Here is a 57,128-nt window from a genome sequence, read left to right as displayed (position 1 = left end):
GCCGAAGACGCTGGCCTGGGTGATGGCCGGCGCCGGCGTTCTGGTCGCCGGCTATCAATGGGTGGAATACGTTCCGCTGATGATGCGGTCGGGGATGCTGAACCGGACCGATATCGTGATCGGCATCATCGCCCTGATCGCCACCTTTGCTGCCGCCTACGCGGTAATGGGGCCGGCGCTTCCGATCGTGGCCGGATTGTTCCTGATCTATGCCCTGTTCGGGCAGTATTTTCCCGGACCCATGGTCACGCGCGGCTATGATCTGGGCCAGGTTGTCGAACAGATGGCCTATGGCACCGAAGGTATCTACGGCACGCCGCTCTATGTCAGCACGACCTATATCTTCCTGTTCATCCTGTTCGGATCCTTTCTGGAAAAGGCCGGGATGATCAAGCTGTTCACCGACGTGTCGCTGGGCATGGTCGGGCACAGGATGGGTGGTGCGGCGAAGGTTTCGGTGATCTCGTCGGGGCTGATGGGTACGATTTCGGGGTCCGGCGTGGCCAATGTCGTCACCACCGGGCAGTTCACGATTCCGCTGATGAAACGCTTCGGCTATCGCGCGGCCTTCGCCGGCGGGGTCGAATCCACCGCCTCTATGGGCGGGCAGATCATGCCGCCGGTGATGGGGGCGGTCGCCTTCATCATGGCCGAGACATTGGGCGTCGCCTATGTCGAGATTGTCCGCGCCGCGATCATTCCCGCCATCCTCTATTTCGCCAGCGCCTTCTGGATCGTCCATCTCGAGGCCGGACGCCGTAACCTGCGCGGCATGGCAAAGGAGGATCTGCCCTCGGCCGTCGCGGCCCTGCGCGAGAACTGGTATCTGCTGCTGCCGCTGGCAATGCTGGTCTATCTGCTGTTCTCGGGCTATACGCCGCTTTTCGCGGGCACGGTGGGTCTGGGCCTGACGATCATGCTGATCCTTGGCACATCCGCCGCGCTTGGCCTGCCTTCGATGGTGCTGAAGGTGATCTTCTGGATCGGCCTCGGCCTGGTCGCGGGCAGTTTCCTGCGTTTCGGAAACACGGCCCTGTGGGGCGGCATCGGCGCGCTGCTGGCCTGGAACCTGTTGTCCAGAGGCGGACGCGAGACCATCCGTCAGGTCATCGACAGCCTTGCCGAAGGCGCCAAGACCGCCCTGCCGGTGGGCGTCGCCACCGCGCTGGTCGGCGTCATCATCGGCACCATGACCCTGACGGGGGCGGCCAACACATTCGGAATCTACATCGTCTCGGTCGGGCAGAACAGCCTGATCCTGTCGCTGATCCTGACCATGCTGACCTGTATCGTTCTTGGCATGGGGATTCCGACGATCCCGAACTATATCATCACCTCGACCATCGCCGCGCCCGCGTTATTGCAATTGGGCGTGCCGCTGATCGTCAGCCACATGTTCGTCTTCTATTTCGGCATCCTCGCCGACCTGACGCCGCCGGTCGCGCTGGCCTGTTTCGCGGCCGCGCCCATCGCCAGGGAAAACGGCCTGAAGATCAGCATGGAGGCGCTGAAGGTCGCAGCGGCAGGCTTCGTCATTCCCTTCATGGCCGTCTATACGCCCGCCCTGATGCTGCAAGACGGGGGGCCGCTGGTCGCATCTGTCGGATTTGCCCCTGCCGTGGCCTATATCGTCGGCAAATCCGTGCTGGCCATCGGGCTGTGGGGCGTGGCGGTGATCGGCTGGCTGGGACACAGGCTGCCCGTCTGGCAGCGGCTGCTGGCCGCGGCTGCCGCCTTTACCATGATCGCCGCCCTGCCCCTGACCGACGAGATCGGCTTTGCGCTGGCCGCCTTGTTTGCAGGGGTCTGGTGGCTGCGGACGCGTGCGGCATGAGCGGCTGTCTGCTGGCGGGAATGGTGACGCTGGCGCTTTCCGGGGCCGATTTCCGTCTGGAATGGACCCATTCGGTCGAGCGGCAGATCTGGCGCGAGGAGTGGCGGATCGAGGGCGACAAGCTGGTGCTTGCCGGCGCCGCGATCAAGGGTTCGGGCGCGGGGATGGAGCCTGGGCCTGATGCGCGCCTGGTCGATGGATGGTGGGTCTGGACGCCGGATCTTCCACCCCGGGACAAGCTGATCCTGGCGGCAAGTGGGGCAACCGGGGGCGGTTGGCGGATCTGCGACGACGCGACCTGCCGCGAAATCGGCATGGCCCGTTCCGACCCCATCATCTTGCGGCCCTGCCCCTGATCCATACCAGACAGAGATTCGCGGGCTTGATCTAAATTGAGTTGATCAAAAGACGCCGAGATGGAAAGGTGGACGCATGATGACTCAATCCGGCTACAGTTTCATCGTGATCGAACGCGATACCTTCGTGGCCCGCGACATGTGCGCCGGCCTTCTCGCCGCCTGTCCCGGCTGTGACGTGATTCATCTGCGCTTTCCGTCCGAGCTTGTTTCGCAGGTATCACCGAGTGCCGATGAGGTTCCCGTGATCGTCACGAAGATGAACGTGCAGGAGGTCGAGGATAGCGGCCTTGCCGATTGGGCAATCGCGAACGGCGCAGAAATCGTCATCCGAGCCGGCGACGACCCCGTGACCGAGGTGATACGGAAAGGCTGGCGCAGCCTGACCTCGCCATTCACGCGCGAGGATCTGAGCCATCTGGTCAATTCCCTGACTGGCCTTCGCCGCGCAGGCTGAGCGGCGAAGTCTTTATCTACATCAGATCGTCGTCGTCGAAGACGGTCTTGGGTCCTTGCCGCCGTTCCTGCAACTTGGCTGCCAGCGTGACCCCGATCGCGAAAGCCCCGATCAACTTGGCCATGCTGCCGGCATTGCTGTCTGCAGCCCGTTTCGCGCCGTCCCTGACCTGCCCCGCATCCGCCTTGGCACGAGCCATGTTCTGGGGCGTGATCCCGACCGACCGTGCCAAGCCGTAGAATCGCTGCCCGGTATCATCGGCAATCCTGCCGACCCGATCGCCCGCATCGTCCAGCAGGGATTGCGCGCGGCTGCCCGCCAAATCGACCAGACGCGAAGCTTCGGTGCGGGCGCGCTCGACAGCGGCGTCGGTGGCCAGCGTCACGCGCGCCTCGACCTCGCGCTTCAGGTCGTCCGTGGTCGGCATCGCGTGACGCTGACGGTTGGAAACCATCAGCAGAATCAATGCGATCGCCACGAATCCGCCGCCGATGGCGAGGGATGCCAACATCGGACCCCAGCCGAGATTGATCGCGAGATACGACCATAATGCCGCGATCAGAAAGCCGGCGCCGATCGCCAGGATCAGCCCGGCCACAACCTTCATCACCGTCCGTCTTGCGGAATCCTTGGCGGCCAGTTGCAGCCGGTTGACATAATCGAACATGCGGCCGACCTCAGCGACGTGCCAGGATCAATCCGACAAGGAAACCGACGCCCGCTGCGATCCCCAATGCCTGAGCCGGATGGCGCCGCACCATCTCGGATACCTCGTCATAGCGTTCCTCGGCATAATGGGCGACCTCGTTCGCCTTGCGCTGACCGGTCTCATAAAGGCGGTTCGCCTCTTCGCGGGCGCGTTCGGCATATTCCTCTCCGGCCTCACGGGCGCGGTTGGCATATTCGCGCCCCGTCTCGGCCAGATCGGCACCCCGTTCCTTGAGCCGGTCGATCCCGGCATTGTCACCAAGGTCGCGTGCCGTCCTGCGAACATCGTCGCCCACGCGGCCGGCCCCCTCGCGGAGATCATTCTTCGCCTCGCTGGCCGCAGCCTGAGCGTCGCGCTTCATCTTGTTGGCTGCATCGTCGGAATGGGTCATGATTTTCGTCCTTTCGTTGGCCTTGGTTGACCTTCGAAGCCACAACACAACTTGGCCAGCATTGTTCCGCAGTTTTCCGGTAAATTGTGCCGCTGCCCGGCCTTCCCTGTCGTGCCGCGGGAATGGGCGCATGGCAGCAACAGGCCGGGCCATCAGCCTGTGGCGGAAGCGGAAATTGCACGGAAGGAAGGATGGTACCGCCTCCCCGGCTTGAACGGGGGACCTCTGGATCCACAATCCAGCGCTCTGACCAACTGAGCTAAGGCGGCACGGGACTGGTCTGTAAACCCGGCCGCTGCGGGTTGCAAGCCCGACTTGCCGCGAATTGCGCGGCGCGCTACAGAATGTCAGCCAAGCGCGAGGAACCGTTTCCGTGAGCATCAACAGCCAAAGCACCATCGCCGCCAATCTTCAGGTCGGTCCAACCGATCAGGGCATGGTCCGGATCTATCTTGAAGCCGAGGGCCTGGATCTGCCGCTGGATTTCGATCCCGACGAGGCAACCGAGATTGCCGAGGAACTGCTTGCGGCCGCCGAAGCCGCGCGCAGCATGAGCCGCAAGGGCGGCAAGCCCCGCCGCTGACCCCTGTCGCCATCGGCAGCGGCATGGCCTCCGGCTCATGCGGTTCCGAAGCCGCTATCCCTGCCGGGAAACGCCGGACGCGCGGCGGGATCGTCATCCATCGCAGGCATTGAAACCGCGCACCCAGACCTTTCCTGTCCGATCGGGACAATCATCAACGGCCGCCCGTGAGGCGGCCGTCCCGATGCGTCTTGCGCAAGCGACGCCTAGTTGCCCCCAGACAATCCCGGCGGCGGGCTGCCGAAACCACCACCCAGACCGCCGCCAGGGCTGTCCTGGCCGGCCCCGGTCTGTCCGGTATTCGCGTCCGGGACCGGGTCGGGCGTCGGCGTTCCGGTGCCGCCCGGGGACGCGCCGAAATTCGGCGGGCCGCCGAGGCCCCCGCCCAGGCCGCCGCCCGGTTGACCGGATCCGCTGCCCGCGCCGGGCGATCCGCCGCCGAACGGTGATCCGCCCAGCCCGCCGAGACTGCCGAAACCACCGCCGGAATCGACCCCGCCGAAACCGCCCGAGGGGATCTCGATCTTGATGTTCGAGGTGTCCACCGGGGCGCCCTTGTAATGCATGACAAGCTGCGGAAAGGTGATCACCACCGCGATCATCACGATCTGGATGAAGACGAAAGGCACCGCGCCCCAATAGATCTGGCTGGTCTTGACCGGTTCCATCCGCAGTCCCGTCACCCGGTCCAGATAGGGCGCCTTGGGGGCGACCGATCGCAGGTAGAACAGCGCGAAACCGAAGGGCGGGTGCATGAAGCTGGTCTGCATGTTGACGCCCAGGATCACGCCGAACCAGATCAGGTCGATGCCAAGACTTTCGGCCGCGGGGGCCAGCAGCGGCACGATGATGAAGGCCAGTTCGAAGAAATCCAGAAAGAACGCCAGGATGAAGACCAGGAACGAGACGGCGATCAGAAAGCCGTATTCGCCGCCCGGCAACGAGGTCAGCAGTTCCTCGACCCACAGATGGCCGTTGACACCGTAGAAGGTCAGCGAAAAGACCCGGGCGCCGATCAGGATGAACATGACGAAGGCCGACAGCCGCGTGGTCGAGGCCAGCGCGGCGCTGATCACGCCCAGGCTCAGCCGGCGCTTGGCCCCGGCCAGGATCAGCGCGCCCACCGCCCCCATGGCCCCGCCCTCGGTCGGGGTGGCGACGCCCAAGAAGATGGTGCCGAGAACCAGGAAGATCAGCGCCAGCGGCGGGATCAGCACGATGATGACCTGCTGGGCCAGCCGCGACATCAGCCCGATCTTCAGGGTCTTGTCGATCACCGCGACGACATAGACGACGATCACTGCCAGCGCCGCCGCCAGGATGTCGGCGTCGTTGCCCTGCGTCGGATACAGCCACTTCCAGGACAGCCAGAAGACCGCGACCGTTCCCGCCAGCGCAACCAGCAGCGACATGACGCCCGAGCCCAGCGTCCGCGCCTCTTTCGGCAGCGCGGGAACCGAATGCGGGCGGATGATCGACATCACGAAGACATAGCCCAGGTAGATGCCGGTCAGCACCAGGCCGGGGATCAGCGCGCCCTTGTACATGTCGCCCACCGAACGGCCCAGCTGGTCGGCCAGGATGATCAGGACCAGCGAGGGCGGGATGATCTGCGCCAACGTCCCCGAGGCCGCGATCGCCCCGGTCGCCACCCGGCGATCATAGCCATAGCGCAACATGATCGGCAGCGAGATCAGCCCCATCGCGATGACCGAGGCCGCGACGACGCCGGTCGTGGCCGCCAGCAGCGCGCCGACGATGATCACCGCATAGGCCAGACCGCCGCGCACGGGGCCGAACAGCTGGCCGATCGTGTCCAGCAGATCCTCGGCCATGCCGGATTTTTCCAGCACGATCCCCATGAAGGTGAAGAAGGGCACGGCCAGCAATGTCTCGTTGGCGACGACGCCTCCGAAGAATCGGTCGGGGATCGCCCGAAGCAGTGGCCATGACAGGTTGATGCTGCCGTTCGACAGCGGTGCAAGCTCGACCCCGATGACAAAGAACAACAGCCCGTTCGCGCCAAGCGCGAAGGCCACGGGATAGCCGATCAGCAAGAAGACGATCAGCGAGACGAACATGATCGGCGCCATGTTCTGCGCAATGAGTTCCATCATCCGCGGTCATCCTTGCGGCCCGAGCCGTCCTTCGGCAGGTCCGTCAGCGGATGGTCCGGATCCGCAAATCCGGCCTGGTCGATCAGGCCGGGGTCCATCTCCAGCGGCACGTGATGGCCGGCATCGGGGAAGGGATCGGGGATCACGCCGCGCATGACGGCGATCTTCTTGATGATCTCGGACAGACCCTGAAACAGCAACAGCACGAAACCCGCGAACAACAGCGACTTGGCCGGCCACAGGATCAGCCCGCCCGCGTTCATCGACACCTCGCCCGAGTTGATGCTGCGCAGGAGCCAGGGATACATGTAGTAAAGCGCGACCAGAACGACCGGCATCAGAAAGAAGATCGTGCCCAGAAGGTCGATCCAGTGCTGAACCCGCCGCGACCAGGCGCCATAGATGATGTCGATGCGGATATGTTCGTTTTCCAGCAGCGTATAGGCCGCCGCCAGCAGGAATGCGCCGCCATAGAGATACCATTGCAATTCCAGCCAGGCATTCGACGAAATGCTGAACATCTTGCGCACGACCGCGTTGGTCGCGCTGACGAAGATCGCCAGCAGGATCAGCCACGATGCACTGCGCCCGATCAGCGTGTTGACGCGGTCGATGCCGCGCGACAGGGCCAGTAGGCCGCCCATTGAACTATCCTCCCTCACATCGCCGCCGCAGGGGCGACGAGGCCGGTTTCTCCGACCGGTCTGCAGATCGGGTTCCATATGCGCGAAGGGCCCAAAGGGGTCAAGGATTTCAGAACAGGGCCGCGGGGGCAGTCATGGCAAAGCCGGTCATCATCGCGGTCTCGGTCAGGACGGAAACCGTTCCCAGCACGTCGCCGCTTTGCCCATTGATCAGGTTTTGGGCCCGCCGCATGGTCAGGCCCGCCGCCGCGGCGCCCAGGGCCAGCGCCGGGACCGCATCGCGGCCGGCCGGCAGCAGGGCGGCCAGGGCGATCAGCAATGCGGCGGCCAGCGCTCCGTGCCCCGGCCGCCCGGCTGCGCGGCCCAGCCCATCGGGACGCGCGGGCGGCAACACCCGCATCGCGACGACGATCGCGGCCCGCCCGCCCGCGGCCGAGGCAATCAGCGCCGCCGGGCCAAGCACGGCCAGCGCCGCAACCCGCAAAAGCGATGTCACGATCAGCGCCATCACGCCATAGCTGCCGATCCGCGAATCGCGCATGATCCGCAGACGGGCCTCGCGATCCCCACCGCCATGGGCATCGGCGAAATCGGCCAGTGCATCCTCGTGCAGCGCCCCGGTCAGGCAGACCGACAGCGCCAGCGACAGGCCGGCCGCCAGCAGCGGCGGCTGGACCAGAAGCAGCGGCACCGAGGCCAGCGCCCCGACCAGCGCGCCGGCCAGCGGAAAGGCCCATGCGCCGGCCCCCAGGGTCATGGGATGGCCCGGCAGCAGGCGTGCCAGCGGCAGGCGCGTCAGGAAGACCAGCGCCAGTACCAGCTGATGCAGCCTAGCCAATCCCGGCCTCGGAGAAGGTTGCCATGCCGTCATGGCAGGCCAGGGCACCGCGCAGCACCATCAGCGCCACCGCCGCGCCCGATCCCTCGCCCAGGCGCATGTCCAGCGACAGGATCGGACGCAGGCCAAGCGCGGCGATCAGGCGGCGGTGGCCCGGTTCGGCGCTTTCATGTCCACTCAGGCAATGGCTCAGCGCGTCCGGATCGTCACGGGTCAGCACCGCTGCGGCGGCCGTGCAGATGAACCCGTCCAGAATCACCGGCAGGCCCAGTTCACGCGCGCGCAGGATGGCGCCGCAAAGCGCCGCCTGTTCGCGTCCTCCGAACGCCGCCAATGCGTCGGCCGCCGTCATCGGATCGTGGCGGGCCAGCCCCGCGGTCACGGCACGCAGCTTGTTGGCGAGGATCTCGCCCTCGGCGCCGGTGCCGGGACCGACCCAATCCTCGGCCCGGCCGCCAAAGGTCCACGCGGCCAGCACCGCGGCGACGGTGGAATTGCCGATGCCCATCTCGCCCAGCAGCAGGACGTCGGCCTGCGAATCCACCGCATCGGCCCCCGCCTGCATCGCCGCGCGAACCTCGTCCGGCGTCATGGCCACGTTCTGGGTGAAATCAGCGGTCGGGCGGTCCAGTTCCAGGGCGACGACGGACAGATCGGCCCCGGCCACGCGACACAACTGGTTGATCGCCGCCCCGCCGGCGCTGAAATTGGCCACCATCAGCGCCGTCACCTCGGCCGGAAACGGGTTCACGTTCTGCGCGACCACCCCGTGATTGCCCGCAAAGACCAGCGCCTGCGCGCGTTCGAGGCGAGGCCTGGCCCGCCCCTGCCAGCCGGCCATGAACACGGCCAGATCCTCAAGCCGGCCCAGCGAGCCCGGCGGTTTGGTCAGGCTGTTCTGCCTGTCGCGCGCCGCCTTGGCGGCGGTTTCGTCAAAGGATGTCATCCGGATTCTCCCGCGGGGGTTTCAGCCGCATCGGCTGGCCAGACACCGACAGCCAGACCTGGTCGGCGATCTGCGCCACCGCCTGATTCATCCAGCCATGCCGGTCCCGGAATTGCCGCGCCAGCGCGTTGCCGGGCACGATTCCCTGGCCCAGTTCGTTCGTGACCAGCACGACAGGACAGGTTTGCTGACGCAGCGTCATGCATAATGCGCCGATATCCGCCGAGCCCCTGCAATTGGCCAGCCACAGGGTCAGGCAATCGACCAGTCGCACCCCCTGCCCGTCGCTGCGATCCAGCGCGCCCGTCAGATCCAGCGGCTCTTCCAGGGTGATCCATCCGGTCCCGCGACGGCGTTGATGTTCCGCGATTCTGTGGGACATTTCATCGTCACCGACCTCGGCCGTGGCGATATAGATGCGGCTGCCGCCATGCCGCGCGGCCAGCCGTTCGGCCAGCGCCGACTTGCCCGAACGCGCGCCCCCCGTCACCAGCGTGATATGTCCCCGTTCGCTCATCGTCGCTATCTGTTTCACAGCATCGGGCGCAATGAAAGGCGCAGAACCGGCTTTACCCGCCTTTGGTTTCGACTAGTTTCTCGCCATTCAGGTGCAGATCAGACACCGACTCAACTTGGAGGCATATCCATGATGAAACTCTTCACCACCACCGCGCTGCTGGCGGCCCTGGCGATGCCAGCCCTCGCCGTCCAGCCCGCCGAGGGCGAGAAGCTGGCCCAGAACCAGACCTATACCTACTGGCTGCTGGACGCGATCAAGTCGCTGGACCCGGCGAAGAACACGGACGTCGAGGGTTCGGACGTGTTGCGGTCCCTGTTCGAGGGATTGATGAACGAGGACGCGAAGGGCGCGATGATCCCCGGCGTCGCCGAAAGCTTCGAGGAAAGCGACGACAAGCTGACCTATACCTTCCGTCTGCGCGACGCCAAATGGTCGAACGGCGATCCGGTCACGGCGGGCGATTTCGTCTATGCCTGGCGGCGTGTGGTCGACCCCGAGACGGCCTCGGAATATGCGTGGTTCATGGAACTGATGAACATCGTCAACGCGACCGAGATCGTGAAGGGCGAAAAGAGCCCCGAAGAACTGGGGGTCAAGGCCATCGACGACAAGACGCTGGAGGTGACGCTGACCACGCCGACACCCTATTTCATCAAGACCCTGTCCCACGCCACCACCTATCCGGTGCCGCAGAAGGTGATCGAGGCCGAGGGCGACAACTGGACCCAGCCCGGCAAGCTGGTCGGCAACGGCGCCTTCGTGCTGGAAAGCCACAATCTGGGCGTCGATATCACGCTGAAGAAGAACCCGGATTACTGGGATGCCGAGAATGTCCTGATGGAAACCGTCAAGGGCGTCACCGTCAACGACAACAACGTTGCCCTGACCCGCTATCAGGCCGGCGAACTGGACCGCGTGCAGATCCCGGCCGGGCAATACCCGCGTCTGAAGCAGGAATATCCCGATCAGGCCACCTCGATCCCCTATGCCTGTTCCTATGCCTATATCTACAATGTCTCGGAGAAGGGGCCCGAGGCGTTGAAGGATGTGCGGGTGCGCAGGGCCCTGTCGCTGGCCATCAACCGCGACATCATCGTCGACAACGTGCTGCAAGGCGGTCAGAGGCCGGCGACGACCTGGACGCATTGGGCGATCGAGGGCTTCGAGCAGCCTGAGACCGAACTGGCCACGCTGAGTCAGCAGGAAAAGACCGCCAAGGCCAAGGAATTGCTGGCCGAGGCCGGCTACGGTCCCGACAATCCGCTGAACCTGACACTGCAATACAACACCGACGAGAGCCACAAGAAGCTGGCCATCGCCGTGCAGCAGTTCTGGAAGCCGCTGGGCGTCAACGTCACCCTGAACAATGTCGAATGGAAGGTTCACACCGACCGCCTGCAGAATCAGGATTTCGACGTGGCCCGCTATGCCTGGTGCGGCGATTACAACGAAGCCTCGACCTTTCTCGACTGGTTCCGCACCGACGGCTACAACAGCGGCAAATGGTCGAACGCCGAATACGACAAGCTGATGGCCGATTCGAAGACCGCCGAGGATACCACGCCGCTTTACAAGCGGGCCGAGGAAATCCTGGCCGAAGAGGTGCCGGCGGCCTTTGTCTATCACTATGCCAAGGTGGACATGATCAGCCCAAGGATCAAAGGACTGCCCACCGAAAACGTGCTGAACACCTGGTACGCCAAGGATCTGTATCGTCTGGCCGATTGAGGCCGGCCGATCCGCCCTCTTGCCGGAAGGGGTTGCCCCCTTCCGGTATTCAGTCATAGAACCTGACCCATCTTCCGCAGGGAGGCCGAGCCGATGTTCGCCTACATCATGCGGCGACTGGCGGTGGCGATACCGACGCTGCTTTTGCTGATCGTCTTTTCCTTCGTCCTGATGCACATGGCGCCGGGTGGTCCCTTCACCCAGGAACGCGCGCTGCCGCCGCAGGTCATCGCCAATCTGAATGCCAAATACGGGCTGGATCAGCCTCTGTGGCGGCAGATCGCCAGCTATCTCTGGGGCATCGTCGCGAATTTCGATTTCGGGCCCAGCTTCGTCTATCCCGATCGCACGGTGAACCAGCTGATCGCGGCCGGTTTTCCGGTCACGCTGACCTATGGCACACTGTCCTTCATCGCCGCGGTGGTGGTCGGCGTCGGTCTGGGCGTGGTCGCCGCGATCTGGCACAACGGTTTTCTGGATTATCTGGCCGTCGGCATCTCGATCGGGGCCCAGGTTCTGCCGAATTTCGTGATGGCACCGATCCTGGTTCTGGTCTTCACGCTGTGGTACAGGATGCTGCCCGGCGGCGGATGGAGCTTCGAGGATCCCAGCTACTGGATCATGCCGGTGATCGCGCTTGGCACCAGCTACATGGCCTCGATCGCGCGGATCACCCGGTCCTCGATGCTCGAGGTGCTGGGCTCGAATCATATCCGCACCGCCCGCGCCAAGGGAATGCCCGAACATCGCGTCATCCTGCGCCACGCGCTGAAGCCCGCGCTGCTGCCCGTCATCAGCTATCTGGGACCGGTCTTCGTGTCGATGATCACCGGATCGGTGGTGATCGATGTCTATTTCTCGACCGGCGGCATCGGCAAGGCCTTCGTCGATTCGGCGCTGAACCGCGACTACGCGGTGATGATGGGGGTCACGATCCTGGTCGGGGCGCTGACCATTCTTTTCAACCTTGTCGTCGATATCCTCTATGCGTGGATCGACCCGAAGATCCGGTACTGAGCCATGGTCATCGAAGAACGCAAGATGCAATCGCTGGCCGCCCGCCTGTCGCAGGACGAGGTTCGCGGCCGCAGCCCCTGGGCCGACGCGCGCAAGCGGTTCGTTCGCAACAAGGCGGCGATGGCCGGGTTGATCATCCTGATCCTGGTCGGGCTTTTCGCGCTGCTGGGCGAATATGTCGCCGCCTGGTCGAATGACGAGCTGGACTTTACCGTCATGGGCCAGGTGGCGCAGATGGGCATGCCCTCGTTGCAGAACGGACATTATTTCGGCACCGACGATCTGGGCCGCGACCTGTTCGCGCGCACCGTTCAGGGCACGCAGATTTCGCTGATGGTCGGCATCGTCGGCGCCGCGATCGCGGTTGTCGTCGGCACGCTTTACGGCGCGACGGCGGGCTATGTGGGCGGGCGCACCGACCAGTTCATGATGCGCGCCGTCGATATCCTGATGTCGATCCCCTACATGTTCGTGCTGATCCTGCTGCTGGTGATGTTCGGCCGGTCGATGTCGATGCTGTTTCTGGGCATCGGGCTGATCTCGTGGCTGGACATGTCGCGCATCGTGCGCGGCCAGACGCTGAGCCTGAAGAACCGCGAATTCATCGAGGCCGCCCGCGCCATCGGCGTTCCCGCATGGAAGATCGTCCTGCGCCATGTCGTGCCGAACCTGCTGGGCGTGGTCGCGGTCTATGCCACGCTGCTGGTGCCGCTGATGATCCTGACCGAAAGCTTCATCAGCTTCCTGGGGCTTGGCGTGCAGGAACCGCTGACCTCGTGGGGGGCGCTGATCTCCGAAGGTGCGGGCACGATGAATTACGGCACATTGTGGCAGTTGGCCTTTCCGCTTTTCTTCTTTGTCATCACGCTGTTCGGCTTCTTCTTCGTGGGCGACGGCCTGCGCGACGCCCTTGACCCGAAGGATCGCTGAGATGGCCCTGCTGGAACTGCATGACCTGTCCGTCCGCTTCGCCACCAATGATGGCGAGGTCCAGGCGGTCAACGAGGTCAGCCTGTCCATCGATGCGGGCGAAACGCTGGGCATCGTCGGGGAATCCGGCTCGGGAAAGTCGCAATTGTCCTTTGCAGTCATGGGATTGCTGGCGCGCAACGGACGGGCGTCGGGCCGCGTCGTCTTCGACGGGCAGGACATCCTGAACGCGCGGGCGAAGGTGCTGAACCACATCCGGGCGGAAAAGATCGCGATGATCTTTCAGGATCCGATGACCTCGCTGAACCCCTATATGCGGGTGGCCGACCAGATGGCCGAGGTGCTGATGCTGCACAAGGGCATGGGCAAGCGGCAAGCGGTGGCTGAAGCCGTGCAGATGCTGGACGCCGTGCGGATCCCCGACGCCAAGGGCCGCGTCCGGCTGTATCCGCATGAATTCAGCGGCGGAATGCGGCAGCGCGTGATGATCGCGATGGCGCTGCTGTGCCGGCCGCAACTGCTGATCGCGGACGAACCGACGACGGCGCTGGACGTGACCGTGCAGGCGCAGATCATGACCCTGCTGGCCGATCTGCAACGCGAATTCGGCATGGCGATGGTCCTGATCACCCATGATCTGGGCGTCGTCGCCGGTTCATGCGAACGTGTCGCGGTCATGTATGGTGGCCGGATCCGCGAAACCGGACCGGTGGGGCCGCTGTTTCACGACCCCGCCCATCCCTATACGCAGGGGCTGCTGGCGGCGATCCCGAGGATCGACCAGCAGGGCGACACGCTGTCGGTCATTCCCGGCGCGCCGCCCAACATGACGCATCCGCCCGCCGGTTGCGCCTTCGAGCCGCGCTGCCCCTATCGGCGCGCGGACTGCGCCAGCCTGCGCCCACCGCTGGAAGATTTCGCGCCGGCCCGCGCAAGGGCCTGTTTCGCGCCGCTGGCCGATGTTCGGGCGCATCGCCACAACGCCCGGCTGGACGATCTGGAAACCGGCACGCGCGCGCCCTCTCGCGACGAACCGGTGCCGAGGGCCGCGCTGGCGGGCGCGGGCATGGCCGGAACCCCCAGCAAGGTGGATGAATGATGACCCGACCCCTGCTCGATGTGCACGACCTGCGCGTGACCTTCCGGATCCGGCGCGAGGGTGCGATGCCCTGGGCCGCGCCCCTGCCGCTTCATGCCGTCAGCGGCGTCGATTTCACGCTGGATCCCGGCGAGACCCTGGGCGTCGTGGGTGAATCGGGTTGTGGCAAATCCACCCTGGCCCGCGCGCTGATCGGTCTGGTCCCGGCCGCGGGTCGGGCCGAATGGATCGACGGGCGCGACCTGATCGGCCTGTCGCCGCGCCAGATGATGACCTATCGCAGCGATATCCAGATGGTGTTCCAGGATCCGCTGGCCAGCCTGAACCCGCGCATGACCGTGGGCCAGATCATCGCCGAGCCGCTGAAAACCCATCGCCCCGGCCTGAAATCGGCCGAGGTGAAGGAACGGGTCAAGGCGATGATGGAAAAGGTCGGGCTGCTGCCCAATCAGATCAACCGCTATCCGCATGAATTCAGCGGCGGGCAATGCCAGCGGATCGGCATCGCCCGCGCCCTGATCGTCGAGCCGAAGCTGATCATCTGCGACGAACCGGTCTCGGCGCTGGACGTCTCGATCCAGGCGCAGGTGATCAACCTGCTGATCCGGTTGCAGCGCGAACTGGGCCTGGCGCTGATCTTCATTGCCCATGACCTGTCGGTGGTGAAGCATATCAGCGACCGGGTGATGGTGCTGTATCTGGGCAAGGTGATGGAGATCGGCACGACCGACGATCTGTTCGCCGACCCGCAGCACCCCTACACGCAGGCGCTGCTGTCGGCGGTGCCGGTTCCGGACCCGGATTACGACCCCGCCGCGACCGTCGTGCCGCTGGCAGGCGATTTGCCGTCACCGATGAGCCCGCCTTCCGGCTGCGTGTTCCGGACCCGATGCCCGCGCGCGCAGCCGGTCTGTGCCCGGCAGGTTCCCGCGCTTTTGGGCGACGCCCACCAGACCGCCTGCCATTTCCCCGGTCCGCTGAGCGACGAGGAAATCGCCCGCGCTCGTGCGGTCCGGGCGGCCTGACGTGGCCGCGCCCGCCGAGGCGCCCGGTTTTGCCGCGCGTTGGGCGGCGCTGAAGAACCTGCCGCCCTTCATGGCGATGGTCTGGCGCGCCAGCCCAGGCCTGACGCTGGCGATGATCCTGCTGCGGCTGGTGCGGGCGGTGCTGCCGGTCTCGATGCTGTGGATCGGCAAGCTGATCATCGACGAGGTGGTGCGCCTGGGCGCGCTGCAAACCCGCCCCGAGGGGGTCTCGGATTGGTGGCAATCGGGCCTTGCGGATTATCTGGGCCTGCTGATCGCGGCGGAACTGGGCCTTGCGCTGGCCTCGGACCTGATCGGGCGTCTGGTCGGCTACGCCGACAGCCTGTTGCAGGAAAGGCTGGTCATCTCTCTGTCGGTGCGGCTGATGGACCACGCCGCCGATCTGGACCTGGCCAGTTTCGAGGATGCCGGTTTTCAGGACCGGCTGGACCGCGCCCGCCGCCAGACCATGGGCCGTATCCCTCTGGTGGGCCAGATGATGCAGCAATTGCAGGACGGCGTGACGGTGGCCAGTTTCGGGGCGGGCCTGATCGCCTATAATCCCTGGCTGGTGATCCTGTTGGCGGTGGCGCTGATCCCGACGCTGATCGGACAGTTGCATTTCAACGCTATGCTTTACCAGATGAACTGGCGCCGCGCACCCGAACGGCGGGAACGCGATTATCTGCGGATGATCGGCGCGACCTCGGAATCGGCCAAGGAAGTCAAGATCTTCGGTCTCAACCGGTTCCTGCGCGACCGCTATCGGGAACTGGCCGAACGCTTCTATGCCGAGAACCGCGCCATCAATCGCCGCCAGCTTGCGGTCATGGCGGCGCTGACGGGCATCGGCACGCTGTTCTATTACGGCGCCTATCTGTGGATCATCGCCCGCACCCTGACCGGCGCCCTGTCGCTGGGCGACCTGACCTTCCTGTCGGGCAGCTTCCTGCGCCTGCGCGGCCTGATCGAGGGCTTGCTGACCTCGTTTTCCGACATGGCGGGACAGGCGCTGTATCTGGACGACCTCTACCGTTTCTTCGACGAGGTGCCCGCCATCGCATCCCCCGCGGATGCCCTGCCGGTTCCCCTGCCCATCCGGCACGGCATCACCTTCGAGGATGTCGGCTTCCGCTATCCGGGCGCGGAACGCTGGGCCGTGCGGCATCTGTCCTTTCACCTGCGCGCGGGCGAAACCGTGGCGCTGGTGGGCGAGAACGGCGCCGGCAAGACCACGATCGTCAAGCTGCTGTCCCGCCTTTACGATCCGGCCGAGGGCCGCATCCTGCTGGACGGTCGCGATCTGCGCGATTACGATCTGGACGCGCTGCGCGCCGCCATTGGCGTGATCTTCCAGGATTTCGTGCGCTACGCGATGTCCGCCGCCGACAATATCGCCACCGGCCGGATCGAGGCGCGCGCCGACCGCGACCGCATCCGGGCCGCCGCCGCCCGCGCCCTGGCCGATCAGGTGATCGCGAAACTGCCCGAAGGATACGACCAGATGGTCGGCAAGCGTTTCGCGCGCGGGCTGGATCTGTCGGGTGGCGAATGGCAGAAACTGGCCATCGCGCGGGCCTATATGCGCGACGCGCAGGTGCTGGTCCTGGACGAACCCACCGCAGCCCTGGACGCCCGCGCCGAATTCGAGGTATTCCAGCGTTTCAAGGACCTGTCGCAGGGGCGGACGGCGCTGCTGATCTCGCACCGGTTCTCGTCGGTTCGGATGGCCGACCGGATCGCCGTCGTCGAGGATGGTCATGTCCTCGACGAGGGCACCCATGACGAACTGGTCGCCCGCGAAGGCCGCTATCGCGAATTGTTCGACCTTCAGGCGCAGGGCTATCGCTGAGGGCGCTAGAACAGGGTCTTCTGCTGGGGCGGCTGACGTTTTCTCGACGCTTTCTGCGGCGTGGCATCCGGGCGGACCGGAACGCGGCCATCGGTGAACTCCACCTCGAAACGGCCGCTCTGCCGCGCGTTCTCGGCCGAGGTGATCAGCCCCTCGGGTCCATGCACCACGGCAAAGCCGCGCTTCAGCGTCTGGGTATAGCCCAGCGTCTGCCGCGTCCGGTCCAGCGTTTCCAGCGCCGCCCACCGCGTCGCAGTCATGCGCGCCATCGTGGTGTCAAGCCGCGCCGACAGTTTGCCCAGCCGCTCGGTCTGATCGGCCACCGAGCGACGCGTCGTGGCGATCGTCCGGCCCAGTGAAGCGGTCAGACGTTCGGCCAGGGCCGCGATCCGGTCGCGGCGGCGTTCCAGCCTGCGCTCGCGCGCAACGTCCAGACGCACCCCCAACCGGTCGAGCCCGTGGCGCTTGGCCGCCGTGAACTGGCGCAGGGTCGCGGCGGGAATCGGGCGCGACTGCAACTGGTGCCGCCGGGCCCGGACCAGCCCGCGCAAGGCCGGGTCCAGCCGCGCGGCCCACAGGTCCAGCCGCTGTCGGGCCGGTTCGGTCAATGCGGCCGGCCGGCCCATCGCGCGGCCCAGATCACGCAGACGCTGGCGGGGACGCTCGATATGACCCTGCGCACAGCGCGTCAGCCGGGCCTGTGCCTCGGCCAGCCGCGCGGCAAGTTCCGCCAGCACCGGCACTGCGATTTCAGCCGCGGCGGTGGGTGTCGGCGCGCGCCGATCCGAGACGAAATCGATCAATGTGGTATCGGTTTCGTGGCCCACCGCGGAAATCAGCGGGATGCGGCTATCGGCGGCGGCGCGGACAACGGCCTCGTCGTTGAAGCCCCAAAGATCCTCGATGCTGCCGCCGCCCCGGGCGACGATCAGCAGGTCGGGACGCGGCACCGGTCCGGACTCGTCCAGCGCGTTGAAACCCCTGATCGCGGCGGTGACCTGCGGGGCGCAACCCTCGCCCTGCACGGCCACGGGCCAGATGATCACCCGGGTCGGAAAACGGTCGCGCAGCCGGTGCAGGATGTCTCGGATCACCGCGCCCGAGGGCGAGGTGACGACCCCGATCACCCGCGGCAGGAAAGGCAGCGCGCGCTTGCGGTCCTGATCGAACAGCCCTTCGGCCGCCAGCGCCTTGCGGCGTTTCTCCAGCATCGCCATCAGCGCGCCCGCGCCGGCCGGCTCGATCTGGTCAACGATCAGCTGGTATTTCGACTGGCCCGGAAAGGTGGTCATGCGACCCGTGGCCACGACCTCCATCCCCTCTTCGGGGCGCTGCGCCAGGCGGGCCGCCTGCCCCTTCCACGTCACCGCCGCCAGAACCGAGCGGTCATCCTTGAGGTCGAAATAAAGATGCCCCGATCCGGGACGCGACACGCGCCCGATCTCGCCGCGCACGCGGACCCGCCCGAACTGGTCCTCGATGCTGCGCTTGACCGCGCCCGACAGTTCCGAGACGGTGAATTCATGGGCGTTGCTGCCCGGCGCGTCTTCCAGCAGGTCCATTCGGCTTGTCCCCCTTCGCCGGCCACACTAGAACGCGCGCGAGACGGGCGAAAGGGCGGCAGATGAACATCCTGATCCTGGGCAGTGGCGGGCGTGAACATGCGCTGGCCTGGGCCATCCGGCAGAACCCTAAATGCGACCGGCTGATCGTCGCGCCGGGCAATGCAGGCATCGCGGCAATCGCGCGCTGCGCTGATCTGGACATCGTTTCCCGCGGCGACGTGCTGGCCTTCGCCGAGGAACACGCCATCGATTTCGTCGTCATAGGACCCGAGGCGCCCCTGGCCGCCGGCATCGCCGATGCGTTGCGCGAGGCCGGGTTTCTGGTTTTCGGCCCCTCGCAGGCGGCGGCGCGGCTGGAATCCTCGAAAGCCTTCACCAAGGAAATCTGCGATGCCAGCGGCGCACCCACCGCCGCCTGGGCCCGCTTCGGCAATGCGGCTGCCGCCCGCAACGACGTGACCCGCCGCGGCGCGCCGATCGTGGTCAAGGCCGACGGGCTGGCGGCGGGCAAGGGCGTCACCGTGGCCGAGACCGTCGATCAGGCGCATTCCGCCATCGATGCGATCTTCGATGGCGAATTCGGCGACACCTCGGTGGTGATCGAGGATTTCATGGAGGGCGAGGAAGCCAGCTTCTTCGTTCTCTGCGACGGCCGGGATTGCCTGGCCATGGGCACCGCACAGGATCACAAGCGCGTGGGCGAGGGCGATACCGGCCCGAATACCGGCGGCATGGGCGCCTACAGCCCGGCGCCCGTCCTGACCGAGTCATTGCAGGATCAGGTCATGACGCGGATCGTGCGCCCGACCATCGCGGAGATGGCCGCCCGCGGAACGCCGTTCCAGGGCATGCTCTACGCCGGGCTGATGATCGCCGGCGGCGAGGCGCGGCTGGTCGAATACAATGTCCGTTTCGGCGATCCGGAATGTCAGGCCCTGATGCTGCGGCTGGGCGCGCAGGCACTGGACCTGCTGCTCGCCTGTGCCGAGGGCCGGCTGGCCGAAACCCAGATCACCTGGGGCCACGATCACGCCATGACGGTGGTGATGGCCACGAAGGGTTATCCCGGCAGCTACGAAAAGGGAACTCCGATCAGGGGCCTGGATCGGTTGCCCGAAAGCAGTTTCGAGATGGTGTTCCATGCCGGAACCGCCGAACGCGACGGCCGGATCATCGCCACGGGCGGCCGCGTTCTGGCCTGCACCGGTCGCGGCGCGACCCTGGCAGAGGCTCATGACCGCGCCTACGCATTGGTTGATGCGATCGACTGGCCCGACGGCTTCTGCCGCCGCGACATCGGCTGGCGCGCCCTTTGATTTGCCTTGGTTGAAATATCCCGGGGGTGAATTGCCGCAAGGCAAGAGGGGGCAGCGCCCCCTGCCCGGCCCGCGGCTCAGCCGGTCGTGTACAATCCCTCATAGATCGGCAACAGCGTGTCCGTCTCGAACAGCGAGCTGACCGAGGTGCCGTTCCAGATGTTCAGGATCGCCTGGGTGAACATCGGCGCGGTCGGCACGATGCGGATATTGGGTGCTTCCTTCACCGCCTTGGCTGGCTGGATCGAATCGGTGATGACCAGTGATTTCATCACCGACTTGCTGACCCGCTCGACCGCAGGGCCGGACAGGACGCCGTGACTGATATAGGCGTGAACCTCGGTCGCGCCGTTGTCGGTCAGCAATTGCGCCGCCTTGACCAGCGTCCCGGCCGTGTCGCAGATATCGTCGACGATGATGCAGGCCTTTCCCGCCACATCGCCGATCACCGTCATTTCGGCAATCTCGCCGGCCTTCTCGCGGCGCTTGTCCACGATCGACAGGGGCGCGCCGATCCGCTGGGCCAGTTCGCGCGCCCGCGCCACCCCGCCGACATCGGGCGAGACCACCATCAGGTCGTCCATCCGGTCCTTGAAATGATGCTGCACGTCCAGCGCAAAGACCGGCGCCGCATAGAGGTTGTCCACCGGAATGTCGAAAAAGCCCTGAATCTGGGCGGCGTGCAGATCCATCGTCAGAACGCGATCCACACCCGCCTCGGTCAGCAGGTTGGCGACCAGCTTGGCACTGATGGGGGTGCGGGCCTTGGCGCGGCGGTCCTGCCGCGCATAGCCGAAATAGGGAATCACCGCCGTGATCCGCGAGGCCGAAGACCGGCGCAGCGCGTCGGTCATGATCAGCAGTTCCATCAGGTTGTCATTGGCCGGATTCGAGGTCGGCTGGATGATATACATGTCCTCGCCGCGCACATTCTCGAACACCTCGACGAAGATTTCCTGATCGTTGAACCGTTCGATCCGGGCATCGCAGAGGCTGACATTCATGCCGCGATGCATCGACATGCGCCGGGCGATGGCGGCGGCGAGCGGCATGTTGGCATTGCCGGAAATCAGCTTCGGTTCGGTCATCACGGGCATGGAGGGGGCCTTTGGCATTTGCGTCCGATTGCACTGCCATTAGCACCGGGCTAGCCTGCGGGCAAACCGCGAAGGGAGGCCGTTATGGCTAACATCGATTATTATCTGGGGACCATCAGTCCGTTCTGCTATCTGGCGGGGACGCGGCTGGAGCGGATCGCCGAAAAACACGGCGCGACCGTCACCTACAAGCCCCTGGACCTGTTGCAATTGTTCGACCGCACGGGCGAGGTCCGGCCGGCCGAGCGTCATCCCAGCCGGCTGCAATACCGCGCCCAGGAACTGCCCCGCTGGGCTGAGCATCTGAATATGCCGTTCCACTTCAAACCCGCGCATTGGCCGGTGAACATGGCGCCGTCCTCCTACGCGATCATCGCCGCGCAGCAGGCGTCGGCCTCGGGCGGTGGCGGCGATCTGGGTGGGCTGGTCCACGGCTTTACCCGCGCCGTCTGGGCCGAGGAACGCGACATCAGCGAGGATGCCGTGATCCGCGACATCCTTGTCGCGCACGGGTTCGATGCCGGGCTGGCCGATAGCGGTCTGTTCGTCGGCGCCGAGACCTATGGCCGCAATCTGGAACAGGCGGTCGAGGCCGGGGCCTTTGGCGCGCCCTTCTATGTCGTGCCCGAGACCGGGCAACGGTTCTGGGGACAGGACCGACTGGATTTCCTGGACCGGCATCTGGCCACGGCCGGATGAGCCGCATCCATCGCAGGCATTGGCCGGGTGACCCCGAACGCCCCGCCCTGGCGCTGCATTGCATGTTGGCCAGCGGCAGCTATTGGGGTCCGATCGCAGAAAGGCTGGCCGGCCATGTCGATCTGCAGGGCTTCGACATGCCCGGCCACGGGCGCAGCGGCGATTGGCGGCCCGGCCCGGGCGATCCGGACTACCATACCGCCGTCACCCGCATCGCCGCCAGCTTCATCACCCGGCCAGTGGATCTGATCGGCCACAGCATGGGCGCGGTCGCGGCCCTGCGCATCGCGGTCGCGGCCCCCGATGCGGTCCGCAGCCTGACCCTGATCGAGCCGGTGCTGTTCGCTGCCAGCCCGGATGATCCCGCGCAACGGGCCCGCGACGAGGATTTCGCCACGGCGATCCGGGAAGGCCGCGACGCGGATGCAACCCGCGCTTTCCTGCGGGCCTGGGGCGCGCAATCCTATGACGCCATGCCCGAAGCGGCACGGGTCCAGATGCGCAAGCGGATCAGGCTGATCGCGGGACTGGAGGCGGCGCAGTGGCATGACAGCGCCGGCATCCTGCGCGATGGCGCGCTGGAGGCGATCGACGCGCCGGTGCTGCTGATCTCGGGCGCGGAATCGCCACCGGTAATTCACGCCATTGCCGATGCGCTGGCCGGGCGCCTGCCCGATGTCGGCCGTGCCAATGTGCCGGGTGCCGGCCACATGCTGCCGATCACCCATCCCGACGAGGTGGCCGGCCTGATCGGCGTCAATCTGGATCGGGCCTGACATGCCGATCCGCACGTGTCCAGGGCGGCCGGACCGCGCTTCCGCTGTCTTCTGACGGTCCGCTACAGGTCGAAATCGTCCACGTGACGCAAGGGTCCGATGGCCAGCCAGTCGGCGCGGATCCGGGCCACGCGGGTATCGCCCCAGGTGCGGAACACGATGTCGAAACCGTCACGGCTGATCTTCTCGGCCGAGATGTCCGCGCGCTGGTTGCTGCCCTCGGCGATGTCCCACATCGAGATCGTCACCTGCACGACGGGCGGCGACAGGAATGACGCTTCAAAGCCGATCCGGTGGCGGACGACGCGCGGGCCCGCGCCCGACCACATTTCGCCGCCCTCCTCGAACGCCGAAAACAGCAGACGTGTGCCCTGTGCCACGCCGACAGCCGCATGGCTGATACGCTGCATCAACATCAACCCTCTTCACCACGCCCGCCCGATCAGCCTAGCCAAGCAAGCGGAGAAGGAAAAGCCCCGGTCTGCGACCGGGGCCCGTCTGTCTGGTTCGGACTGACAGCGCGGAGGCCGCCTAGTCGGGGATTGTCGACTGGTTCGGGTCCAGCCCGATATGGCTGCCCATCGCCTCCATGTCGGCCAGCAGCTTGACCGCGGCAGCCACCACTTCCTCGCCGACGCTGTCGCGCTTTTCCTCGACCGCCTTCTTCTTGCGATGCGCCTCGGACATCATCTCGTTGAAGACATCCTGCGTCATCTCCTCGCGCGGGTGGCCGCGTTCGGCCAGCAGACTGACGGATTCGCCATTGATCTCGGCAAAGCCGCCGGTCACGGCGAAATCGGTCTGCGCGCCATCCTCGGCCACGACCGAGACGATGCCCGGACGCAGCGTGACGATGGTGGGTGCGTGGCCGGGCATCGCGGTCAGATCGCCTTCGGTCCCCGGCAGGCGGACCTCGCGCACCGGAACGGAGACGAGCCTCCGCTCGGGCGAAACGAGATCGAACTGCATGTTATCGGCCATCCTGTCCCCTTACGCGGCTTCCGAGGCCAGACGCTCGGCCTTGGCTTTGACCTGATCGATATCGCCGACCATGTAGAAGGCGGCTTCGGGCAGATGATCGTATTCGCCGGCGACCACGGCCTTGAAGGATGCGATGGTCTTTTCCAGCGGCACCTGGACGCCGTCCGAGCCGGTAAAGACCTTGGCCACGTCGAAGGGCTGGGACAGGAAACGCTGGATCTTGCGGGCCCGGGCCACGGTCAGCTTGTCCTCTTCGGACAGTTCGTCCATGCCCAGGATCGCGATGATGTCCTGCAGCGACTTGTATTTCTGCAAGATGCCCTGCACGTCGCGGGCGACGGTATAGTGTTCCTCGCCCAGGATCTGCGGATCCATCAGGCGCGACGAGCTGTCCAGCGGATCCACGGCGGGGTAGATGCCCAGTTCGGAAATCGCGCGCGACAGGTTGGTCGTCGCGTCAAGGTGGGCGAAGGTCGTTGCCGGCGCCGGGTCGGTCAGGTCGTCGGCCGGAACATAGACCGCCTGGATCGAGGTGATCGAGCCGTTCTTCGTCGAGGTGATGCGTTCCTGCATCGCGCCCATGTCGGTCGCCAGCGTCGGCTGGTAGCCCACGGCCGAAGGGATACGACCCAGCAGTGCCGACACCTCGGAACCCGCCTGCGTGAAGCGGAAGATGTTGTCCACGAAGAACAGCACGTCCGTGCCCGAAGCGTCGCGGAACTGTTCGGCCAGCGTCAGGCCGGTCAGCGCAACACGCATCCGCGCGCCCGGAGGCTCGTTCATCTGGCCATAGACCAGCGCAACCTGCGATTCAGACAGGTTGTCCGGCTTGATGACGCCGGATTCGACCATCTCGTGATACAGATCGTTGCCCTCGCGGGTCCGTTCGCCGACGCCCGCGAACACCGAATAGCCCGAATGCACCTTGGCGATGTTGTTGATCAGTTCCATGATCAGAACCGTCTTGCCGACACCCGCGCCGCCGAACAGGCCGATCTTGCCGCCCTTGGAATAGGGCGCCAGCAGGTCGATGACCTTGATGCCGGTGACCAGAATCTCGGACGAGGTTGCCTGGCTGGCGAAATCGGGGGCGGGCTGGTGGATGGCGCGGGTTTCGGTGGCCTGGATGGCCTCGCCTTCATCGACGGGTTCGCCGATGACGTTGATGATCCGACCCAGCGTCGCGTCGCCGACCGGAACCGTGATCGGGCCGCCGGTATCGCTGACGTCCTGGCCGCGGACCAGACCTTCCGAGGCGTCCATGGCGATGGTGCGGACGGTGTTCTCGCCCAGATGCTGCGCGACTTCCAGCACCAGCCTCTTGCCGTTGTTGTCGGTTTCCAGCGCGTTCAGGATCGCCGGCAGGTGGTCCTCGAACTGCACGTCGACGACGGCGCCGATCACCTGAGTAATTTTACCTTTGGCCTCTGCCATGTCTCTACCCCTACGTATCAGAGCGCCTCGGCGCCCGAAATGATTTCGATCAGCTCCTTGGTGATCGCGGCCTGACGCGAGCGGTTATACTCGGTCGTCAGGCGGTCGATCATGTCGCCCGCATTGCGCGTGGCGTTGTCCATGGCGCTCATCCGGGCCCCCTGTTCGGAGGCCGAATTTTCCAGCAAGGCCGCGAAGATCTGCGTCGCGACGGACCGCGGCAGCAATTCGGCCAGGATGGCGTTCTCGCCGGGTTCGTAATCGTAAAGCGAGGAGGCGCCGCCCTCCTCGACTCCTTCGGGCATTTCGGCCGGGATCACCTGCCGCGCGGTCGGAACCTGTCGGATCACCGATTCGAAGCGGTTGTAGAAGATCGTGGCGACATCGTATTCGCCGGATTCGAACCGCTCCAGCACCTCATCGGCGATCTGGCGGGCATTCGCATAGCCGACGCGCTTGACGTCTGACAGATCGACATGGCTGACGATCTGCTTGCCGTAGTCGCGGCGCAACTGCTCGCGGCCCTTCTTGCCGACGGTCAGGATGGTGACTTCCTTGCCCTCGCCCCGCAGGCGGTCGGCATGTTGCCGCGCCAGCTTGACGATCGAGCTGTTGAAGCCGCCGGCCAGACCGCGTTCGGCGGTCATCACCACAAGCAGGTGCTTGCGGTCCGAACCGGTGCCCGACAGCAGCCGGGGCGCGGTGTCCGAACCCTTGGCATTCTCGGTCAGCCCCGCCATCACCGCCGCCATCCGGTCGGCATAGGGGCGCGCGGCCTCGGCCGCTTCCTGCGCGCGGCGCAGTTTCGCGGCGGCGACCATCTGCATCGCCTTGGTGATCTTCCGCGTGTTCTTGACGCTTCCGATCCGGTTCTTCAGATCCTTGAGACTGGGCATCTATTCCCCCTCTCAGGCGCGCGACGTGTTGTATTCGTCCAGCGCCGCCTTGATCGCATCTTCCAGATCACCCGCCACCTTGCGGTCGTTCTTGGTGATATCATCCAGCAGATCCGATTTCTGGTTGCGCAGGAACTGGATCAGCCCCTCTTCCCAAGCCACGACCTCGCGCACCGGCACCTTGTCGATATAGCCTTTGGTGCCGGCATAGATGACGATGACGATTTCGGCGTTGGTCAGCGGCCGGTATTGCGGCTGCTTCATCAGCTCGGTCAGCCGCGAGCCGCGATTCAGCAGACGCTGCGTCGCCGCATCCAGATCCGATCCGAACTGCGCGAAGGCGGCCATCTCGCGATACTGCGCCAGTTCCAGCTTGACCGGACCGGCGACCGATTTCATCGCCTTGGTCTGCGCGGACGACCCCACCCGGCTGACCGACAGGCCGGTATTCACCGCCGGGCGGATGCCCTGGAAGAACAGATCGGTTTCCAGGAAGATCTGGCCATCGGTGATCGAGATCACGTTGGTCGGGATGAAGGCCGAAACGTCGCCGCCCTGGGTCTCGATGATCGGCAGCGCCGTCAGCGAACCGCCGCCATATTGCTCGTTCAGCTTGGCCGAGCGTTCCAGAAGGCGCGAATGCAGATAGAAGACGTCGCCCGGATAGGCTTCGCGGCCGGGCGGCCGGCGCAGCAGCAGCGACATCTGGCGATAGGCCACAGCCTGTTTGGACAGGTCGTCATAGATGATCAGCGCATCCATGCCGTTGTCGCGGAAATATTCGCCCATCGCGGTTGCCGAATAGGGCGCCAGGAACTGCATCGGCGCCGGATCCGAGGCGGTCGCCGCGACAACGATCGAATATTCCATCGCGCCGGTTTCTTCCAGCTTCTTCACCAGCTGGGCGACGGTCGAACGCTTCTGGCCGATGGCAACATAGACGCAATACAGCGTCTTCATGCCGTCGCCTTCGCGGCCGTTATAGTTCTTCTGGTTCAGGATCGCGTCCAGCGCCACGGCGGTCTTGCCGGTCTGCCGGTCGCCGATGATCAGCTCGCGCTGGCCACGGCCGATGGGAATCATCGCATCGACGGCCTTCAGGCCCGTGGCCATGGGTTCGTGCACCGATTTGCGCGGCATGATCCCCGGCGCCTTCACATCCGCAACCGCGCGGGCATCGGTCTCGATCGGGCCCTTGCCGTCGATCGGGTTGCCAAGGCCGTCCACCACGCGGCCCAGCAGCGCCCTGCCGACGGGAACGTCCACGATCGAGCGCGTGCGCTTGACGGTGTCGCCTTCCTTGATGTCGCGGTCGTCGCCGAAGATCACGACACCCACGTTGTCGGTCTCAAGGTTCAGCACCATGCCCCGGACACCGCCGGGAAACTCGACCATCTCGCCGGCCTGCACCTTGTCGAGGCCGTAAACGCGGGCGATGCCGTCACCGACCGACAGCACCTGGCCGACCTCGGCCACCTCGGCATCCTGACCGAAATTCTTGATCTGATCCTTGAGGATGGCCGAAATCTCGGCAGCCTGGATTCCCATTATCCGACCTCTTTCATAGCGTTCTGGAGGGAGGCGAGCTTCGAGCGGACCGACGAATCGACCATCTGCGAGCCCAGCTTGACAATCATGCCGCCGATGAGGCTTTCATCGACGCGAGTGTTCAGTTTCACGGTCTTGCCGGATTTTTCGGCCAGCGTGTCGCGCAGCCGTTTCTGCTGATCGTCGCTCAGCGCGACGGCGCTGGTGACATCGGCTGTAACCTCGCCGCGTTCGACGGCAATAAGCCGCTGCAACTGGCCCAGAAGCTGCGGCAGCACGAACAGGCGGCGGTTCTGCGCCATCAGTTTCAGCGTGTTCGACAGGGTCTTAGACAACCCCATCTTGTCGGCCAGCGCGGCGATCGCACGCGATTGCTGATCGCGGGTATAGATCGGAGAGGCGATCAGGTTGCGCAGATCGTCGCTGTCGTCCAGCGCGGCGATCAGGTCATCCGTCTGGCGGGCCAGATCGTCCAGCCCTCCATCGTCCTTCACGATGTCGAAGACGGCCTGCGCATAGCGTCCGGCGATGCTCTGGGACATGGATACAGAGTTGGCCACGGTCATCCTTCAGGTTTGCGCAAACCCCGCTGGCGGGCCGGGAAGGTTCCGGTCAGTCGCGGGGCGCGCGGGTCGCGGTGGTGCGGCTCTTGGGGCCGCCCATGAATCTGCGGTGTCTCTAGCAGGTGATTCCGTGGGCGGCAACCGCCAAGCACACGGTAATGAGAGTGTCGCGGCCCTGATTGCGGTGCCGGTCACCCCGACGCCAGGCACGCCGTCATGCGGTTCACGCGGGATCGGTCATCGCTGCGCGAAATCTCATGCCCCCGACTGCGGCGGGCTGTCGCATGGGCCGGCTCGCCGCAGCGACCGCCATGCACACGAGAACCATGGGCCATCGAGATCGCCTGCGGCGCGTCCTTGCCGGGGCCGCCCTCATCGCCGTCTTGCGATTCCGGCCCGCTGGACGCCGCCCCGTCGCGCCGTGCCCGCCCGTCCCGGCCGTGGCAGCCCGACGCCGTCCAGGATCTCGCGCGGGCCGGGAACCTGGATCGCCCGCCCCGGCCCGACGGGCGCGCGGGTCTGCTTGGCCAGTTCGATCAGCACCACACCGGCGATCAGAACCCGGCTGATCCTGGCCCCGGTGCGTTCCCACATCTGAGCGCTGCCCAGCCAGAAACGCCGGTCCGAGGGCGGAATATAGACCGCCGATCCATGCCAATGCGCCACGAACCCGGACTTGCGCGTCTGCGATTCGATCTGCCCGGCCGTATAGCTGCGGCCCAGCCCGAAGGGTGTGCCGTCCGACGCCGCCCAAAGCCCGGCCCGGTTCGGCACCATCACCATCATCCGCCCACCCGGCCCAAGCGCGCGCCAGGCTTCGTCCAGCAGCGCGGCGGGATGGTCGCTGGTCTCCAGTCCGTGCAGCATCACCAGCCGGTCGATGCTGCCGGTCTCGACCGGCCAGGCGGTCTCATCGCACAGCACGCTGTGGTTGGGCATCCCCGCGGGCCAACCCATCACACCCTGCGGCCCCGGCATCAGCGCCATCACCCGGCGCGCCCCGGCCAGATAGGGCCGAAGCATCGGCGCGGCGAAGCCAAAGCCAGCCACGGTCATCGCCGCGCAGCGTTCCGGCGGCCAGCGGTCCGTCAGCCGGTCGCGCAGGATCCGCTGCACCACCCGGCCCAGCGACCGTTGATAATAGAACCGGCGTAGATCGTTGATGTCGTGATGCATTGCGCCCCGGCCCGGCTTCGGTCACGCTGAGCACAGCACAGAGGAAGGGATTTGCCAATGCCGCTGGAACTGATCACCTTGCGCTGCCTGCGCGACAACTACGCCTATCTCGTCCATGGCGCCGCCGGCACCGCCCTGATCGACGCGCCCGAGGCGATGCCGGTGCTGACCGAGCTTGAGGCGCGCGGCTGGGGACTGGATGCCATCCTGCTGACTCATCATCACGACGATCACGTTCAGGCCGTGACCGAGATCGTGGCCCGGACCGGCGCCAGGGTCATCGGCCATGCTGCGGATGCCGGCCGCCTGCCGCCGCTGGATGTCCGTGCCACGCCGGGCGTGCCGCTGGAGATTCTGGGCGAACCGGTCGAGGTCATCGACGTTTCGGGTCACACGATCGGCCATGTCGCCTTCCACCTTCCGCAATCGAAACTGGCCTTCACCGCCGACAGCCTGATGGCACTTGGCTGTGGACGCCTGTTCGAGGGCGATGCGCCGACGATGTGGGACAGTCTGTCCCGGCTGAACGCCCTGCCGGGCGACACGCTGATCTGTTCGGGCCATGATTATTGCGCCGCGAACGGCGCCTTCGCATTGTCGGTCGATCCTGAAAACCAGGCGTTGAAGGATCGCCTGACCGCCGTGGACGAGGCCCGCCAGCCCTGTTCGCCCGCCACCCTTCAGGAAGAGCGCGCGACCAATCCGTTCCTGCGCGTCGATGCGCTGCGCGGGGGGCTGGGCATGCAGGGCGCTTCGGATTGCGAGGTCTTCGCGCGGCTGCGCAAGATGAAGGACGCGTTTTGAGCGGGCCGGAACCGAGGCGTGGCGGCGGGCGTCTTGTCTTGAAAAACGCACGCCGCGGCATCACATCTGCCTCACCCAAGGCAAAATCGCGGCATATTGGAGAAAAACCTCTTGATGCCGCGCAAAATCCACCAAAAATTAACTGCATCGTGACAGTCTGGGCAGGTGGGTCTTTCGATGCGCCCATACCGCCAGCCGACTGACAGGAGACGACCGTGCCAAGTTTCTCGACCTCCCTGGAACAGGCCATTCATCAAGCCCTCGCGCTGGCCAATGAACATCGCCACGAACTTGCAACGCTGGAACATCTGTTGCTGGCGCTGACCGAGGAACCCGAGGCGGTCAAGGTCATGCGGGCCTGCAACGTCGATCTGGAAGAACTGCGCAAGTTGCTGATCGACTTCATCGAGGATGATCTCTCGACGCTGATCACCGATATCGAAGGTTCCGAGGCGGTGCCGACCGCTGCCTTCCAGCGCGTGATCCAGCGCGCCGCGATTCATGTCCAGAGCTCGGGCCGGCAAGAGGTCACGGGTGCGAATGTGCTGGTGGCGATCTTCGCCGAACGCGAATCCAACGCGGCCTTCTTCTTGCAGGAAATGGACATGACCCGTTACGACGCGGTCAACTTCATCGCCCATGGGGTCGCCAAGAACCCCTCGTTCAGCGAACCGCGCAAGGTCGCAGGCTCGGACGAGCCGGTCGAGCAGAAGCAGGCCGAAAAGGCACAGGAGGCCAGGGACGAAACGGCTCTGGCGAAATATTGCGTCGATCTGAACGCGAAATCGAAGAAGGGCGACGTCGATCCGCTGATCGGCCGCGAACCCGAGGTCGAACGTTGCATTCAGGTCCTGTGCCGGCGGCGCAAGAACAACCCGCTTCTGGTGGGCGATCCGGGCGTCGGCAAGACCGCCATCGCCGAGGGCTTGGCCAAGAAGATCATCGAGGGCCAGACGCCCGAGGTTCTGTCCGGCGCCACGATCTTCTCGCTCGATATGGGCGCGTTGCTGGCCGGCACCCGCTATCGCGGCGATTTCGAGGAAAGGCTGAAGGCCGTGGTCAAGGAACTGGAAGACCACGACGACGCCATCCTGTTCATCGACGAGATTCATACGGTGATCGGCGCCGGCGCAACCTCGGGCGGGGCGATGGATGCCTCGAATTTGCTGAAACCTGCTTTGGCGGGCGGCAAGCTGCGCTGCATGGGTTCGACCACCTACAAGGAATACCGCCAGCATTTCGAGAAGGACCGCGCGCTGTCGCGCCGGTTCCAGAAGATCGACGTGAACGAGCCCTCGGTGTCGGACGCCGTCAAGATCCTGATGGGGCTGAAGCCGCATTTCGAAAAGCATCACGAGTTGCGCTATACCAACGACGCGATCAGGTCTGCGGTCGAACTGGCCAGCCGCTATATCAATGACCGCAAGTTGCCCGACAGCGCCATCGACGTGATCGACGAGGCCGGCGCGGCGCAGCATCTGGTGGCCGAAAGCCGGCGGCGCAAGACCATCAGTCCCAAGGAGATCGAGGCCGTCGTGGCCAAGATAGCCCGCATCCCGCCGAAGAATGTCAGCAAGGACGATGCCGAGGTTCTGCGCGATCTGGAAACCACGCTGAAGCGGGTCGTCTTTGGCCAGGACGATGCCATCGGCGCGCTGTCCTCGGCCATCAAGCTGGCGCGGGCCGGCCTGCGCGAACCTGAAAAACCGATCGGCAACTACTTGTTTGCCGGGCCGACCGGCGTCGGCAAGACCGAGGTCGCCAAACAGCTTGCATCGATCCTGGGCGTCGAATTGCTGCGTTTCGACATGTCTGAATACATGGAGAAACACGCCGTCAGCCGCCTGATTGGCGCGCCGCCGGGTTATGTCGGTTTCGACCAGGGCGGGCTGCTGACCGACGGGGTCGACCAGCATCCGCATTCGGTGCTGCTGCTGGACGAAATCGAGAAGGCGCATCCGGATGTCTTCAACATCCTGTTGCAGGTGATGGATCATGGCAAGCTGACCGACCATAACGGTCGGCAGGTGGATTTCCGCAACGTGATCCTGATCATGACCTCGAATGCCGGTGCGGCGGACATGCAGAAGGCCGCCATCGGTTTTGGCCGCGACAAGCGCGAAGGCGAGGATACGGCGGCGATCGAGCGCACCTTCACGCCGGAATTCCGCAACCGTCTGGACGCCGTGATCAGCTTCGCGCCGCTGTCGCGCGAGGTCGTGGTCCATGTGGTCGAGAAGTTCGTGCTGCAACTGGAAGCGCAACTGATGGACCGCAACGTCCATATCGAACTGACCCCTGAGGCCGCCGACTGGCTGGCGGAAAAGGGCTATGACGATCAGATGGGCGCGCGTCCGCTGGGCCGGGTGATTCAGGAGAACATCAAGAAGCCTCTGGCCGAGGAATTGCTGTTCGGACGCCTGATGAAAGGTGGCGTGGTGCGGGTGAAGATCGAAGACGACAAGCCCGCCTTCGACATCACCGGTCCCGACGCGCCGCGAATCGGCAAATCCAGGACTCCGCTTTTGACGGCGGACTGACGCCAACCCTTGTTCTGACAGCCGACCAGACCGCCGGGCCATCGCCCGGCGGTTTTTTCGTTGCCGATCCCGGATGCCTGGGATGAACCTGCCCTGCCCCAGCCTCTGCGTCCGGGCGCGGCGCGACGGCCGGGCCCAGGGTCTGCGCAACGCGCGCGACGGTCTCAGTAAAGTCCGCCCGAGGACATGGTTCCGAAATCGGTGCTTCGCGGAATGACCTTGCGCTTGCCCGTCGAGGTGGTGATGGAGGTCGCGCCGCGCGAGCCTGATCCGGCCTCCCACGGCAGAACCGGCGTCGCATCACCAAATCCCGAAATCACCACCGGCGACAGCCAGTCGGGATCGGTGCCGTCGCGGAAATATTCGGCGATGACGTTGTCGCCCGAGGCAGAATCGGGCAGGCGCTGCCCGGTGAAGCGGTCGATCTTTACCCAGTATCCGCCGGGGGGAACCTTGAAATCGGTGCCGCCGAATTCCTTGATGGCCTGCCGCATGAAGGCATTGAAGACCGGCACGCACAGGGTTCCGCCAAAAGCGTTCGCGCCCAGCGTGCGGGGCTGGTCGTAACCCAGATAGCAGCCGGCGACGATGTTCGAGGAAAAGCCGATGAACCAGACGTCCTTGGCGTCGTTGGTCGTGCCGGTCTTGCCCGCGATCGGCACCGGCAGGTTCACCCCCTTGCCCGAGCCACGCTTGACCACGCCCTGCATCATCGAGGTCAGCTGATAGGCGGTAACCGCGTCCATCACCCTTTCGCGGTTCGATAAGATGACCGGCCCCTCTCCGGCGGGCCAGACTTCCCGGCTGCAGGTCTCGCAGACGCGCCGGTCATGGCGATAGATCGTGCGTCCGCGCCGGTCCTGAACCCGGTCCACCAGCGTCGGTTCGACCCGCTCGCCGCCATTGGCGAACATCGCATAGGCCGCGACCATGCGGAACAGCGTCGTCTCCTGCGCGCCAAGGGCATTGGCGAGAAAGGGCTTCAGCCGGTCATAGGCGCCGAACCGTTCGGCATATTCGGCGACGCGGTCCATGCCGATATCCTGGGCGATGCGGATCGTCATCAGGTTGCGCGATTGCTCGATCCCGGTCCGCATCGGCGACGGCCCGAAGTTTCGCCCGCCCGCGTTCTTGGGCTCCCACAGGCCCTCGGGCGTGTTCAGCGTGATCGGTTCGTCCAGAACGATGGTCGCGGGGGTGTAGTTGTTGTCCAGCGCGGCGGCATAGACGAATGGCTTGAAACTGGATCCCGGCTGCCGCATCGCCTGGGTCGCCCGGTTGAATACCGAAGATTGATAGGAAAATCCGCCCTGCATCGCCATGACCCGACCGGTATTGACATCCATCGCCATGAACCCGCCCTCGATCTCGGGCACCTGTCGCAGGGTCCAGCGGAGGAAGCTGCCGTCACTGTCCGAGACCATCGGCCTGACCAGCACCACATCGCCCACCGAAACCAGATCGCCCGCGACCTGCGCGCGCGGTCCCGGCCTGCCGCTGTCGCCATCCAGCTTGCGCGCCCATTGCACGTCCCTGGCAACGATCCAGTGGCCGTCCTGATTCTCCTCGATGCCCTCGATGCCGATCCGCGCGTCCGAGGCGCCCACCTCCAGCACGACGGCGGGCCGCCAGCCGGGAATGTCGCGCGGCACACGAGTGGCGAACAGCGCGCCGCGCCAGGTCGCCTCGTCCTGCAACTGATCCTCGGGGATGGTCTTGCCGGTGCCACGCCACAGGCCACGTCCGCGATCATATTGCTCCAGCGCCTCGCGCAGTGCCTCGGCGGCGGCGGCCTGCAGGTTGGGATCGACGGTGGCGCGGATGGTCAGACCTCCGCCGAAAAACTCGTCATAGCCGAATTCGCGGCTCAACTGGCGGCGAATCTCGTCGGTGAAATAGTCGCGCGTCGGCATTTGCTCGCGGAAATCGGGATAATCGCCGTTCTGCACCGATTTCAGCGGCAGCCTGGCCTCGGCCTGGTAGGTCGCCTCGTCGAGATAGCCGTTCTGCCACATCTCGCGCAGGACATAATTCCGGCGTTCGGTGACCCGGTCCTTCTGGCGCACGGGATGATAGCGGCCGGGTGCCTGCGGCAGCGCGGCCAGCATCGCCGCCTCATGCGGGGCCAGTTCGGTCAGCGACTTGTTGAAATAGACCTGCGCGGCCGCGGCGACGCCATAGCTGTTCTGGCCCAGATAGATCTCGTTCAGATAAAGTTCCAGGATCTTGTCCTTGGACAACGATCGTTCCAGCCGCGAGGCGAGGATCAGCTCCTTCACCTTCCTCTCGACGCTGCGGTCACTGGACAGCAGAAAATTCTTCATCACCTGCTGGGTGATGGTCGAGGCACCGCGCAACTCGCGTCCACCGGTGCGCGCGGCCTCGAATGCCGCTCCCACGATGCCGCGAATGTCGTAGCCGGGATGGACGTAGAAATTCTTGTCCTCGGCGCTGATGAACGCCTCCTTCACCAGAACCGGGATTTCCTCGACCGGCACGAAGATGCGCCGTTCCTCGGCGAATTCGTCGATCAGACGTCCCTCGCCGGAATAGATCCGGCTGATGGTCTTGGGGCTGTACTGGGCCAGCGTCTCGTAGCTGGGCAGATCGCGCGAATAGACCCAGAAAATGCCACCGACGGTCAGCGCCGCAAAGAAGCTCGCGGTCGTGATCCAGGAAAAGATCGCCCCGAAGAAGGACAGGATGGCGCGCAGCACGGTAGCGAGGCCTCTCGACTTGGTGAGATGTCTATAGCGGTGCGGCGGGGACGGGTCAAAACAACAACGCCGCCTCACAGGGCTGTGTGGGTCTATTGTCGCAGCATCGGGGCGCGCGTCGCCTGGTCGCGCGCCCAGCCCTGGACCGCCTGGGCCAGCGCCCGCACCATGCCCGCCCGCCAGGCGGGATCGGTCAGATTGGCCCGATCGGTCGAATCCGAGATGAATCCAAGCTCCAGTAGGACCGACGGGATGTCGGGCGATTTCAGCACCGAAAAGGCCGCGCCCTGCACCGGGTCGGCGTGCAGCCCGATCGCCATCAGCGCCATGCGCGAAGCCAGCCAGCGCGCGAAATCCTGCGACCGGGGCTGAATATCGGTGCGGGCGAAATCCATCATCGCGGCGGCCAGGGCATCATCCTGTCCCGACAGATCGACCCCGGTCAGCAGATCGTCGCGGTCATGGCGCAGCGTCAGTTGCGAGGCCGCGCGCGCATTCGAGGCCGGGTTCCAGACATAGATCGTCGCCCCCGCCGCCTGCCCCTCGGGCAAGGCATCGGCATGAAGCGAGATGAACAGATCCGCAGCCTCGGTTCGCGCGATGGTCGGACGGTTGTCCAGCCGGACGAATATGTCATCTTCGCGCGTCATCACCACCTCGATGCCGCGTTCCTCCAGCGCGTCGCGCAATTCCTGTCCGAAGGTGAGAACAAGATCGGCCTCGGTCTCTCCACCAGCCTCGGCGCCCGGGTCGAAACCGCCATGGCCGGGATCCAGCACCACCTTCAGCGCGGGTTTCGGCGGCATGGCGTCCTGCTTGACCGGGGGCGGCAGGTTCTGCATCGCCGTCGTCGCCGAGGGGCGCGGCGCGAAATCGGCCTCCTTCACCGGTGACAGCGAGACGCGGATCTCGGGCGCGGGGCGGCGGGTATCCTGACCGGCCTTCTCGATCCGGTAGGGTCCGGGCAGTTCCACCACGATCCGCCCCCAGCCGCGCCGGAACCGGCCCCAGCGGATCGCGGGCACATTGTCGGCACCGAACAGATCCGCCGCGTCAAGCCCGCTGAAATCGACGCCCTCAAGATCGACGATCAGCCGCGCCGGATCGGCAACCAGATAGGCGCGATAGGGCACCGCCCGGTCCAGCGTCAGGCGCAGTTCCAGCGGCGGTGGCCGGCCCCACCAGCCGCGCCCCGTCCGCACCAGCGCCGATGCACCCAGATCGGGCCGCGCCGGTTGTTCCTGTGCCGCCGCACCCTCGGCCAGCAACCCCAGCAGCAGCGCAAGGATCAGCGCCGCAACCCTCATCTTTGGGCCATGAACCGTTCCAGCCGCCGCAATCCCTCGGCAATGTCCGCGGTCGAGCGGGCATAGGAAAAGCGCAATGTGCGCGCGCCCCGCTGGGGATCGAAATCCAGCCCCGGCGTAGCCGCGACACCGGCCCTGTCAAGAATCTCGGCCGCAAAGGCCCGCGAATCCGGGGTCAGTTCCGAGACATCGGCATAGACATAAAAGGCGCCCTCCGGCGGTGCGATCCTGGCAAAGCCTGCCTTCGGCAGCGCCTCCAGCATCAAGCGGCGATTTTCGGAATAGACGGCCAGATTGGCCTCGGCCTCGTCGATGCAATCCAGCGCCGCAAGCGCCGCGACCTGGCTCGCATGGGGCGGGCAGATGAACAGGTTCTGCGCCAAACGTTCGACGATTCGCAGATGGCTGTCGGGAACGACCATCCAGCCTATTCTCCATCCAGTCATGGAAAAGTATTTGCTGAAGGAATTTACGACGAAAACCTCGTCCGTCACTTCAAGCGCGGAATGGCAGCGGTCACCATAGGACAACCCGTGATAGATCTCGTCCGAGATGACCGCCATGCCGCGCCCCCGGGCGGCGTCGGTCAGCGCCTGCAATTCGTCCAGCCGCAGCACCGTTCCGGACGGATTGCCCGGCGAGGCGAGGATCAGCCCCTCGGCCCGTGGCAATTCCTGCGGCCGCGGCTGGTAGCGGTCGACAGACCGCGTCGGGATGCCCACGGGTTCCAGCGACATGGCTCGAAGGATCTGGCGATACGAGGGATAGCCGGGATACCCCATCGCCACCCGGTCGCCCGCATCGAACAGCGCGGAAAAAGCCAGAATGAAGGCGCCGCTGCTGCCGGGGGTGACGACCACGCGCGCGGGATCCAGTTCGACACCATACCAGCGCCGGTAAAGCCCCGCGATCCCCTGCCGCAATTGCGGCAGACCCAATGCCCCGGTATAGCCCAGCGGCTGGTCCAGCGCGCGCGCCAGCGCCTTGCGGGCACCTTGCGGGGCGGGGGTGCCGGGCTGGCCGACCTCCATATGAATGATGTGGCGGCCCTCGGCCTCGGCGCGAGAGGCGGCCTCCATCACGTCCATGACGATGAACGGGTCCACCTGCCCGCGAACGGAATGTCGCATTTGCTGCCTGCCTCGATCTTTCGTTTTGCACCTTCTACCGCGAGCCACGTCCCGGCTCTAGCCTTTTGGCGGGCTCATGCAGCCTTCTACCCGCATTTCTGGCCGGATTCTTCACGATTGCCGCAAATCGCAGAAATGCCGGCATCATGCCCGTTCGCCGCTCTGGTCCGCCTGAAACTGGATGCCGGGATGCTATCCCGCAAGGAAATCTCCACGCCCTCGCGCTCTTTCCAAATACCTCGGGGGAGTCGCCGCAGGCGACGGGGGCAGCGCCCCCGCGCTTCAGGCCCGGAGCATCGTCCGGCCCAGGATGTGATCGGCCGCCTTCTCGCCCGTCATGATCGAGGGGGCGTTCAGGTTTCCGTTGGTGATACGCGGAAAGACCGAGGAATCGGCCACGCGCAGCCCTTCGACCCCGATCACGCGCAGTTCCGGATCGACCACGGCCTCGGGGTCGCCCGGCTGGCCGATCCTTGCAGTCCCGCAGGGGTGATAGGCCGATTCCGCGTGCTCACGAATGAAGGCGTCGATCTGGGCATCGGTCACGACCTCGCCGCCGGGCTGGATTTCATCACCGCGATATTCCTTGAAAGCGGGTTGATCGAAGATCCTGCGAGTCAGGCGCACGCAGGCGCGAAACTCTTTCCAGTCATCTGGATGCGACATGTAATTGAAGTGAATTACAGGGGGCTTTTCGGGATCGGACGAGTCCAGCCTGACAGAGCCGCGCGATTTCGACCGCATCGGCCCGACATGGGCCTGAAAGCCATGACCGCTGGCCGCCGCCTTGCCGTCATAGCGCACGGCCAGCGGCAGAAAGTGATACTGGATGTCGGGATAATCGACACCCTCGCCCGAGCAGATGAAGCCGCAGCTTTCGAACTGGTTCGACGCGCCCAGACCCGTCTTTTGCAGGAGCCATTCGATCCCGACCCGGCTTTTGCCCAGAAGGTTGTAGTAGGTATACAGGCTGACCGGCTTCAATGCCTTGTATTGCATATATATTTCAAGGTGATCCTGCAGATTTGCGCCGACGCCGGGACGATCCGCGCGGACCCTGATTTCGTGTTCGCGCAGGTGATCGGCCGGGCCGATCCCCGACAGCATCAGCAGTTTCGGCGTGTTGATCGAACTGGCCGACAGGATCACCTCGCGGCCCGCACCGACCGTCTCGATCCTGCCCTTGCGCTGGATTTCGACCCCGGTGGCGCGGTTGCCGACAAAGATGACGCGCCGCGCAAGCGCCCGGATGACCCTCAGTTTGCCCGACTTCAGCGCCGGGCGCAGATAGGCGTTGGCGGCGGACCAGCGACGTCCCCGCCAGATCGTCGCCTCCATGGGGCCGAAACCCTCCTGATTTTCGCCGTTGTAGTCGGGCGTATAGGGCCATCCGGCCTGCTGGCCGGCCTCGATGAAGGCATTGAACAGCGGATTGCGGCGCTTGCCGCGCGTCACGTGCAGGGGCCCGTCCGTGCCGCGCAGCGGGCTGTCGCCGCCGTGCCAGTTTTCCATGCGCTTGAAGTAGGGCAGCACATCGGCATAGCCCCATCCGGTCGCGCCCTGATCGGCCCAATGGTCGAAATCCTTGCGGTTGCCGCGCACGAAGACCATGCCGTTGATCGAGGACGATCCGCCCAGCACCTTGCCGCGCGGAGTGGCAAGGCGGCGGCCGCCCAGATGGTCCTCGGGGGCGCTGGAGAAGCCCCAGTCATAGCGGGGCATGTTCATCGGATAGGACAGCGCGCCCGGCATCTGGATGAAGATCCCGAAATCGCTGCCGCCGAATTCGATCAGAGCGACGGTCCGGCCGGCCTCGGTCAGACGGTAGGCCAGCGCGCAGCCTGCGCTTCCCGCTCCGACAATGACATAATCCGGTTGAGACATCGTTTATAACCCCTTGTCAGGATTTCATTTCAATAGGGCGCCTCGACCCCGCCCATACCCACATAGACGGACTTCAGTTGCGAGTAGTGTTCGATCGCGGCGGCGGAATTCTCGCGCCCCAGACCGGACAGTTTCACGCCACCGAAAGGCATTTCGACCGGCGTCAGATTATAGGCGTTGATCCAGCAGGTGCCGGCTTCCAGCGCCGCAGCGACCCGGTGGCCGCGCGCCAGATCCCGTGTGAAGACGCCTGCGGCAAGCCCGAACCCGGTATCATTGGCGCGGCCGATCACCTCGTCCTCGTCGCGGAAGGACAGCGTGGTCATGACCGGGCCGAAGATTTCGTCGCGCGCGATCACCATGTCGTCGGAGGCATCGGTGAAGACGGTGGGCGGAACAAAGGCGCCCTCGCCCGGCCCGCCGCACAGGATCCGCGCCCCGGCGGCCTGCCCCTGCGCGATCATGGCGCGGATCTTTCCGGCCTGGGCGGGACTGACGATGGGCCCATGCTGGGTTTCGGGATCAAGCGGATCGCCCATCTTCACCTCGCCCAAACGCTGGGACAGGCGATCCAGAAACGCCTCGCGGATGCCTTCCTGCAGGAACACGCGGGTGCCGTTGGAGCAGATCTGGCCCGACGAATAGAAGTTTGCCAGCACGGCGGCGCCGACCGCGTCTTCCAGATCGGCATCGTCAAAGACGATCAGCGGCGACTTGCCGCCCAGCTCCATCGTGACATGGCGCATTCCCTCGGCCGCCGCTGCATAGACGCGCCGCCCGGTGGGGACCGATCCGGTCAGCGAGACCTTGGCGACATGCGGGTCGCCCACCAGCGCCGCGCCAACCTGACCGCCGCCCTGAACCACGCTGAAGATCCCTGCGGGCAAACCGGCCTCGGCCAGAATCTCGGCCAGTTTCAAGGCGCCTAGCGGAGTTTCTTCGGACGGTTTGAAGACCATGGCATTGCCCATGACCAGCGCCGGCGCCGCCTTCCAGCAGGCGATCTGGCTGGGATAGTTCCAGGCACCGATGCCGGCGCAGACGCCAAGCGCCTCGCGTCGCGTATAGGCCCAGTCGCGGCCCAGCGGGATCATCTGGCCGGTCAGGCCGGCCGCCAGCCCACCGAAGAATTCCAGCGCCGCCGCCCCCGATTCCCAATCGGCGACCAGCGTTTCCTGAATCGGCTTTCCGGTATCCAGCGTCTCCAGCCGCGACAGATCCGCGTTGCGGTCTCGGATGATGGCGGCCGCACGGATCAGGACGCGGCCGCGTTCGACCGGCGCCAGGGCGGCCCATGCGGGCTGCGCCCCCGCCGCCGCGCGACAGGCATCGGCGACTTGTGCCGGGCTGGCTTCGCGCAGCGAGGCGATTTCCTCGCCGGTATAGGGATAGAGGACGGGCAGAACCGCGCCCTCGCCCTCGACCGGGCGTCCGGCGATGAAAAGGCTGGCTTCGGGTTGGGCAATGTGGCTCATGACAGGGCCTCTTCCAGATAATCCTTGATGGTTTTCAGCGCCGCGACGGGATCGGTTGGGCCCGGCGTCAGCACCGCGCGCAGATAGACTCCGTCGATCAGCGCGCCGACGGTGCGGGCGGTCTGGTGCGGCTGGTCGCTGAGCCCGCGCAAGGCCACGACCAGGTTCGACTGCAACCGTCTGTGATAGACCCGCAAGAGCCGCGCGGCCTGAGCGTCCGTCAACGACAGGACATAGAAATTCAGCCATGCGCTGATCGTCTCGCGCTGGAAATTCTGCGGCGCGAAACTGGCCTCGACGATCGCGTCCAGCCGCCCGCGCCGCCCGCGTCCGGGCAGCGATTCAAGCACCGAATTGCCATAAACCCGCAAGATATAGCGCATCGCTTGCAGGAACAGTTGGTCCTTCGAGCCGAAATAGTGATGTGCCAGGGCCGGCGACATGCCGGCCCGGCGCGCGATCTGGGCCACGGTCACGTCCAGCGAGCCCGCGCGCCCGACCTCGAAGATCGTGGCGTTGATTAACGCGGCTTTTCGGATAGGCTCGGCGCCGAGTTTGGGCATGAACGGACCTGACGGGCTGGAATTCCGGTTGCTTTTCGTGTCTAACCCACCTTTAATTGACTGGTCAATCAAGAACAGGGAGTCAGACATGAATCAGACATTCATCGCAGCCGCGCTGGCGCTTGGCACCGCGCTGAGCAGCGGGACCGCCTATGCGCAGGAATCCGGCCAGTGCCGGAAGGTGACCTTCTCGGATGTGGGCTGGACCGACATCACCGCGACGACGGCGCTGGCCTCGACCGTGCTGCAGGCGATCGGCTATGATACCGAGACCAAGATCCTGTCGGTGCCGGTGACCTATACCGCGCTGTCGACCGATGATGTGGATATTTTCCTGGGCAACTGGATGCCAACGATGGAGGCCGACATCGCCCCCTATCGCGATGCGGGCACGGTGGATACGGTGCGCACCAACCTGACCGGCGCCAAATACACCCTGGCCACGAACCAGGCCGGTGCCGATCTGGGCATCGACGATTTCAGCAAGATCGCCGGGCAGAAGGACGCGCTGGACGGCAAGATCTATGGCATCGAGCCCGGCAATGACGGCAATCGGCTGCTTCTGGAAATGGTGGCCAATGACAAGTTCGGCCTGGGCACGTTCGAGGTGGTCGAATCCAGCGAACAGGGAATGCTGGCCCAGGTCGGGCGCGCGGTGAATGCCGGCAAGCCGATTGTCTTTCTGGGATGGGAGCCGCATCCGATGAACGCCCAGTTCAAGATGACCTATCTGTCGGGCGGCGACGACGTGTTCGGCCCCGATTTCGGCGGCGCCGAGGTGCGCACGAACACGCGCGCAGGCTATGTCAGCGAATGTCCCAATGTCGGCAAGTTCCTGGAGAACCTGGAATTCACCCTGCCGATGGAAAACGAGGTCATGGGCAAGATCCTGAACGACGGACAGGACCCGATGGCTGCCGCGAAGGAATGGCTGCAAGCCAATCCCGATGCCGCAAAGCCCTGGCTGGACGGCGTGACCACGGTGGACGGCAACGACGCGCAGGCGGCGCTGGACGCGGCGCTTCAGGGCTGAGCCGCGCAACAACAGTGAACGGCCCCGCCGCCTTGCCCGAGGCGGCGGGGCGCCATGCCGGAACCGGCGCGGGGCCATGCCGCCAGACAGGCGCGCCGAAACGAGGGAACCATTGATGGATTGGCTGACAGGACTGGTGACAGACAACAAGATCCCGGTCGGGGCCACGGCCAAGGCCGTCTTCGACTGGCTGAACGCCAATGCCGCCTGGCTGTTCAACGCGCTGTCCGCCGCGATGGACTGGCTGATCGGGCGCATCCTGGCCGGGCTGGAATTTCCCTCTCCCTTCGCCTTCATCGCCATCGCCGTCGCGTTGACCTTTGCGTTGCAACGCAACTGGAAGACCTGCCTTCTGGTCGCGCTTGGGCTGCTGTTCATCCTCAACCAGGGTTACTGGAACGAGATGCAGCAATCGCTGACGCTGGTTCTGGCGGCCTGCATCGTCTGCATGGCGATCGGCGTGCCCATCGGCATCGCCGCCGCGCATCGGCCGCGGCTGTATTCATGGATGCGCCCGGTTCTCGATCTGATGCAGACGCTGCCGACCTTCGTCTACCTGATCCCGGCCATCGTCTTTTTCGGCATCGGCATGGTGCCGGGCCTTCTGGCCACCGTCATCTTCGTGCTGCCCGCGCCGATCCGGTTGACCCAGCTTGGCATCAGTTCGACCCCGGATTCGCTGATCGAGGCCGCGCGGGCCTTCGGGGCCACCAACCGGCAGCTTCTGTGGAAGGTGGAACTGCCAAGCGCCCTGCCCCAGATCATGGCGGGACTTAACCAGACCATCATGCTGTCGCTGTCGATGGTGGTGATCGCGGCTCTGGTGGGCGCATCGGGGCTGGGCGTGCCGGTGGTCAGGGCGCTGAACAGCGTCAATACGTCGCTGGGTTTCGAGTCGGGCTTCGTGATCGTGGTTGTCGCGATCCTGCTGGACTGGATGCTGCGCATGGAGGGGCGGAAATGACCGACGAGACACCGAATGCCGTCGAATTCGACAAGGTCAGCATCGTCTTCGGCGACAGGCCGGAAGCCGCCCTGCCGCTGATGGATGAGGGGCAGGACCGTGGCCCGATCAAGGAAAAGACCGGGCAGGTTCTGGGCGTGCACGATTGCAGCGTGAATGTCCGCCAGGGCGAGATTCTGGTGCTGATGGGGCTGTCGGGTTCGGGCAAATCCACCCTGCTGCGCGCGGTCAATGCCTTGAACCATGTCTGCCGCGGCGAGGTCCGGGTCTGGGACGGGTCGGGCATGATCTCGGTCACCGGCGCGGGGCGACGGTCCTTGCGCGATATCCGGCTGCGCCATGTCGCGATGGTGTTTCAGCAATTCGGCCTGCTGCCCTGGCGCACCGTGCGCGAGAATGTCGGGCTGGGGCTGGAACTGGCCGGCATGTCCGTCAAGCAGCGCCGGGACAAGGTGGACCGACAGCTTGAAACCGTGGGTCTTTCGGACTGGGCCGACCGCAAGGTGGGCGAATTGTCGGGTGGAATGCAGCAGCGCGTGGGTCTGGCCCGCGCCTTCGCCACCGATGCGCCGATCCTGCTGATGGACGAGCCTTTCAGCGCGCTGGATCCGCTGATCCGGGCGCGGTTGCAGGATGAATTGCTGGAATTGCAGGCCAAGACGCAGCGCACCATCATCTTCGTCAGCCATGATCTGGACGAGGCCTTCAAGCTGGGCAACCGGATCGCGCTGATGGAGGGCGGCCGCATCGTCCAGATCGGCACCGCGCGCGAGATCATCGCCAACCCGGTCAACGATTATGTGGCCGATTTCGTGGCGCACATGAACCCGCTGGGCGTGCTGACCGCATCGGACGTGGCGCAGCCGGGCGAGGCCCAGGGCACGCCGGTGCCGCGCGACATGCCGGTGCGCGACGTGATGAATCTGCTGGCGCAGACGACCGCGCTGCCGGTCGAGGGTGGCGGCTGCGTCACCCGAGACGGCGTGCTGGCCCGGCTGATCGACCCGCGCGGCTGAGGCGCGCGGCGCAGGCGGCCTTTCCGCCGCGGACCCTCCGCGGCTGGCAGTCGGCCCTGGTCAGGCCTGTGCCGTCAACTGTTGATCAGATCGCGGTGATAGCGTTGCAGAAATGCCAGACCGACCAGAATCAGGACCAGGCCGACTCCGAACACATAGAGATAACTGATGTAGTCGCCCGGATAGGACGGGTAGAAAGAACGCCGCATCTGGCCGACGACATGGACCAGCGGATTGTACCAGATCCATTTCTGCATCGCGTCCGGCACATCGTCATAGATGAAGAAGATGGCCGACAGCAGGAACAGCGGCCGGGTGACGATGGACCAGATCTGTTGCCACCACGGAAAGGCCGTGAACAGGAAGCAGTTCACCGTGCCCACTCCGATGGCGATCGTGAAGACCATAAGGAAGGCCAGCGCGATCCCGATGACCTGTGGATCGGTGCGGGTCTCTTGCGTCGTCACGATGAAGCTGAAGACGATATAGGCGACCAGCAACTGCGTGATGACATTGAAGAACACCTTGGCCAGCAGCGCGTCCATGAAGGTCACGGCCGGATAATCCAGAAGCGCACGCGAGGACTTGATCGACTGCGCGATCCGGCCCGAGACCGAGAGGAAGCCGATGAAGGGGATCACGCCGGTGGCGTAGAAGATCGCGAAATTGGTTCCCATCGGCGGCGTCCGGAACCCCAGCGAGAAGATCAGCGTCAGCAGCATGATGCCGCCGACAGGCTCGGCGATGGCCCACAGATAACCGCCGGGCGAACTGCCATAGGAATTGGCCATCTCGCGCAGCACCAGCGCCATGATGGCGCGCAGGCTGGCGAAGCGGCGCTGTCTGTGCACCTCGCGCAGGCCGCCGGGGCCACGCCCCGCTGCGTCCTTGCTTCGCGGAAAGAAAATCTTGGCCATGGCCTGCGGCTCGCTGCCGTTGGAGAAGACGATCCCGCAACAGGATCGGCGCTGGCATAGCGCGGTCTCTTTATGTATGACACCCGGCGACAGTTCAACCGACAGGCGGGAGTGAGCAGCCATGTCCGCCCCAGAAAAGACCCCGCGATCCGGCCAGCCGGTCGAGCCCCCCTCGGCGCAGGCAGAGGACGGCGACAGGCCCGCCTTCCTGCAGCGCGGAGCCGACCATCAGCGGCCCGCCGACACGTCCGGCACGGCTGCCGCCGCCGATGGTGATCCGAAGGCAGCGGCGCCCGCTGCCGCGCAGGGGGGCCGCGCCGCGGCAGGTCAGGACCCGGCATCGGCCAGGCGCCAGGGTGGCGGCGGCGCGCAAGCGGGCGCCGCGACCGGCAAACCGGCGCAGCCCCTGACCGCTGCCCAGCGTGCCCGGCGCCAGCAGATCATGCAGCAGCGCCGCGCAGCCGAACAGAAGGCGCGGCCGCAGCAACCGGTGCGCCCGGTTGCCGGGCTTGCCCGGCCCAAGGCCCGTCATCTGGCCATCGCGCTGAGCTTTGTCCTGCTGGTGGTGGCTCCGGTCGCGGTCAGCGGCTGGTATCTCTATGCCCGCGCGGCGGATCAATTCGCCTCGTTCGTGGGTTTCTCGGTGCGCAGCGAAAGCGGGCCGACCGGGTCCGAATTGCTGGGCGGTCTGGGATCGCTGATCGGCGCGACCAGTTCTTCGGGCAGCGATACCGACATCCTCTACAAGTTCATCCAGAGCCGCGACCTGGTCGAGCGGGTCAACAAGCGCATGGATTTGCGCGCGATCTGGTCCAAGCCCGAGGGCGATCCGGTCTTCAGCTTTCGTGGCAACGATTCGCTGGAATCGCTGCTGGCCGAATGGGAACGCAAGGTCCGCGTCTATTACGACAATGGCATGATCGACCTGCGGGTGCTGTCTTTCGATCCCACCGATTCCCGGCAGATCGCGCAGGCCATCCTTGATGAGGGAACGCTGCTGATCAACCAGTTGAACGATGTCGCCCGCGAGGATTCGCTGCGCTATGCCCGCACCGAACTGGATGACGCGCTGGCGCGGCTGAAACAGGCGCGGCAGGCGGTCAGCGAATTCCGGAACCGCCACCAGCTGGTCGATCCTTCGGCCGATGTGCAGGGCCAGGTCGGTGTCGTGACCTCGCTGAACCAACAACTGGCCGAAGAACTGGTCTCGCTGGGGATGCTGCAAGCCAATGCGCAGGCGAACGATCCCCGGATCGAGCAGACCCAGCTTCGCATCAACGTCATCCGCGACCAGATCGACGCCGAGCGCCGGAAATTCGGCTCGGACAGCGAATCGGGCGAGGTTCTGTCCGATATCGTGGGGCAATATGAATCGCTGTCGATAGACCGGCAATTCGCCGAACAGACCTATACCGCCGCGCTGGCCGCCTATGACACCGCCCGCGCCGAGGCGAACCGGCAATCGCGATACCTGGCAGCCTATGTGAAACCGACGCTGGCGCAAGAGGCGGAATATCCCGAACGCGCCAAGCTGCTGCTGATCCTGGGCGGGTTCCTGATGCTGCTCTGGGTCATCGGCGTGCTGATCTATTACAGCCTGCGCGACCGGCGATGATCCGGCTGGAGAACCTGACCAAGATCTATTCTCTGGACGGCCGCAACAAGACTGTCGCGGACCGGATCAACGCAACCTTTCCAACCGGCGTCTCGGTCGGGTTGCTGGGGCGGAACGGAGCCGGCAAATCCTCGTTGCTGCGGATGATCTCGGGGGCGATGCTGCCCACCTCGGGGCGGATCCTTTCCAATGGCAGGATCAGCTGGCCGGTCGGCTTTACCGGGTCCTTCAACAAGGAACTGACGGGCGAGCAGAACACCCGCTTCGTGGCCCGCGTCTATGGCGTCGATACCGAGGAAATGAGCGCCTTCGTCGAGGATTTCGCCGAACTGGGCGAACATTTCCATCTGCCGATCCGGACCTATTCCTCGGGCATGAGGGCGCGGCTGGCCTTTGGCATGTCAATGGCGGTGCCCTTCGACACCTATCTTGTCGACGAGGTCTCGGCCCCGGGCGACGCCGCCTTCAAGGCCAAGTCGATGCGGGTCTTCGCGGCCCGGATGGCCAGCGCGGGGGCTTTGGTCGTGTCGCATTCCATGGGCCAGATGCGCAACATGTGCGAGGCCGGCGCGGTTCTGGAAAATGGCAGGCTGTCCTATTTCCACGACATCGAGGACGCCATTGCCGCCCATCTCGAGAACATGGACAGCACAAGGCCGCACCGCGCACGAAAATAGGCGGTTTTGCGACGGCCGGATGACAGGGCGGCCGCGGCATATGGCATCGCCCGGTTGCCCGGTCTAAGAAGCGGGCGAGGCGATCGCACAGGGGTTTCCATGAAGATCATCGTTCTGGGCGGAGACGGTTTCTGCGGCTGGCCGACAGCGCTGCACCTGTCCGCGCGCGGCCATGACATCATCATCGTCGACAACCTGTCGCGCCGGAAGATCGATGTCGAACTCGAGGTCGCAAGCCTGACCCCGATCCGCCCGCTGGGCGAACGTGTGCGCGCCTGGCGGGATCTGACCGGCCGCGCGATCCGGGTCGAGAACTTTACAGTAGGCAAGCACTATCATCGCCTGCTGACGCTGCTGCGCGACGAATGTCCCGACGCGGTGATCCATTTCGCCGAACAGCGCGCCGCGCCCTATTCGATGAAATCCAGCTGGCACAAGCGCTATACGGTCAATAACAACCTGAACGCGACCAATGACGTGCTGGCCGCGATCGTGGAAAGCGGCCAGGACATCCATCTGGTCCATCTGGGCACGATGGGCGTCTACGGCTACGGCACCGCCGGCATGAAGATCCCCGAGGGCTATCTGGACGTGGTGGTCGAGACCGAAAACGGCCCGCACCGCCAGGAAATCCTCTATCCCGCCAATCCGGGCAGCATCTACCACATGACCAAGACCCAGGATCAGCTTTTCTTCTTCTATTACAACAAGAACGATGGCGTCAGGATCACCGATCTGCATCAGGGGATCGTCTGGGGCACCCAGACCGAGGAAACCCGCATCGACGATCGGCTGATCAACAGGTTCGACTACGACGGCGATTACGGCACGGTGCTGAACCGGTTCCTGATGCAGGCGGCAATCGGATATCCGCTGACGGTCCACGGCACCGGCGGCCAGACCCGCGCCTTCATCCATATTCAGGACACCTGCCGCTGCATTGAACTGGCGCTGCTGAATCCGCCCGCACCGGGCGACCGGGTCAGCATCCTCAACCAGATGACCGAGACGCATCGCGTTCGCGATCTGGCGCGCATGATCGCCGATCAGACCGGGGTCGAGACGGCGTTCCTGAAAAACCCCCGCAACGAGGCCGACGAGAACGATCTGCACGTCGCCAACGACCGCTTTCTGGGCCTGGGCCTGCAGCCGATCCGGCTGCAGGACGGCCTGCTGACCGAGGTGCAGGAGATCGCGCGCAAATATGCCGACCGCTGCGACCGCGACAAGATTCCCTGCCTGTCACAATGGCGGACCGGCTGAAGGCCCGCAGACCCCGGAAACGGTCGCGCACCCGCGATCCTGCCGATCGCGCCGTCCTGTCGCCGAGGGGATACCGCAACAGGGTCTGAACCGGTCCGGTCAGCCGAGAAAATCCAGAAGATCGCGCACCACGCGGTCGGGCTCGGTCGCCGTCAGCCCGTGGGGGGCGCCTTCGTATTCGATCAGCGTCGCATGAGGAACCAGTTTCGCCATCCGTCGCGCCGTCGCCGCGATGGGAACGGTCTTGTCGCCGGTGCCGTGGATCACCAGCGTCGGCACCGTGATCTGCGCGGCGTCGGCGGTAAAGTCGGTCAACCCGAAAGCGTTGACGCATTCCAGCGTGGCACGCGGGCTGGCGATCATCGCCATGTCGCGCGACCATTCCAGGATCGCGTCGCTGACGCCTCCCGTCTCGGTGTCCTGCCCATAGAAATCCTTGAAGAATTCGGCAAGAAATGCCGGACGATTCTGACGCAGCCCCTCGCGGATACCCTCGAAGACATCGCGGGTGACACCCTCGGGATTGTCGTCGGATTTCAGCACTCCCGGCGCCACGGACGAGATGAAGACCGCCTTCGACACGCCCTTTCCACCATGGCGGCCGAAATAGCGCGCCACTTCGCCCCCACCCATCGAGAAGCCGACGATGGCGGCGTCAGTCAGGCCAAGCGTCTCGATCACGGCCGCCAGATCGTCCGACAGCACGTCGTAGTCATAGCCCTCCCAGGGCTGGCCCGAGCGGCCAAAGCCGCGCCGGTCATAGCTGATCACGCGGAAACCTGCCTCGGCCAGTTTCACGGCCTGGTATTCCCAGCTATCCGCGTTCAGCGGCCAGCCATGGATCAGCACGACCGGCCGGCCCTGACCCCAGTCCTTGACATGGATCTCTGTTCCGTCCTTGGCATTGACCATCGGCATTTCGCGTTCCTTTCGGTTCCAGGATTCCAAGATCCCCTTCCCTCACCGAACGCAGATGCGCGGACAGGGTTGCCCCCCGCCCGCGTTTCTCTTTGCCAAGCGACCGAAACGGTGCGATCAGCGGATCCGCACCCAGGTCTGCGATTTGCAGATCAGGCCGCCCGCGACGCAGCCCGACAGGCTCATCCTGTCGCCCGAGACGCTGGCCTTGCCGCGGTAGATCTTGTCATTGGCCGGCCGCCATACCTTGCCGGTGTAGGTGTTGCCGCCCTGCGGGGCCATGTCGATGACGATCCGGCGGCCGAGATTGGGCGATCTGTATTCGGCCTTGTCCTTGAAGGTGCGGCTGATATCGCCGCAGAAGGCGCCGCCGCAGGGCTTGATCGTCACATAGGCAAAGGCGCCCTCGTCGGGCTGGGTCTGCCAGACGCCCTCGATCGGGTCGGCATTGGCGGTGGTGCCGGCCATGGCGAAGGCCAGCGTGGCGGCAATGATCACAAGGCGCATCGTTTCTCCTCCCAAGGGATGCTGTCGGGGCTACAGTGCCGCCCGGTCAGGTTCCGGGCAAGCGTGACGTTGGGACCGGGGCTTTCCCTTGCCCTCGGGTCATGGCAAAGGGCGGGCGAAGGACAGACCGAAGGGCCAGCCATGATCCTCTATCCCGCCATCGACCTGAAGGACGGCCAATGCGTGCGCCTGCTGCGCGGAGACATGCAGGCCGCGACCGTCTTCGGCAGCGATCCGGCAGCGCAGGCCCGCGCCTTTCAGGATGCCGGCGCCGAGTGGCTGCATCTGGTCGACCTGAACGGCGCCTTTGCCGGCAAGCCGGTCAATGGCGCCGCGGTCGAGGCGATACTGGCAGCGATCGACATCCCGGCCCAGCTGGGCGGCGGCATCCGCGACATGGCCACCATCGAAACCTGGCTGAATCGCGGTCTGAGGCGGGTGATTCTGGGCACCGTCGCGGTCGAGAATCCCGATCTCGTGCGCGAGGCGGCGGATGCCTTTCCGGGCCGGATCGCCGTCGGCATCGACGCCCGCGCCGGCCGTGTCGCGACGCGCGGCTGGGCCACCGAAACCGCCGTCAGCGCGACCGATCTGGCCAATCGCTTCGAGGACGCGGGCGTGGCTGCGATCATCTATACCGACATTGACCGCGACGGCGCGATGGGTGGGCCCAACCTGGCCGCGACCGAGGCATTGGCGCGGGCGGTCAACATTCCTGTCATTGCCTCGGGCGGGGTTGCTTCGCTGGCGGATTTGCAGGCTCTGGCCGGAACGCGGGTGATCGCGGGCGCGATCTCGGGACGCGCGCTTTATGACGGGGCGCTGGATCTGGGCGCGGCGCTGGCGGCCCTGCGCTGACGCCACATGGCGCCGGCAACCCGGCCTGCCCGCCGCGCGTTGTGCCGCGAGGCAGGAAATGGAACGGCAGGACATGACGACCGGAACCGAAACATGCCGGATCGCGGTGATCGGCGCGGGTCCGCGCGCCCTTGGCGCGCTTGAGGCGCTGATCCGCCGCGACCGGGACGCGGCCTTTCGAATCGAGATTTTCGACCCCCGTCCCTGGCCCGGCGCCGGGCCGAATTTCAGCCCGGATCAAAGCGGTCTTTGCAAGCTGAACCTGCCTCTGCGATCGATTGATCTGGGCCGCGCGCCCTGGGACGGACCTGATTTCGCGGAAGGAACGGGCGGCCCGGCAGCGGCCGAACGCTTTCCGGCGCGGGCCGAACTGGGCGGTTATCTGGCCGCGCGGCTGGCACGGCTGATGGCGCGGACCGGGATCGCTGTCACGCCGCGCCGGATCACCGGCATCCGGCGCCGCAACGAGGCCTGGTTTCTGGAGGATGGCGCGTCGCGTCACGGCCCCTATGACGAGGTGCTGCTGGCGCAGGGCCAGCCCGCCACGATGCCCGACAAACAGTTGGAGACATGGCGCGATCATGCCGAACGGCACGGCCTTGACCTGGTCGCGGCCTATCCCGATCACCGGCTGCTGCGTCAGGCGCAGAACTGGGCCGGCAAGCCCGTCGGCGTGCGTGGTCTCGGCCTGTCGACGCTGGACGTGGTGCGGCTGCTGACGCTGGGCCTGGGCGGACGCTTCGCCGACGGCCGATACCACCGGTCAGGCCGCGAACCCGCGCGCATCCTGCCCTTTTCGCTGGACGGCCACGCGCCGGCGCCCAAGCCCGCCGATGCCACGCAGGATGCACATTTCGAGCCGACCGAGACCGAAACCCGCGCCTTTCGCGCGGCCGTCGCGCAGGCGATGGCGGAAGGTCCGGACCAGGCTCTGGCCATCATCTGCGATGCCATTCACGGCCCCGTCCTGCGGATCCTGTCCGACACCGGCGGTGCCGCCGATGCCGGGGCGCTGAATGCATGGCTGTCTGCCGAACGCGAAAAACCCGGCTCGCAGGAGGATCGCCCGGCGGCCACGGCGCTGCGCGCGGCGATCGACGAGGCGCATGGGCGCGCGCCGCCCTCGGCCGGTTATGTCACCGGCCAGCTCATGCGGAAATGGCAGAACGCCCTGCGGCAGGGCTTCAATCCCAACCCGGCGGCACCGGCGACGGCGGCGGCCATCGTGGGCTTCGATGACGGGCTGAAACGCTTCTCCTACGGGCCGCCCGTCGCCTCGGCCCAGGAATTGCTGATCCTGATCCAGGACGGTCTGGTCGATCCCCGCGCGGCCCACGACCCCGATATCGTGATGACCGGCACCGGCTGGCGGCTGGTCGAACATGATACCACCGCCGAGGTCGCGGCGATGGTCGATGCGGTCCTGCCGCCGCCCGATCTGGGACGGCTGGACGATCCGCTGATGCGGGGGCTGATCGATTCAGGCCGCGTGACAGCGATCGAGAAGGGGCTTGGCGCGCGGATCAGGCCGGACGGGCGGCTGATCGGCCGAGATGGCAGCGTTCAGCCCGGCCTCTGCCTGCTGGGTCGGCTGGCGATGGGCAGCGTGATCGCAGCGGATTCGATCCACGATTGCTTCGGCGCGGCCGCCGATCGCTGGGCCCAGGGCGTCGCCGCGCGGGTGCGCGATCACACCGGCTGAGGGATCAGATCTGCTTTTCGGGCATCTGCACCACAAGCCCGTCCAGGTCGTCGGTCACCTTGAGCTGGCAGGTCAGGCGCGACCGGTCGGGATCGGGCTCATAGGCGAAATCCAGCATGTCCTCTTCCATCGGATCCTTGGCCGGCAGTCGATCCACCCATCCCGGATCGACATAGACATGACAGGTCGAACAGGCGCAGGCGCCGCCGCAATCGGCGTCGATTCCGGGGATGCCGTTGTCGCGCGCGCCCTCCATCACGGTCATTCCGGTCTTCACATCGACTTCGTGCCGGGTGCCGTTATGCTCGATATAGGTAATCTTGGCCATCTGCGGGATCCCCTGTCTTTGCGAGGCCAGATAGGCCATTGGGCGGGCGATGAAAAGGGGCGGGCGATCACGACGCGGAAGGTGCGGTCACGGATCGGCCAGTTTGCGGCGCAGCACTCTGCCTTGCCAGCGCAGGCTGGCCCGGTCCGGCCAGATTGCCTCGGCTCGTTCCAGCGCGTCCAGTGCCTGCCCCGCACGGCCCAGGGCTGCCGCGCGCCGCGCCATCGACAGATGCAAAAGCGGGTTGTCAGGGCAAAGCGCGATGGCGTCGGCCAGGAATTCCTCGGCCGCCCCGACATTTCCCAGCCGCCAGCAGGTATCGGCCAGCCGCTTGCGGGTCAGGACTTCGCCGGGCCGCACCCGGTCCAGCCAGTGCAGCAGCCGCAAAGCACGGGCATAGCGGCCGTGCAGCGACAGGATCGCCGCCGCCAGGCCCAGCCATGCGGCCCGATCCGGCCCCGGATCAGGCGGGGCCTTGCCGGCTTTCAGCGCCGCTTCCGGCGGTCCCGGCCGCAGATCAAGAAAGGCCATTTTTTGCGGCAGTTCTGGCCAGCGGCGCATCCCCTGCCGGGCCGCCTCGTCCTTCAGCAATTCCTCCCAATCGCAGAGATAGGACCAACCGGGCGCGACGGCGGATCCGGCCGCCGGATCCCGCGCAGCCAGCGATTTCGCAAGTTTCGGGGCGATCATCAGCATCCGCGAGACCGGACAATCACGCCCGATATAAAGCCGGGCGAAAGCATCGCGCAGCCCGGCTTCACTGGTTTTCAGCGAAAACAGCCAACCCAGGAAGGCATCAGCACTGGCCGGATCGTCGGGGGCCTTGCGCGCGGCGATCAGATCCAGCGCCTGTTGGCACAGCTTTCTGTCCCGCGGCAGGATGCGGGGATCGGCCATGGCCGCGCGCGCCGCCCGTGCGGCCAGCGCGTCATCGCCCGCGTGCAGTGCACTCAGCGCCACGATACGGCGCAGGAAGGGATGGCGGCGAATGTCGTCGGGCCGCGAAGACAGCGCCGTCGCCAGCACCATCCCCTGTCCCGTCGCATCGGCGTGGCTGGCGGCGAATTGCGCCGATTGCGCCAGATCGCCGCTGGCATAGAAGCTGCCGGGCCGGCCGATCACCCGTTCCAGCAGGTGCTGGGAGGCTTGCAGACGAACCGCGTCGGGCAATTCCCTGGGCAGGGCGATCAGGCGCGCGCTGCCCATCGCGGCGGCCGCGCGCGAGAACGCGCTGCCGCCCGGCGCGCCGATATGCGCGCAACCGGCCATCAGCATCACCTCCAGCACGTCACGTTCAGCCGGTTTCAGCGCCCCCAGATCCAGCAGCCGGTCCACCGGCACGATCCGCTCATGCGCGGCCGCCAGATGCGCCGCCGCCCCCGGCGTGTCGCTGAAGACGATCACCGGCCCCTCTGTGGCATCGGTCCAGGCCAGGCAGAATTCGTCAGGCACATATTTTTCAGGCCAAGAACTGAGCGACCACGGCTCTCCGTCAAGCAGATCACCGCGTCTAAGATGGATCGCGCTGGCCTCCTCCAGCGACCCGCCCCAGGCCTCCAGCTTCGCGCGCGCCGACCGCAATTCCGCCTTCAGCCGCCGGGCCAGGGGCAAGGTCTTTGCAATGGCCGCGATTTCCGCCCTTGCCGCGGCGACATCCTCGCCCATGAAGGTGACGGCCTCGAAGGCCGCGTCGCTGTGAAATCGCTGCCCCTCGGCCAGATTGCGGGAGAATTGCGCCGCGTCCACGATCGGCGAGATCGCCGTCAGATTCGTTCTCGCATCCAGATTCGGCTTGCGGCTGACGATTCCGATATGGCGGGCGACGAAATCGGCCTGCAGGAAATCGTTCGGATCGACCAGTTCGGGATAGGGTCCATCCGGTTCGGCCAGCCACAGAAACCGGGCCTGGGTGTCGAATTTCCGCCCCAGCCGCAGGATGTTCAGCAAACCGATCAGCCGCGCTCCGATCCTGTCCTTGCGAAATCCGATGATCGAGGGGCCGCCGTTCACATCCGCTCCTGGTCGTGGTTGGCCAAACGCTAAGGCTCGCGGTCGTAAATGACCAGCTGTTCAGTCCCGGCATCTGGTGGATCGGGTTCAGGATGGATCTGTCAGGCTCTGATGTCCGGATCTTGCAGATGTATTCGTATGGCGTGAGACCGCCGAGGGTCTTGAGCCTGCGCGCGAAGCTGTAAGCCGCCATGAAGTCCGTCAGATGTGCTCGGAACTGCTCATGAGTTGGAGCCTCCGGCAAACCCGGTGCGGTTCAACGCCCTGATCCGGGACAACCGGAAATGGGCCGAAATTGCCCCTTGATCAAAACGGATACTACTGAGTTCGAAATCATGGCGATCACCGGGCATCAGACGTCCAAAAAGGTCACGCGATACATCAAAGCGGCCAGCCAAAAGGTGCGCGCCCAGGCCGCTTCGCAGGGTCACGTCCGTCAAGGTGGTGTAATTTCCCGGATGGCCTGAGAGCATAATCAGGCGGCTTTCGTTGAGATGCTGAGAATGGGGTCGATCTCCTCGGTGTCGATCTGGGCGAAAGCCTCGACCATCATGTAGCGGCTTGCGGTCTGCCATTCGTCGTTCTGCTCGAACAGCACGGCGCCGATCAGACGCATGATGGAGGCCTCGTTGGGGAAGATGCCGACGACATCGGCGCGGCGCTTCACCTCCTTGTTCAGGCGTTCGATCGGGTTCGTGCTGTGCAGCTTGGTGCGGTGCTGGCGAGGAAAGGACATGTAGGCCAGCACATCATGCTCGCTGTCGTCCATCAGATCGGCCAGCTTTGGCCATCTCGGGCGCAACTGCTCGGCCACCTTGCGCCATGTCTCGCCGGCATTGGCGCGGTCGGGCTGGTCAAAGGCCTGCCGGATCGCGGCGGCGATGACGGTGTGCTGGCCGCGCGAGACATGGGCCAGCGCGTTGCGCATCCAATGCACGCGGCATCGCTGCCAGGTGGCCTCGAAGACGCGTGCGATGGCGGCCTTGAGGCCGGTATGAGCATCGCTGATCACCAGCCGGACCCCGCCGAGGCCGCGCGCCTTCAGCGACCGCAGGAACTCGGTCCAGAAGATCTCGGCTTCCGATGGCCCGATGCCCAGGCCGATGATTTCCCTGCGCCCTTCGGTGTTGGCGGCCACGGCGATTATCGCCGCGACCGGCACGATGCGCCCGCCCTGGCGCACCTTCAGATAGGTGGCGTCGAGCCAGAGATAGGGCCAGTCGCCGGTCAGGGGACGGTTCAGAAACTCGCCGACCCTCTCGTCGATATCCTTGCACAGCTTCGAGACCGTGCTTTTCGAGATGCCGCTGAGGCCCATGGCCTGCACCAATTCGTCCACGCGGCGGGTCGAGACGCCGCCGATCCATGCCTCCTGGATGACGGCGACCAGCGCCTGTTCCGAGGTTTTCCGGGCTTCCAGGAAGCCGGGGAAATAGCTGCCCTGCCGCAGCTTCGGCACTCGCAGGTTCAGCGTGCCCAGACGGGTATCGAGAGCACGCTCTCGATACCCGTTCCGCCAAGTGGTGCGTTCGCCGCTGCGCTCATGCCGGCCGGCGCCGATCAGCCCGTCGACATCGCTCTCCATGATCAGTTGCAGCACCGCCTCGGCGATCGTGCGAAGGAAGTCGCCCTGATCGTGCTTGGCCAGAAGCTCGGACAGGTCCATGTTGGTTTTGGTCATCGGGGTCTCCGTAGGGTTCGTGGTTGAAGCGTCGAAACTCCACCTCGACCATACACCTCGATGGCCACCCGGGATTGCACCGATGAAGGCGCAGAAATTACACCACGTCCTCGGACGCTAAC

Annotated in this window: 51 protein-coding genes, 1 tRNA gene and 1 pseudogene (1 of these 53 running past the window's edge); 23 read left to right on the top strand and 30 right to left on the bottom strand. The window is 65.4% G+C overall.

Translation table 11 applies throughout. From position 1 onward, the window contains the following. The 3 genes from AC13CR_RS03000 to AC13CR_RS02990 form a co-directional block, all read left to right on the top strand. Window positions 1-1,834 carry the 3' portion of a TRAP transporter permease gene (locus tag AC13CR_RS03000; protein WP_292956032.1) on the top strand. It extends 260 nt beyond the left edge of the window, so 1,834 of the gene's 2,094 nt are visible here — the last part of the coding sequence; the start codon falls outside the window, past its left edge; the stop codon is at window positions 1,832-1,834. After that, window positions 1,831-2,190 carry a DUF1850 domain-containing protein gene (locus AC13CR_RS02995; protein ID WP_292956029.1) on the top strand — a complete coding sequence of 120 codons (360 nt, stop codon included), beginning with the start codon at window positions 1,831-1,833 and terminating at the stop codon, window positions 2,188-2,190. Before AC13CR_RS03000 ends, AC13CR_RS02995 begins: the two co-directional genes overlap by 4 nt. A gap of 76 nt (window positions 2,191-2,266) precedes the next feature. Next, window positions 2,267-2,647 carry a hypothetical protein gene (locus AC13CR_RS02990; RefSeq protein ID WP_292956026.1) on the top strand — a complete coding sequence of 127 codons (381 nt, stop codon included), beginning with the start codon at window positions 2,267-2,269 and terminating at the stop codon, window positions 2,645-2,647. Window positions 2,648-2,663: 16 nt separating this feature from the next. Here the strand turns inward: AC13CR_RS02990 and AC13CR_RS02985 are convergent, their stop codons facing one another. From AC13CR_RS02985 to AC13CR_RS02975, 3 genes are all read right to left on the bottom strand, one after another. Further along, complete coding sequence (locus tag AC13CR_RS02985; protein WP_292956023.1) at window positions 2,664-3,314, bottom strand: phage holin family protein; 651 nt, start codon at window positions 3,312-3,314, stop codon at window positions 2,664-2,666. Window positions 3,315-3,324: 10 nt separating this feature from the next. Then, window positions 3,325-3,747, bottom strand: coding sequence for an ElaB/YgaM/YqjD family protein (locus tag AC13CR_RS02980; protein WP_292956021.1), 423 nt, complete (start codon window positions 3,745-3,747; stop codon window positions 3,325-3,327). A 192-nt stretch (window positions 3,748-3,939) separates the two neighbouring features. Further along, window positions 3,940-4,016, bottom strand: a tRNA-His gene (locus AC13CR_RS02975). Window positions 4,017-4,120: 104 nt separating this feature from the next. Between AC13CR_RS02975 and AC13CR_RS02970 the strand changes: the two genes are divergently transcribed. Continuing rightward, on the top strand, window positions 4,121-4,330 hold the full coding sequence (locus tag AC13CR_RS02970) for a DUF6324 family protein (protein WP_292956019.1): 210 nt from the start codon (window positions 4,121-4,123) through the stop codon (window positions 4,328-4,330). A gap of 206 nt (window positions 4,331-4,536) precedes the next feature. On the opposite strand, the gene AC13CR_RS02965 is transcribed toward AC13CR_RS02970, so the two are convergent. The 5 genes from AC13CR_RS02965 to cobU all read right to left on the bottom strand — a co-directional run bounded on the left by AC13CR_RS02965 (window position 4,537) and on the right by cobU (window position 9,392). Then, complete coding sequence (locus AC13CR_RS02965; RefSeq protein ID WP_292956016.1) at window positions 4,537-6,447, bottom strand: TRAP transporter large permease; 1,911 nt, start codon at window positions 6,445-6,447, stop codon at window positions 4,537-4,539. After that, entirely contained in the window at window positions 6,444-7,091 is a 648-nt protein-coding gene (locus AC13CR_RS02960) for a TRAP transporter small permease subunit (RefSeq protein WP_292956013.1), read from the bottom strand. The genes AC13CR_RS02965 and AC13CR_RS02960 overlap by 4 nt, the downstream gene beginning before the upstream one ends. Window positions 7,092-7,200: 109 nt before the next feature. Further along, a complete protein-coding gene (locus AC13CR_RS02955; protein WP_292956010.1) occupies window positions 7,201-7,929 on the bottom strand; it encodes an adenosylcobinamide-GDP ribazoletransferase in 729 nt (242 codons plus the stop codon). Then, window positions 7,922-8,875 (bottom strand): nicotinate-nucleotide--dimethylbenzimidazole phosphoribosyltransferase, encoded by a 954-nt coding sequence (gene cobT, locus AC13CR_RS02950; RefSeq protein ID WP_292956007.1) that lies wholly within the window; start codon window positions 8,873-8,875, stop codon window positions 7,922-7,924. The genes AC13CR_RS02955 and cobT overlap by 8 nt, the downstream gene beginning before the upstream one ends. Beyond that, entirely contained in the window at window positions 8,862-9,392 is a 531-nt protein-coding gene (gene cobU / locus AC13CR_RS02945) for a bifunctional adenosylcobinamide kinase/adenosylcobinamide-phosphate guanylyltransferase (RefSeq protein WP_292956004.1), read from the bottom strand. The genes cobT and cobU overlap by 14 nt, the downstream gene beginning before the upstream one ends. A gap of 129 nt (window positions 9,393-9,521) precedes the next feature. Here cobU and AC13CR_RS02940 point away from each other — a divergent pair, with 129 nt between their 5' ends. From AC13CR_RS02940 to AC13CR_RS02915, 6 genes are all read left to right on the top strand, one after another. Beyond that, window positions 9,522-11,123: a peptide ABC transporter substrate-binding protein gene (locus tag AC13CR_RS02940; protein ID WP_292956001.1), complete on the top strand. Its 1,602-nt coding sequence runs from the start codon at window positions 9,522-9,524 to the stop codon at window positions 11,121-11,123. Window positions 11,124-11,216: 93 nt separating this feature from the next. Continuing rightward, entirely contained in the window at window positions 11,217-12,140 is a 924-nt protein-coding gene (gene oppB / locus AC13CR_RS02935; RefSeq protein WP_292955998.1) for an oligopeptide ABC transporter permease OppB, read from the top strand. A 3-nt stretch (window positions 12,141-12,143) separates the two neighbouring features. Continuing rightward, window positions 12,144-13,070 carry an ABC transporter permease subunit gene (locus tag AC13CR_RS02930; protein ID WP_292955995.1) on the top strand — a complete coding sequence of 309 codons (927 nt, stop codon included), beginning with the start codon at window positions 12,144-12,146 and terminating at the stop codon, window positions 13,068-13,070. A gap of 1 nt (window position 13,071) precedes the next feature. Then, window positions 13,072-14,169, top strand: a complete 1,098-nt coding sequence (locus AC13CR_RS02925) for an oligopeptide/dipeptide ABC transporter ATP-binding protein (RefSeq protein ID WP_292955992.1) — start codon at window positions 13,072-13,074, stop codon at window positions 14,167-14,169. Further along, a complete protein-coding gene (locus AC13CR_RS02920) occupies window positions 14,166-15,194 on the top strand; it encodes an oligopeptide/dipeptide ABC transporter ATP-binding protein (protein WP_292955989.1) in 1,029 nt (342 codons plus the stop codon). Before AC13CR_RS02925 ends, AC13CR_RS02920 begins: the two co-directional genes overlap by 4 nt. A gap of 1 nt (window position 15,195) precedes the next feature. Beyond that, window positions 15,196-17,046 carry an ABC transporter ATP-binding protein gene (locus AC13CR_RS02915; protein WP_292978908.1) on the top strand — a complete coding sequence of 617 codons (1,851 nt, stop codon included), beginning with the start codon at window positions 15,196-15,198 and terminating at the stop codon, window positions 17,044-17,046. A 5-nt stretch (window positions 17,047-17,051) separates the two neighbouring features. Here the strand turns inward: AC13CR_RS02915 and xseA are convergent, their stop codons facing one another. Then, window positions 17,052-18,608, bottom strand: a complete 1,557-nt coding sequence (xseA, locus tag AC13CR_RS02910; protein ID WP_446233390.1) for an exodeoxyribonuclease VII large subunit — start codon at window positions 18,606-18,608, stop codon at window positions 17,052-17,054. A gap of 62 nt (window positions 18,609-18,670) precedes the next feature. Here xseA and purD point away from each other — a divergent pair, with 62 nt between their 5' ends. Further along, window positions 18,671-19,927, top strand: a complete 1,257-nt coding sequence (purD, locus tag AC13CR_RS02905) for a phosphoribosylamine--glycine ligase (protein WP_292955980.1) — start codon at window positions 18,671-18,673, stop codon at window positions 19,925-19,927. Between the two features lie 77 nt (window positions 19,928-20,004). On the opposite strand, the gene AC13CR_RS02900 is transcribed toward purD, so the two are convergent. After that, the gene (locus tag AC13CR_RS02900) at window positions 20,005-21,024 is read right to left on the bottom strand and encodes a ribose-phosphate pyrophosphokinase (protein ID WP_292956092.1); all 1,020 of its coding nucleotides are present in this window, start codon (window positions 21,022-21,024) and stop codon (window positions 20,005-20,007) included. Window positions 21,025-21,108: 84 nt separating this feature from the next. Between AC13CR_RS02900 and AC13CR_RS02895 the strand changes: the two genes are divergently transcribed. Next, complete coding sequence (locus AC13CR_RS02895; protein WP_482900394.1) at window positions 21,109-21,723, top strand: DsbA family protein; 615 nt, start codon at window positions 21,109-21,111, stop codon at window positions 21,721-21,723. After that, complete coding sequence (locus AC13CR_RS02890; protein WP_292955975.1) at window positions 21,720-22,499, top strand: alpha/beta fold hydrolase; 780 nt, start codon at window positions 21,720-21,722, stop codon at window positions 22,497-22,499. Before AC13CR_RS02895 ends, AC13CR_RS02890 begins: the two co-directional genes overlap by 4 nt. Before the next feature lie 62 nt (window positions 22,500-22,561). Here AC13CR_RS02890 and AC13CR_RS02885 read toward each other — a convergent pair whose 3' ends face one another. The 7 genes from AC13CR_RS02885 to AC13CR_RS02855 all read right to left on the bottom strand — a co-directional run bounded on the left by AC13CR_RS02885 (window position 22,562) and on the right by AC13CR_RS02855 (window position 29,097). Continuing rightward, window positions 22,562-22,909, bottom strand: a complete 348-nt coding sequence (locus tag AC13CR_RS02885; protein ID WP_292978906.1) for an H-type lectin domain-containing protein — start codon at window positions 22,907-22,909, stop codon at window positions 22,562-22,564. A 121-nt stretch (window positions 22,910-23,030) separates the two neighbouring features. Further along, window positions 23,031-23,480 carry a F0F1 ATP synthase subunit epsilon gene (locus AC13CR_RS02880; RefSeq protein ID WP_292955969.1) on the bottom strand — a complete coding sequence of 150 codons (450 nt, stop codon included), beginning with the start codon at window positions 23,478-23,480 and terminating at the stop codon, window positions 23,031-23,033. A gap of 9 nt (window positions 23,481-23,489) precedes the next feature. Then, on the bottom strand, window positions 23,490-24,914 hold the full coding sequence (atpD, locus tag AC13CR_RS02875) for a F0F1 ATP synthase subunit beta (protein ID WP_292955966.1): 1,425 nt from the start codon (window positions 24,912-24,914) through the stop codon (window positions 23,490-23,492). A 17-nt stretch (window positions 24,915-24,931) separates the two neighbouring features. After that, the gene (locus AC13CR_RS02870) at window positions 24,932-25,810 is read right to left on the bottom strand and encodes a F0F1 ATP synthase subunit gamma (protein WP_292955963.1); all 879 of its coding nucleotides are present in this window, start codon (window positions 25,808-25,810) and stop codon (window positions 24,932-24,934) included. A gap of 12 nt (window positions 25,811-25,822) precedes the next feature. Continuing rightward, complete coding sequence (atpA, locus tag AC13CR_RS02865) at window positions 25,823-27,358, bottom strand: F0F1 ATP synthase subunit alpha (protein WP_446232825.1); 1,536 nt, start codon at window positions 27,356-27,358, stop codon at window positions 25,823-25,825. Further along, window positions 27,358-27,918, bottom strand: coding sequence for a F0F1 ATP synthase subunit delta (locus tag AC13CR_RS02860; protein WP_292955957.1), 561 nt, complete (start codon window positions 27,916-27,918; stop codon window positions 27,358-27,360). The genes atpA and AC13CR_RS02860 overlap by 1 nt, the downstream gene beginning before the upstream one ends. Before the next feature lie 375 nt (window positions 27,919-28,293). After that, window positions 28,294-29,097, bottom strand: coding sequence for a methyltransferase domain-containing protein (locus AC13CR_RS02855; protein WP_292955954.1), 804 nt, complete (start codon window positions 29,095-29,097; stop codon window positions 28,294-28,296). Between the two features lie 57 nt (window positions 29,098-29,154). Between AC13CR_RS02855 and gloB the strand changes: the two genes are divergently transcribed. Both gloB and clpA read left to right on the top strand, forming a co-directional pair. Beyond that, entirely contained in the window at window positions 29,155-29,901 is a 747-nt protein-coding gene (gene gloB, locus AC13CR_RS02850) for a hydroxyacylglutathione hydrolase (RefSeq protein WP_292955951.1), read from the top strand. Between the two features lie 215 nt (window positions 29,902-30,116). Further along, entirely contained in the window at window positions 30,117-32,441 is a 2,325-nt protein-coding gene (gene clpA, locus AC13CR_RS02845; RefSeq protein ID WP_292978902.1) for an ATP-dependent Clp protease ATP-binding subunit ClpA, read from the top strand. Between the two features lie 164 nt (window positions 32,442-32,605). On the opposite strand, the gene AC13CR_RS02840 is transcribed toward clpA, so the two are convergent. From AC13CR_RS02840 to betI, 6 genes are all read right to left on the bottom strand, one after another. Beyond that, window positions 32,606-35,158, bottom strand: coding sequence for a penicillin-binding protein 1A (locus AC13CR_RS02840; protein WP_292955942.1), 2,553 nt, complete (start codon window positions 35,156-35,158; stop codon window positions 32,606-32,608). A gap of 92 nt (window positions 35,159-35,250) precedes the next feature. Beyond that, window positions 35,251-36,465: an N-acetylmuramoyl-L-alanine amidase gene (locus tag AC13CR_RS02835; protein ID WP_292955939.1), complete on the bottom strand. Its 1,215-nt coding sequence runs from the start codon at window positions 36,463-36,465 to the stop codon at window positions 35,251-35,253. After that, window positions 36,462-37,595: a pyridoxal phosphate-dependent aminotransferase gene (locus tag AC13CR_RS02830; protein ID WP_292955936.1), complete on the bottom strand. Its 1,134-nt coding sequence runs from the start codon at window positions 37,593-37,595 to the stop codon at window positions 36,462-36,464. The genes AC13CR_RS02835 and AC13CR_RS02830 overlap by 4 nt, the downstream gene beginning before the upstream one ends. A 282-nt stretch (window positions 37,596-37,877) precedes the next feature. Beyond that, window positions 37,878-39,479, bottom strand: coding sequence for a choline dehydrogenase (gene betA / locus AC13CR_RS02825; RefSeq protein WP_292955933.1), 1,602 nt, complete (start codon window positions 39,477-39,479; stop codon window positions 37,878-37,880). A 29-nt stretch (window positions 39,480-39,508) separates the two neighbouring features. After that, on the bottom strand, window positions 39,509-40,954 hold the full coding sequence (betB, locus tag AC13CR_RS02820; protein ID WP_292955930.1) for a betaine-aldehyde dehydrogenase: 1,446 nt from the start codon (window positions 40,952-40,954) through the stop codon (window positions 39,509-39,511). Beyond that, on the bottom strand, window positions 40,951-41,517 hold the full coding sequence (betI, locus tag AC13CR_RS02815) for a transcriptional regulator BetI (protein ID WP_292955927.1): 567 nt from the start codon (window positions 41,515-41,517) through the stop codon (window positions 40,951-40,953). The genes betB and betI overlap by 4 nt, the downstream gene beginning before the upstream one ends. An 88-nt stretch (window positions 41,518-41,605) precedes the next feature. Between betI and AC13CR_RS02810 the strand changes: the two genes are divergently transcribed. The 3 genes from AC13CR_RS02810 to choV all read left to right on the top strand — a co-directional run bounded on the left by AC13CR_RS02810 (window position 41,606) and on the right by choV (window position 44,530). Beyond that, window positions 41,606-42,550, top strand: a complete 945-nt coding sequence (locus tag AC13CR_RS02810; RefSeq protein ID WP_292955924.1) for a choline ABC transporter substrate-binding protein — start codon at window positions 41,606-41,608, stop codon at window positions 42,548-42,550. A 115-nt stretch (window positions 42,551-42,665) separates the two neighbouring features. Next, window positions 42,666-43,514, top strand: a complete 849-nt coding sequence (gene choW, locus AC13CR_RS02805; RefSeq protein WP_482900393.1) for a choline ABC transporter permease subunit — start codon at window positions 42,666-42,668, stop codon at window positions 43,512-43,514. Further along, complete coding sequence (choV, locus tag AC13CR_RS02800; RefSeq protein ID WP_292955918.1) at window positions 43,511-44,530, top strand: choline ABC transporter ATP-binding protein; 1,020 nt, start codon at window positions 43,511-43,513, stop codon at window positions 44,528-44,530. The genes choW and choV overlap by 4 nt, the downstream gene beginning before the upstream one ends. A gap of 74 nt (window positions 44,531-44,604) precedes the next feature. On the opposite strand, the gene AC13CR_RS02795 is transcribed toward choV, so the two are convergent. Continuing rightward, on the bottom strand, window positions 44,605-45,447 hold the full coding sequence (locus AC13CR_RS02795) for an ABC transporter permease (RefSeq protein ID WP_292955915.1): 843 nt from the start codon (window positions 45,445-45,447) through the stop codon (window positions 44,605-44,607). Between the two features lie 121 nt (window positions 45,448-45,568). Here AC13CR_RS02795 and AC13CR_RS02790 point away from each other — a divergent pair, with 121 nt between their 5' ends. The 3 genes from AC13CR_RS02790 (at window position 45,569) to AC13CR_RS02780 (ending at window position 49,002) form a co-directional block, all read left to right on the top strand. Next, window positions 45,569-47,062, top strand: a complete 1,494-nt coding sequence (locus tag AC13CR_RS02790) for a KpsE/RkpR family capsule polysaccharide export protein (RefSeq protein ID WP_292955912.1) — start codon at window positions 45,569-45,571, stop codon at window positions 47,060-47,062. Further along, on the top strand, window positions 47,059-47,739 hold the full coding sequence (locus tag AC13CR_RS02785) for an ABC transporter ATP-binding protein (RefSeq protein WP_292955909.1): 681 nt from the start codon (window positions 47,059-47,061) through the stop codon (window positions 47,737-47,739). Before AC13CR_RS02790 ends, AC13CR_RS02785 begins: the two co-directional genes overlap by 4 nt. A gap of 99 nt (window positions 47,740-47,838) precedes the next feature. After that, window positions 47,839-49,002 carry an NAD-dependent epimerase/dehydratase family protein gene (locus AC13CR_RS02780; protein ID WP_293013034.1) on the top strand — a complete coding sequence of 388 codons (1,164 nt, stop codon included), beginning with the start codon at window positions 47,839-47,841 and terminating at the stop codon, window positions 49,000-49,002. 99 nt (window positions 49,003-49,101) lie between these two features. On the opposite strand, the gene AC13CR_RS02775 is transcribed toward AC13CR_RS02780, so the two are convergent. Continuing rightward, entirely contained in the window at window positions 49,102-49,920 is an 819-nt protein-coding gene (locus tag AC13CR_RS02775; protein WP_482900392.1) for an alpha/beta fold hydrolase, read from the bottom strand. Window positions 49,921-50,037: 117 nt separating this feature from the next. Next, window positions 50,038-50,427 (bottom strand): DUF2147 domain-containing protein, encoded by a 390-nt coding sequence (locus AC13CR_RS02770; protein ID WP_293013036.1) that lies wholly within the window; start codon window positions 50,425-50,427, stop codon window positions 50,038-50,040. A gap of 141 nt (window positions 50,428-50,568) precedes the next feature. Here AC13CR_RS02770 and hisA point away from each other — a divergent pair, with 141 nt between their 5' ends. Further along, window positions 50,569-51,285 carry a 1-(5-phosphoribosyl)-5-[(5-phosphoribosylamino)methylideneamino]imidazole-4-carboxamide isomerase gene (gene hisA / locus AC13CR_RS02765; protein WP_292955897.1) on the top strand — a complete coding sequence of 239 codons (717 nt, stop codon included), beginning with the start codon at window positions 50,569-50,571 and terminating at the stop codon, window positions 51,283-51,285. A 73-nt stretch (window positions 51,286-51,358) separates the two neighbouring features. After that, window positions 51,359-52,987 (top strand): FAD/NAD(P)-binding protein, encoded by a 1,629-nt coding sequence (locus tag AC13CR_RS02760; protein WP_446236364.1) that lies wholly within the window; start codon window positions 51,359-51,361, stop codon window positions 52,985-52,987. Window positions 52,988-52,991: 4 nt separating this feature from the next. On the opposite strand, the gene AC13CR_RS02755 is transcribed toward AC13CR_RS02760, so the two are convergent. From AC13CR_RS02755 to AC13CR_RS02740, 4 genes and pseudogenes are all read right to left on the bottom strand, one after another. Continuing rightward, the gene (locus tag AC13CR_RS02755) at window positions 52,992-53,315 is read right to left on the bottom strand and encodes a 2Fe-2S iron-sulfur cluster-binding protein (RefSeq protein WP_292955891.1); all 324 of its coding nucleotides are present in this window, start codon (window positions 53,313-53,315) and stop codon (window positions 52,992-52,994) included. Window positions 53,316-53,402: 87 nt separating this feature from the next. Then, window positions 53,403-55,325: a tetratricopeptide repeat protein gene (locus AC13CR_RS02750; protein ID WP_335662279.1), complete on the bottom strand. Its 1,923-nt coding sequence runs from the start codon at window positions 55,323-55,325 to the stop codon at window positions 53,403-53,405. A 55-nt stretch (window positions 55,326-55,380) separates the two neighbouring features. Further along, window positions 55,381-55,551 (bottom strand): annotated as a pseudogene (locus AC13CR_RS02745) (IS481 family transposase); the annotation flags it as partial. Between the two features lie 249 nt (window positions 55,552-55,800). Further along, window positions 55,801-57,006 carry an IS256 family transposase gene (locus tag AC13CR_RS02740; protein WP_482919986.1) on the bottom strand — a complete coding sequence of 402 codons (1,206 nt, stop codon included), beginning with the start codon at window positions 57,004-57,006 and terminating at the stop codon, window positions 55,801-55,803. Window positions 57,007-57,128: the final 122 nt, after the last annotated feature.

The organism is Paracoccus sp. L-17 (assembly GCF_056857655.1).
The sequence above is the reverse complement of the archived record's forward strand: the minus strand, read 5'-3'. Positions and strand labels throughout refer to the sequence as shown.

Coding starts and splice junctions, on each gene's coding strand:
- AC13CR_RS02995 (WP_292956029.1), top strand. CDS start 1,831: ATGAGCGGCTGTCTGCTGGCGGGAATGGTGACGCTGGCGCTTTCCGGG.
- AC13CR_RS02990 (WP_292956026.1), top strand. CDS start 2,267: ATGATGACTCAATCCGGCTACAGTTTCATCGTGATCGAACGCGATACC.
- AC13CR_RS02985 (WP_292956023.1), bottom strand. CDS start 3,314: ATGTTCGATTATGTCAACCGGCTGCAACTGGCCGCCAAGGATTCCGCA.
- AC13CR_RS02980 (WP_292956021.1), bottom strand. CDS start 3,747: ATGACCCATTCCGACGATGCAGCCAACAAGATGAAGCGCGACGCTCAG.
- AC13CR_RS02965 (WP_292956016.1), bottom strand. CDS start 6,447: ATGATGGAACTCATTGCGCAGAACATGGCGCCGATCATGTTCGTCTCG.
- AC13CR_RS02960 (WP_292956013.1), bottom strand. CDS start 7,091: ATGGGCGGCCTACTGGCCCTGTCGCGCGGCATCGACCGCGTCAACACG.
- cobT (WP_292956007.1), bottom strand. CDS start 8,875: ATGACATCCTTTGACGAAACCGCCGCCAAGGCGGCGCGCGACAGGCAG.
- cobU (WP_292956004.1), bottom strand. CDS start 9,392: ATGAGCGAACGGGGACATATCACGCTGGTGACGGGGGGCGCGCGTTCG.
- AC13CR_RS02940 (WP_292956001.1), top strand. CDS start 9,522: ATGATGAAACTCTTCACCACCACCGCGCTGCTGGCGGCCCTGGCGATG.
- oppB (WP_292955998.1), top strand. CDS start 11,217: ATGTTCGCCTACATCATGCGGCGACTGGCGGTGGCGATACCGACGCTG.
- AC13CR_RS02930 (WP_292955995.1), top strand. CDS start 12,144: ATGGTCATCGAAGAACGCAAGATGCAATCGCTGGCCGCCCGCCTGTCG.
- AC13CR_RS02925 (WP_292955992.1), top strand. CDS start 13,072: ATGGCCCTGCTGGAACTGCATGACCTGTCCGTCCGCTTCGCCACCAAT.
- AC13CR_RS02920 (WP_292955989.1), top strand. CDS start 14,166: ATGATGACCCGACCCCTGCTCGATGTGCACGACCTGCGCGTGACCTTC.
- xseA (WP_446233390.1), bottom strand. CDS start 18,608: ATGGACCTGCTGGAAGACGCGCCGGGCAGCAACGCCCATGAATTCACC.
- purD (WP_292955980.1), top strand. CDS start 18,671: ATGAACATCCTGATCCTGGGCAGTGGCGGGCGTGAACATGCGCTGGCC.
- AC13CR_RS02900 (WP_292956092.1), bottom strand. CDS start 21,024: ATGCCCGTGATGACCGAACCGAAGCTGATTTCCGGCAATGCCAACATG.
- AC13CR_RS02895 (WP_482900394.1), top strand. CDS start 21,109: ATGGCTAACATCGATTATTATCTGGGGACCATCAGTCCGTTCTGCTAT.
- AC13CR_RS02890 (WP_292955975.1), top strand. CDS start 21,720: ATGAGCCGCATCCATCGCAGGCATTGGCCGGGTGACCCCGAACGCCCC.
- AC13CR_RS02885 (WP_292978906.1), bottom strand. CDS start 22,909: ATGCAGCGTATCAGCCATGCGGCTGTCGGCGTGGCACAGGGCACACGT.
- AC13CR_RS02880 (WP_292955969.1), bottom strand. CDS start 23,480: ATGGCCGATAACATGCAGTTCGATCTCGTTTCGCCCGAGCGGAGGCTC.
- atpD (WP_292955966.1), bottom strand. CDS start 24,914: ATGGCAGAGGCCAAAGGTAAAATTACTCAGGTGATCGGCGCCGTCGTC.
- AC13CR_RS02870 (WP_292955963.1), bottom strand. CDS start 25,810: ATGCCCAGTCTCAAGGATCTGAAGAACCGGATCGGAAGCGTCAAGAAC.
- atpA (WP_446232825.1), bottom strand. CDS start 27,358: ATGGGAATCCAGGCTGCCGAGATTTCGGCCATCCTCAAGGATCAGATC.
- AC13CR_RS02855 (WP_292955954.1), bottom strand. CDS start 29,097: ATGCATCACGACATCAACGATCTACGCCGGTTCTATTATCAACGGTCG.
- gloB (WP_292955951.1), top strand. CDS start 29,155: ATGCCGCTGGAACTGATCACCTTGCGCTGCCTGCGCGACAACTACGCC.
- AC13CR_RS02835 (WP_292955939.1), bottom strand. CDS start 36,465: ATGAGGGTTGCGGCGCTGATCCTTGCGCTGCTGCTGGGGTTGCTGGCC.
- AC13CR_RS02830 (WP_292955936.1), bottom strand. CDS start 37,595: ATGCGACATTCCGTTCGCGGGCAGGTGGACCCGTTCATCGTCATGGAC.
- betA (WP_292955933.1), bottom strand. CDS start 39,479: ATGTCTCAACCGGATTATGTCATTGTCGGAGCGGGAAGCGCAGGCTGC.
- betB (WP_292955930.1), bottom strand. CDS start 40,954: ATGAGCCACATTGCCCAACCCGAAGCCAGCCTTTTCATCGCCGGACGC.
- betI (WP_292955927.1), bottom strand. CDS start 41,517: ATGCCCAAACTCGGCGCCGAGCCTATCCGAAAAGCCGCGTTAATCAAC.
- AC13CR_RS02810 (WP_292955924.1), top strand. CDS start 41,606: ATGAATCAGACATTCATCGCAGCCGCGCTGGCGCTTGGCACCGCGCTG.
- choW (WP_482900393.1), top strand. CDS start 42,666: ATGGATTGGCTGACAGGACTGGTGACAGACAACAAGATCCCGGTCGGG.
- choV (WP_292955918.1), top strand. CDS start 43,511: ATGACCGACGAGACACCGAATGCCGTCGAATTCGACAAGGTCAGCATC.
- AC13CR_RS02795 (WP_292955915.1), bottom strand. CDS start 45,447: ATGGCCAAGATTTTCTTTCCGCGAAGCAAGGACGCAGCGGGGCGTGGC.
- AC13CR_RS02790 (WP_292955912.1), top strand. CDS start 45,569: ATGTCCGCCCCAGAAAAGACCCCGCGATCCGGCCAGCCGGTCGAGCCC.
- AC13CR_RS02785 (WP_292955909.1), top strand. CDS start 47,059: ATGATCCGGCTGGAGAACCTGACCAAGATCTATTCTCTGGACGGCCGC.
- AC13CR_RS02780 (WP_293013034.1), top strand. CDS start 47,839: ATGAAGATCATCGTTCTGGGCGGAGACGGTTTCTGCGGCTGGCCGACA.
- AC13CR_RS02775 (WP_482900392.1), bottom strand. CDS start 49,920: ATGCCGATGGTCAATGCCAAGGACGGAACAGAGATCCATGTCAAGGAC.
- AC13CR_RS02770 (WP_293013036.1), bottom strand. CDS start 50,427: ATGCGCCTTGTGATCATTGCCGCCACGCTGGCCTTCGCCATGGCCGGC.
- hisA (WP_292955897.1), top strand. CDS start 50,569: ATGATCCTCTATCCCGCCATCGACCTGAAGGACGGCCAATGCGTGCGC.
- AC13CR_RS02760 (WP_446236364.1), top strand. CDS start 51,359: ATGACGACCGGAACCGAAACATGCCGGATCGCGGTGATCGGCGCGGGT.
- AC13CR_RS02755 (WP_292955891.1), bottom strand. CDS start 53,315: ATGGCCAAGATTACCTATATCGAGCATAACGGCACCCGGCACGAAGTC.
- AC13CR_RS02740 (WP_482919986.1), bottom strand. CDS start 57,006: ATGACCAAAACCAACATGGACCTGTCCGAGCTTCTGGCCAAGCACGAT.